At 56.1% G+C, this 48,212-nt stretch carries 31 protein-coding genes; 16 read left to right on the top strand and 15 right to left on the bottom strand.

All coding sequences use genetic code 11. The features are described from left to right. Window positions 1-33: 33 nt before the first annotated feature. Together msrA and NB063_RS10280 are read right to left on the bottom strand one after the other, a co-directional pair. The gene (gene msrA / locus NB063_RS10285; protein ID WP_261367302.1) at window positions 34-546 is read right to left on the bottom strand and encodes a peptide-methionine (S)-S-oxide reductase MsrA; all 513 of its coding nucleotides are present in this window, start codon (window positions 544-546) and stop codon (window positions 34-36) included. Between the two features lie 125 nt (window positions 547-671). After that, complete coding sequence (locus tag NB063_RS10280; RefSeq protein WP_250928642.1) at window positions 672-1,976, bottom strand: outer membrane protein assembly factor BamB family protein; 1,305 nt, start codon at window positions 1,974-1,976, stop codon at window positions 672-674. Window positions 1,977-2,580: 604 nt separating this feature from the next. Between NB063_RS10280 and wbaP the strand changes: the two genes are divergently transcribed. The 7 genes from wbaP (at window position 2,581) to NB063_RS10245 (ending at window position 17,031) form a co-directional block, all read left to right on the top strand. Then, entirely contained in the window at window positions 2,581-4,095 is a 1,515-nt protein-coding gene (gene wbaP / locus NB063_RS10275) for an undecaprenyl-phosphate galactose phosphotransferase WbaP (protein ID WP_250928641.1), read from the top strand. Between the two features lie 4 nt (window positions 4,096-4,099). Next, window positions 4,100-5,608, top strand: a complete 1,509-nt coding sequence (locus tag NB063_RS10270) for a lipopolysaccharide biosynthesis protein (protein WP_250928640.1) — start codon at window positions 4,100-4,102, stop codon at window positions 5,606-5,608. 305 nt (window positions 5,609-5,913) lie between these two features. After that, window positions 5,914-7,173 carry a hypothetical protein gene (locus NB063_RS10265; RefSeq protein WP_250928639.1) on the top strand — a complete coding sequence of 420 codons (1,260 nt, stop codon included), beginning with the start codon at window positions 5,914-5,916 and terminating at the stop codon, window positions 7,171-7,173. Next, on the top strand, window positions 7,170-8,231 hold the full coding sequence (locus NB063_RS10260) for a glycosyltransferase family 4 protein (RefSeq protein WP_250928638.1): 1,062 nt from the start codon (window positions 7,170-7,172) through the stop codon (window positions 8,229-8,231). Before NB063_RS10265 ends, NB063_RS10260 begins: the two co-directional genes overlap by 4 nt. A 3-nt stretch (window positions 8,232-8,234) precedes the next feature. Beyond that, window positions 8,235-9,461: a glycosyltransferase gene (locus NB063_RS10255; protein ID WP_250928637.1), complete on the top strand. Its 1,227-nt coding sequence runs from the start codon at window positions 8,235-8,237 to the stop codon at window positions 9,459-9,461. Further along, window positions 9,458-10,996 carry a GumC family protein gene (locus tag NB063_RS10250; RefSeq protein ID WP_250928636.1) on the top strand — a complete coding sequence of 513 codons (1,539 nt, stop codon included), beginning with the start codon at window positions 9,458-9,460 and terminating at the stop codon, window positions 10,994-10,996. The genes NB063_RS10255 and NB063_RS10250 overlap by 4 nt, the downstream gene beginning before the upstream one ends. Before the next feature lie 110 nt (window positions 10,997-11,106). After that, on the top strand, window positions 11,107-17,031 hold the full coding sequence (locus tag NB063_RS10245; RefSeq protein WP_250928635.1) for an amino acid adenylation domain-containing protein: 5,925 nt from the start codon (window positions 11,107-11,109) through the stop codon (window positions 17,029-17,031). A 357-nt stretch (window positions 17,032-17,388) separates the two neighbouring features. Here the strand turns inward: NB063_RS10245 and NB063_RS10240 are convergent, their stop codons facing one another. Together NB063_RS10240 and NB063_RS10235 are read right to left on the bottom strand one after the other, a co-directional pair. Then, window positions 17,389-18,873, bottom strand: a complete 1,485-nt coding sequence (locus NB063_RS10240; protein ID WP_250928634.1) for a DUF1570 domain-containing protein — start codon at window positions 18,871-18,873, stop codon at window positions 17,389-17,391. A 302-nt stretch (window positions 18,874-19,175) separates the two neighbouring features. After that, on the bottom strand, window positions 19,176-22,055 hold the full coding sequence (locus tag NB063_RS10235; protein ID WP_250928633.1) for a transglutaminase domain-containing protein: 2,880 nt from the start codon (window positions 22,053-22,055) through the stop codon (window positions 19,176-19,178). 435 nt (window positions 22,056-22,490) lie between these two features. On the opposite strand from NB063_RS10235, the gene NB063_RS10230 reads away from it, so the two are divergent. The 3 genes from NB063_RS10230 to NB063_RS10220 all read left to right on the top strand — a co-directional run bounded on the left by NB063_RS10230 (window position 22,491) and on the right by NB063_RS10220 (window position 29,933). Continuing rightward, window positions 22,491-25,886 (top strand): family 78 glycoside hydrolase catalytic domain, encoded by a 3,396-nt coding sequence (locus tag NB063_RS10230; RefSeq protein ID WP_250928632.1) that lies wholly within the window; start codon window positions 22,491-22,493, stop codon window positions 25,884-25,886. Between the two features lie 94 nt (window positions 25,887-25,980). Next, entirely contained in the window at window positions 25,981-27,954 is a 1,974-nt protein-coding gene (locus NB063_RS10225) for a sulfatase (RefSeq protein WP_250928631.1), read from the top strand. 56 nt (window positions 27,955-28,010) lie between these two features. Next, window positions 28,011-29,933: a sulfatase-like hydrolase/transferase gene (locus tag NB063_RS10220; RefSeq protein WP_250928630.1), complete on the top strand. Its 1,923-nt coding sequence runs from the start codon at window positions 28,011-28,013 to the stop codon at window positions 29,931-29,933. A gap of 68 nt (window positions 29,934-30,001) precedes the next feature. Here the strand turns inward: NB063_RS10220 and NB063_RS10215 are convergent, their stop codons facing one another. From NB063_RS10215 to NB063_RS10200, 4 genes are all read right to left on the bottom strand, one after another. Next, window positions 30,002-31,309 carry an outer membrane protein assembly factor BamB family protein gene (locus NB063_RS10215; RefSeq protein ID WP_250928629.1) on the bottom strand — a complete coding sequence of 436 codons (1,308 nt, stop codon included), beginning with the start codon at window positions 31,307-31,309 and terminating at the stop codon, window positions 30,002-30,004. A 96-nt stretch (window positions 31,310-31,405) separates the two neighbouring features. Continuing rightward, window positions 31,406-32,368, bottom strand: coding sequence for an SGNH/GDSL hydrolase family protein (locus NB063_RS10210; RefSeq protein ID WP_250928628.1), 963 nt, complete (start codon window positions 32,366-32,368; stop codon window positions 31,406-31,408). A gap of 302 nt (window positions 32,369-32,670) precedes the next feature. Further along, complete coding sequence (locus tag NB063_RS10205) at window positions 32,671-34,110, bottom strand: NAD(P)/FAD-dependent oxidoreductase (RefSeq protein ID WP_250928627.1); 1,440 nt, start codon at window positions 34,108-34,110, stop codon at window positions 32,671-32,673. Window positions 34,111-34,114: 4 nt separating this feature from the next. Continuing rightward, a complete protein-coding gene (locus tag NB063_RS10200) occupies window positions 34,115-34,936 on the bottom strand; it encodes a glycosyltransferase (RefSeq protein ID WP_250928626.1) in 822 nt (273 codons plus the stop codon). A 377-nt stretch (window positions 34,937-35,313) separates the two neighbouring features. Between NB063_RS10200 and dgt the strand changes: the two genes are divergently transcribed. The 3 genes from dgt (at window position 35,314) to NB063_RS10185 (ending at window position 38,041) form a co-directional block, all read left to right on the top strand. Then, a complete protein-coding gene (gene dgt, locus NB063_RS10195; protein WP_322975107.1) occupies window positions 35,314-36,456 on the top strand; it encodes a dGTP triphosphohydrolase in 1,143 nt (380 codons plus the stop codon). A 243-nt stretch (window positions 36,457-36,699) separates the two neighbouring features. Beyond that, a complete protein-coding gene (locus NB063_RS10190) occupies window positions 36,700-37,707 on the top strand; it encodes a PIN/TRAM domain-containing protein (RefSeq protein ID WP_250928624.1) in 1,008 nt (335 codons plus the stop codon). A gap of 4 nt (window positions 37,708-37,711) precedes the next feature. Continuing rightward, window positions 37,712-38,041, top strand: coding sequence for a co-chaperone GroES (locus NB063_RS10185; RefSeq protein ID WP_250928623.1), 330 nt, complete (start codon window positions 37,712-37,714; stop codon window positions 38,039-38,041). Between the two features lie 52 nt (window positions 38,042-38,093). Here the strand turns inward: NB063_RS10185 and acpS are convergent, their stop codons facing one another. The 7 genes from acpS to NB063_RS10150 all read right to left on the bottom strand — a co-directional run bounded on the left by acpS (window position 38,094) and on the right by NB063_RS10150 (window position 44,795). Beyond that, complete coding sequence (gene acpS / locus NB063_RS10180) at window positions 38,094-38,507, bottom strand: holo-ACP synthase (RefSeq protein WP_261367301.1); 414 nt, start codon at window positions 38,505-38,507, stop codon at window positions 38,094-38,096. Window positions 38,508-38,511: 4 nt separating this feature from the next. After that, window positions 38,512-39,474, bottom strand: a complete 963-nt coding sequence (gene trpS, locus NB063_RS10175; RefSeq protein ID WP_250928621.1) for a tryptophan--tRNA ligase — start codon at window positions 39,472-39,474, stop codon at window positions 38,512-38,514. 319 nt (window positions 39,475-39,793) lie between these two features. After that, entirely contained in the window at window positions 39,794-41,407 is a 1,614-nt protein-coding gene (locus NB063_RS10170; protein WP_250928620.1) for an amidophosphoribosyltransferase, read from the bottom strand. A 140-nt stretch (window positions 41,408-41,547) separates the two neighbouring features. Continuing rightward, the gene (locus tag NB063_RS10165) at window positions 41,548-43,143 is read right to left on the bottom strand and encodes a sodium/glutamate symporter (RefSeq protein ID WP_250928619.1); all 1,596 of its coding nucleotides are present in this window, start codon (window positions 43,141-43,143) and stop codon (window positions 41,548-41,550) included. 186 nt (window positions 43,144-43,329) lie between these two features. Further along, window positions 43,330-43,581 (bottom strand): DUF3565 domain-containing protein, encoded by a 252-nt coding sequence (locus NB063_RS10160; RefSeq protein WP_250928618.1) that lies wholly within the window; start codon window positions 43,579-43,581, stop codon window positions 43,330-43,332. A 269-nt stretch (window positions 43,582-43,850) separates the two neighbouring features. Next, complete coding sequence (locus NB063_RS10155; protein WP_250928617.1) at window positions 43,851-44,072, bottom strand: hypothetical protein; 222 nt, start codon at window positions 44,070-44,072, stop codon at window positions 43,851-43,853. 159 nt (window positions 44,073-44,231) lie between these two features. Further along, the gene (locus tag NB063_RS10150) at window positions 44,232-44,795 is read right to left on the bottom strand and encodes a 3'-5' exonuclease (protein ID WP_250928616.1); all 564 of its coding nucleotides are present in this window, start codon (window positions 44,793-44,795) and stop codon (window positions 44,232-44,234) included. A 369-nt stretch (window positions 44,796-45,164) separates the two neighbouring features. Between NB063_RS10150 and NB063_RS10145 the strand changes: the two genes are divergently transcribed. The 3 genes from NB063_RS10145 to NB063_RS10135 are packed head-to-tail and all read left to right on the top strand — an operon-like array spanning window position 45,165 to window position 47,874. Then, window positions 45,165-46,322, top strand: a complete 1,158-nt coding sequence (locus NB063_RS10145; RefSeq protein WP_250928615.1) for an ABC transporter substrate-binding protein — start codon at window positions 45,165-45,167, stop codon at window positions 46,320-46,322. Next, entirely contained in the window at window positions 46,322-47,095 is a 774-nt protein-coding gene (locus NB063_RS10140; RefSeq protein ID WP_250928614.1) for an ABC transporter permease, read from the top strand. Before NB063_RS10145 ends, NB063_RS10140 begins: the two co-directional genes overlap by 1 nt. Then, window positions 47,092-47,874: an ABC transporter ATP-binding protein gene (locus tag NB063_RS10135; RefSeq protein ID WP_250928613.1), complete on the top strand. Its 783-nt coding sequence runs from the start codon at window positions 47,092-47,094 to the stop codon at window positions 47,872-47,874. The genes NB063_RS10140 and NB063_RS10135 overlap by 4 nt, the downstream gene beginning before the upstream one ends. The last annotated feature ends 338 nt before the right edge of the window (window positions 47,875-48,212 follow it).

The following is a 48,212-nucleotide window of genomic DNA, read 5'->3' as shown; positions in this document are numbered from 1 at the left end:
TGTGGCGCAATCGCCCTGGGGGCTATTGCGGGGCTATTGCGGGTTCGCGACGCTGCGTTTGGGTAGAACCCAGTTGGGGCGTGGGAAGTGGCATGTGTAGCCGTTGGGAATGCGTTCGAGATAATCTTGGTGTTCGGGCTCGGCTTCCCAGAAATCGCTGACGGGCTCGACCTCAGTGACCACTTTTCCGGGCCAAAGTCCGGATGCATCGACATCGGCTATCGTCTCGACGGCGACTTGGCGTTGATCCTCATCGACATAGTAGATCGCCGACCGGTATGACGGGCCACGATCGTTTCCTTGGCGATTGGGAGTCGTTGGATCGTGGATTTGGAAAAAGAACTCCAAGATCTGTCGGTAGGAAATCTTTGCCGGATCAAATTCGATCTCAATCGCTTCGGCGTGGGTGCCGTGATTGCGATACGTCGCATTCGGTACCTCGCCACCGGTGTAACCGACGCGGGTGGCGGTCACGCCATCGAGTTTGCGGATGAGGTCTTGCATTCCCCAAAAGCAGCCGCCTGCTAGCACTGCGCGCTCGGTCATTTTGAATTCTCCATCATTAGTTTTAGAAGTGCCAATTACGGCGATACGCTATTGAATGTTATACGGGATCGGCAACTGAGTCTGCTGTCGAAAAGAGTCCTTGTCTGGCTGGTTGGATCAGACGGCTATTTTCTTAGCGAGGCCGAGATGAGTTCATTGTCGCTGCGGGCGTAGATATAGCCATCGGCAATTGCCGGGTGTGCCCAAGTGACGCCGCCGCGTCGCGGTAGTTGTTTGCGAGTGGGGGCGAGCAGTTTGGTGCGTGAATGTTCGCTGTAGCCTTGTCGAGAGAGGGTAGCGAAAATCAGTTCGCCTTGATCGTTGAACAGGATCTCCTTGTCGCCGTGTTGGATGATGTGGATGGTCCCCCACCGGTTTCGAGGCACCGCGGTTCGGTCTTCCCAAACGCGATCTCCGTTGCTTTTCTTCAAACACCGCAATTCCCCGTAGCTGTCGACGCCGAAGACCGAGTCACCTTTGAATAGCGGGGTGCCAATCATGCAATGCAGCGCGTCGGTATTTTTCTCGTCAATGCCCACGCGATGCCACAACTGGGTCGCCGCAGGCTTCGACTGTTCGAGTTCAATCATCATGGAGCCGTCGTAGAACGAAGAGACAAACAGATGCTTGCCATCGGTAATGGGCGTGGGGACGCCGATGGGCATGTTGCGTGACGGCATGGGGATGCTCCAAAGGACCTCGCCGGATTGCGGGGCCAACCCAGAAACGCTTGCCCCCGTCCAGCACACAATCACATCGGTGTCCCCTTGTTGGATCACTATCGGTGCGCTGTAACCGGCCGGTTCATCGAGCGAACGCCATCGTTCCTCCCCGGTTTCGAAATCGAACGCCACGATGCAGGCGGAACGTGAGCCCGAGGCAACTTGGATGACGAGTCCGTCGTGAACGAGCGGCGCCGCAGCGATTCCCCAAATTGGTAATTTGCCGTCGTATTCGGTTTCGAGATCGTGTTTCCAAAGGACCTCGCCGGTCGCCGCGTCGAGGCAGTGCAGGTGTCCCATGGCGCCGACCGCGAAGGCACGTCCGTTGGCAATGGTTACGGCGGCGCGGGGGCCGGCGGTGTACTGGATCGTGTACGGTGCGTTGTATTCGTGTGTCCAAACGGTGGCGCCCGTTGCGGTGTCAAAACACAGCACGCGTTCCCGGCTATCGCGATCTCCATCGGATTGGCGATCCATGACATACACGCGATCGCCGACGACGGTGGGGCCCGAATATCCCGGTCCGATGGGAACGCTCCAACGCCGTGGCAGTTGCCCTGCAGGAAGTTCGTCAATCAGGTCCACCGATGTTCGGAGTACACCATCGCGGTTGACTCCCCGCCACTGCGGCCAATCCTGGGCGATTGCGGATGCTTGCACGAACGTTACGACGAGCAAAGTGAAAGTGGAGAGAAGGAAGCTTTTCATACGAGGTTCTCTGCAGGTTTGGGGGAGGCTGCGTGACGCGACGTTTTGCGGATGGCCGTATCGGCAATGATCGGACGCCGACCTGATCGTAGGCTCCCCACAACGCCTCCAAAAGCCCTGCGGTGTCCTAATCCGCGCGGCATTCACCGGAGACCAGAATCAGGGTTCGTGCCGGATTCGGGCTGCTAGCCGAATGGCGGCTGCGGGCTGGGCGGTGAATGCGGTGCCGGGGCCGTTTTTGTCGACGTCGATCGGGCGGGGGGCAGATTTGCTAGCAAATGTGCGAATGGGTACAAAAAGTTTCGCGATTTCAGCATGATCTCTTTTTGGGGGAGGATCGGATCGATTTTGGGGATTGAAGCCCCTTTATCTTCCCGCTGAGTTTGGAGTAGGACCATAGAAGGTGATAGCAAATGTTCATTATTCGCGTCTGCACGCGAAATCACGGGTTTTTGTTGAAAACGACGTTTCGAAATAAATGGAATTTGCTGGGGGACTGAGTAATGTGGGCAAACAGCGTCGTGGCAACTGAGACTCTCCCTTCGGGCAATTTGCCGCATCCCTGGACGCTTCAAGCAACTCTCAAGAGCCAAAAAAGACCTCCATGCGTCTTCCACAGTCAACCTCCATTAGTCGTTTCGTTGATACTCGAAATGACGTGCTGAAGGAGCCAACCGCATCGGGAGATGTTCTGCATGTGCGACCACATGCGGATATTCACGTCGCCGAATCTGTTAGTCACACGCTGCGGCATCTCGCAACTTACTTAGCCATGATCGTCTCCGACGCGGCGGCGTTGTTTGTGGCGTTGGCTGTTGCGGTGACGGCATGTGGTGTGGGCAACGGGTTCGATCCTTATTTGATGTACTTCGTCTCCGCTTTCGTGATGCTGGCCAGTTTCGCGATGTTGGGGTTGTATCCGGGCATCGGCTTGACACCGGCGGTCGAAATTCGTCAAACGTCAACGGTGGTTTGCATCATGATGACTGCCTTCGCGGCGGCGACTGTTTTGCACGCACGTGATGCTTGGGTCTTGCTACCGATCGGTTTTGTGTGGATGACCTTATTAGTCGCCCTGCCGGTCTTACGTGGCGTCATGCGATCGATGTTGGCACGCACAAATTGGTGGGGCGCTTCCACTGTAATTTTTGGCTCCGGCGAGACTGGCGTTTCGATATACGAATCACTTCGTGCGAATCCGACTTGGGGTTTGCGTCCGATCGGAATCGTCGATGACTCGATTCGTTCAGAGGGCGCCGCGCAAGCGTACCTCGGCCGCGCTTCGGAGGTCGAGGGCTTAGTCCGCGAGTTTGGTGTGACGTGGTGCGTCGTGGCGATGCCCGATCGTCCTCGCGACGAGATTTTAAAACTGGTCGACGATTATGCCGGCATGATTCCACATACGCTCGTCGTCCCAGATTTGGCCGGGCTGCCCAGTTTGTGGACAGGTGCGGCGGATTGCGGCGGCTATCCGGGGCTGCAACTGAAAGAACGTCTGCTGATGCCGGTTCCGCGAGTGGTGAAACGGTGTGTGGACGTCACGCTCACCCTGATTGTGATTGTGGTGCTTGCCCCCTTTCTTGTGCTGCTCGCAGCGATCGTCAAACTCACATCACCCGGGCCGATCTTCTACGCCCAACAACGTTTAGGTCTGCACGGAAAACCATTTCGAGCGTGGAAGTTCCGCACGATGGTTCCCGACGCGGATGCGATTCTAGAGAAGTACCTTCAGGAGCACGAAGAACTGCGATTGGAATGGGAGCGTGACCACAAGTTGCGGAAAGACCCGCGGGTTACCCTGGTCGGCCAATTTCTTCGCAAAACAAGTCTGGATGAGCTGCCGCAGGTGTGGAACGTATTGCTAGGCGAGATGAGTCTGGTCGGTCCCCGTCCGATTGTTCAAGCGGAAGTGGATCGCTATGGGGATTGCTATGGTCTCTACCTTCGCGTTCTTCCGGGCATCACGGGATTGTGGCAGGTCTCGGGGCGTAACAACACGACTTACGAAGAACGTGTGCAACTAGACAGCTACTACGTCCGCAACTGGTCGCCGTGGTTGGACTTCTGCATCTTGCTGTCGACTGTTCGCGTGGTGCTACTCAGAGAGGGGGCATTTTAGCTGGATGAATGTCAAACAGCTCGATCCCACGATAGCCGAATCATCCGTCCCGCTCGTCACGCCGGTCGCCTCCGACGTGGAAGAACGTGTGTCGATGGATGATCAGGATGTTTCCACACATGCGGTCTCGGGGCTGAAACGAACCCAGAAACGCTTGTTTCGTGAGAGTGTGTGGGTCGTGGGCGGCCGCTTGCTGGGGATCGGAACGGCGATCGGACTCAATATCGTCTTAGTCCGTGTGTTGCCGCCGGCGGACGTGGGCATGTTTTTTGTATTGGCGACGATCCTGACCTTTGCGGCAACCATCGCGATGTTCGGATTGAACGCGGCCCTGGTGCGGTTTGTGTCTGAACGGATTGGTCTCGGGGATGCTCAAGGCGCCGTCGCAGCACTGCGTCAGGGGGCCAAGCTCGCGTTTGCGGCGATCACCGTGGGCAGCCTATTGAGTCTGGTCTTCCTGTATTTTGCGGGCGAGCAACTGTTCGGGGTGCAGCATCTGGAGACAATTGCGCCGTTGGTGGCGTTGAGCGTTTTTGGTGCCGCTGCGATTCAGTTGTGTGCGAGCCTGCTGAGAAGTTTCCACGATTCGCGTTTCTCGATACTTCTCACCGGACAATTCGGCGGGCCACTGTGCAACCTGCTTTTTATCGGGTTGACGATCGCATGCAGTCTCCTCGTGGTGCTGACGTTGGAACAGGTGATGATGTTCTGCGCGATCTCGCTGTGCGTGTTGACGCCTCTCGCCGTCATGGTCCTGTACCGAATCGCAAAGGTCCGCTTAGCGCAGCTTGAACCGACCGGTCAAGTTTCCAGTGGCTTGCCGATGTCGGTGTTGTTGGTCGCGTGTCTGCCGTTGATGCTGACTCAGAGCCTGTCGTACATCACCGGGCAAGCGGATATTTGGATTGGTGGAGCGATCGTTGAGCATGACGAGCTCGCACTCTACGGGGCGGCACGACGATTGATGTTGTTGATCGGCATGCCGATGCAATTGGTCAACTTAACGGTAATCGCTTCGATCGCTGAATTGCGAGCACAGGGGCGGCTCGATGACTTGCAACGGATTCTGCGTTTCGCCGCTACCCTCGCTGCAATTGCCGCTTTGGCGGTCTGTCTGCCGCTGATCGCGTTTCCCGCACAGATCACGTCGTTCATCTTCGGTTCCTATTATGCGAGCGGAGCTACAGTGCTGCGGATCCTTTGTATCGGGCAGTTGATCTTTGTCTGCGTCGGTGCGGCGGAGCTCACTCTGATGATGTCGGGACATCACATGAAGGCGTTGTTTATCAACATCGCGACCTCGATCGCGCTGTTGGCTTCGGGCGTGTTCATGACCATGCACTGGGGCATCGTCGGATTGGCGATTGCGTGGGCCTCGATCGTTTCGCTGCAGTGCATCGGCTTCTGTTTGTACGCCCGCTGGTCGGTTGGGGTGTGGACGATAATGGATGTGCGGGCTCTGCGGAGTGTGCCGAAATTGTTGAATGAGAAGGTCCGCAACTGGGCCAATTAGCCTTAAAAGAAGGTCAGTAAAAATGAACAACGCAATTACACTGGGGGGATTCCTTGGCGTCTGCTTGACTTTCCACTCACGTCCTGAGTGTGAGGTAATGGACGCCCCGCTCAGTAGTAAGTTCGTTCGAGCGGAAGACGAGAGGTGATTGTTACCCATCGTTTCCTGCGAACCGGTTTGTAGCCGAATGTCGGCCAATTGATCACAGCCAGATGAGGCGAACGGCCTGTGGTTTCCATATCCAATTTTCAGAGCTTTGTAGAACCATTTCCACCTCAGCGTTATCAACGTCGACACCCCCTCAGGTGTCACCCGAATCCACGCCGGCCAATGGGATCTCGCAATTGGCGACTGTCATTTGGCAGCCGTGCTTGGTGTTCGTGCCGCTGCTGCTGATCGGTGTCGTGTTGTGGTTGTGTCCGTCGATGGAGGGTGCGTCCGGGTATCTTATTCGCGAAGAGGTGTCGTTCGGGAATCTTGGGATTCTGACCGCCTGGTACTCGTGCATTATGGTTTGCGCCGTCTTCGGTCAGAAGTTGGCGTTGTCCATTCCCAGACTTAACGTCATGGCGAAAGGTTCGATCGACACCGATACGTTCTACGTCGCCTTGACAGTGCTCGCGATGTTGGGCGTTGTCGGTGCTTGGATGGCTGCACTGCGGGCAGGACCGTCGCTGATTGAGCTCGCAAAGACGCAGCAATTTAATTTGCTCAAAGATGCGTTGTACGAAAACTACAACCACCTCTACTCGTTGCGTTACACCTCATCCCTGGTGGGCGGATACGCGATCTATCGAATCGTTTTTCTAAAAACAATGTCTCGATTGGACGTGTTGAACATCGTTCTGTTGCTTGCCGCGGCTGCGATCTCCGCACGAATTCTGATCGTGCAGGCGGTCCTGTTTTCCGGTGGGCTCGCGGTTCGATTCAATGACATCGGTCGGATCGGGACTCGCACGATCGTGGTGGCGGGAATGGTGCTAGCCGTTTTGATCGTTGCACTGACCTGGGTGCGAAGTGCCGGTAGTTATCGTGATCACTTCGGAATCAGAAACCCGGTTGTGATGACGTTTTTGGAAGTTCAACGCTATCTTGGCGCCCCGGTGCAGGCGAGTGTCGGGGTGGCGAGGATCGCGGCGGATCAACCCGCACGCGGTTCGATTTCGAACGTCATCAAATATGTGACACCGACGTTCATGCATCCCGAATCCATGAAGCCGGAAGATCATTCGGGCGGCGTCGCGGCACAGTGGTATCTCCACGACGTTGACATCAGCGAGACACTCACGACGAACTCGGCGTTCGTGGACATGTACGGAGATCTCGGGTTTTGGGCCTTTCCGGTGATGGCGTGGTCCAGCTTCCTGATGGCGACCATCGGTAGCTACTTTTGGCGTTCGGATAATTTGCTGTGCCTGATCGGTTGCATCGTCTTATACGGCTTCTTTGAGCTTTGGCGAACTTACTATTTTTCCGCAGGTTCATTTACGTTCTTGATCATGGCCGTGTTGGTCGCGGCCGGCGCAGCGTCTTTGGCGACGGCGAAACCGCAGGTGGCATCATGATGACGGGACGAAAAATTGTCTTTGATTCACGATGGATGGGCGCCCATGGGATTGGGCGTTTCGCTACCGAACTGAATAATCGGTTGCCGTGTTTGCACGACCAGGCGTTGTCGGGGAGTCCGACGAACCCGCTAGATTGCGTCAAGCTTCCGTACATGATTTGGAAGAACGACGTGGCGTATTTCTCGCCCAGCTATAACGCACCCTTGTCGTGTCTCGTTTCGGCGAAACGACCTTTTGTGTTTACCATTCATGATCTGATTCACGTGAACTATCACGCAGAGTCGTCCTTCGCCAAACGGTTGTATTACCAGCATGTCGTGCGGCCTGCGGTGCGAAAAGCGTACAAAGTATTAACTGTCTCAGAGTTTTCGAAACAAGAAATCGTGGCGTGGGCTGGTGTCGATCCGTCTCATGTGAGCGTCGTCTACAACGGTGTGGGCGAGGCCTTTCAGGTGGATGGTCCCAAGCGAATCGTCGATCACGAATACCTCCTGTATGTCGGTAATCAAAAAGCCCACAAAAATGTAAGTGGACTGTTGAATGCGATGCCTCGGATTCGAGAGTCGTTCGACATGCACTTGACTTTGACGGGCGTGGCGACGGACGAAACCAAAGCGACGATTGAACGTTTGGGATTAACCGATCACGTTCACTTCCTCGGGACCGTCAACGATGACGAACTCGCCGCGGCGTATCGGGGCGCTCACGCCACCATTCTGGCATCAGAGTACGAAGGATTTGGGTTGCCTGTTATCGAGTCGATGGCATGCGGTACGCCGGTCGTTTGCAGCAACGTGACTTCGCTGCCGGAAATCGCCGGCGACGCAGCCGTTTTGGTCGAAACGGCTGCTGATAGCATCGCATCGGGCGTCTTGCGATTGCTCGATGATGAAGCGTTGCAAGCGTCACTGGTCTCCGCCGGATTGAAACGTGCGGCTGATTTCAGTTGGGAGGCGACGTCCGCCAAAGTTTACGAAGTAGTTAGTCAGCTCACAGGTGAAAAATCTTCATGCGTTGACAGTATTGTTCCATCTTTAGAGCCTACACGGCGGTAAGTCATGAAAAACGTTGCAATCATTCACGAATGGCTTGCCACCTACGCGGGATCTGAGCGTGTTGTGGAACAAATGCTGCGTGAGTATCCCGATTCGGATCTGTACGCGGTGGCCGACATCTTGCCTGCCGAGGAGCGGAAGTTCTTGCGGGGGAAAGTGCCGACAACCACCTTCATTCAAAAACTGCCGTTCTTGCGGAAGTTTCTCAGGCACTATTTGCCATTGATGCCGATGGCGGTCGAACAGTGGGATTTGAGTGGCTATGACGTGGTTCTGTCGTCCAATCATGCAGTCGCGAAGGGCGTGATCTGTGGACCCGACCAATTGCACGTCAGCTACGTGCACACGCCGATCCGATACGCGTGGGATTTTCAAGCTCAGTATTTACGTGAATCGAATTTGTCTTGGGGTATCCGTAGCATGCTGACCCGCAGCATGCTGCACTACGTACGGTTGTGGGACAAACTCTCATCGAGTCGTGTTGATGCCTACATTGCTAATAGCCATTTCATCGCCCGCCGGATTCAAAAGTGTTATGGACGCACCGCAACGGTGATCCATCCTCCCGTTGATGTGGATGCGTTTGCACCGCGATTCGACAAAGAAGACTACTACATCGCCGCATCGCGGTTGGTTCCCTATAAACGCGTGGATCTGATTGTCGAAGCGTTCAGACAGATGCCTCATCGCAAATTGGTGGTCGTGGGCGATGGACCGATGTTTAAATCGCTCCAGGCAAACTGCCCTGCCAACGTGGAGTTACTCGGATACGTGCCGCACGATCGGATGAGCAAACTCATGCAAGGCGCAAAAGCGTTTGTATTCGCCGCGGAAGAGGATTTTGGAATCACCCCCGTGGAAGCGCAAGCCTGTGCCACGCCCGTGATCGCATACGGTCGCGGTGGCAGTTTAGAGACGGTGGTCGAGGGTGTGACCGGATGTTTCTTCGAAGAGCAGTCGTCGCGGAGTATCGTTGCCGCAGTTGATGCCTTTGAACGGGAATATCGTCACTACGACTTGGCCGCCACACGACGTCATGCTGAAGGTTTCCGCCCCGAACGTTTTCGCCAAGAGCTGGGCGACTTCATTGCGAAGGAGTGGTCAAAGTTCGACGCGAGCCGGCGCCACAAGACGATCCAATCAAATCCCAATACTCACCCACGTTCGATCCTCAGTGCCGATCAACGACCCGTCATTATCGATGACCAGATAGGAATGACTGTATCATGACTAACAATTCCCCCAGCAACGAAAAGACGTTGGATCTCATTCAGGCGTTGTGGCAACACCGGGGAAAGATGTTAATCGTCTTTTCATTGGTGCTGATTGCAACGTGTGCCTACCTCAGTACGGCGAAACTGAAATACACTTCCGAGGCCAAACTGTTTATCCGATTGGGTAAGGAGACGATTGGACTCGACCCGACCGCTACCGTTGGTCAGACGGTTGCCGTCCAGGAAGGACGCGAGAAAGAGATCTATTCGGTTCAGACGCTCGTGCAAAGTCGCGACGTGCTAGAGCGGGTTGTGGATGCCGTGGGTGTCGACCGCATCCTCGAGGAGACTGGTGACGCCGAGCCCGGTTGGATTCCGACTAAGATCGACGCGTTGAAGCGGCTTAGTCCCGTCTATGTCGACAGTCCACGCGATGAGGCGATCGAAAAGCTGGAGAAGGGGTTGGAAATCTTCAACCCACGGTCGACGGCGATTGTTGGTCTGCGTTATGAGACGATCAGTCCCAAACTCGCCGCCGAAGTGCTCGACGAGATCATCGAGTCGTCCATCGACGCACACGTCCGCATCCACCAATCGGAAGGTTCCAACGAGTTCTTCCTGCGGCAAACGCAGCAGATCGCGGATGAAGTTGCGATTCTCGAAGAGGAATTGTTGAATTTCAAAAACGAAAGCGGAGTGGCCGAACTCGCCCAATACCGGCAGGTCAAAATCTCGCAGATCGCGTCGCTGGAAGATGCATGGCTCGAAACCATTGCGCAATTGGAAACGGTTGAGCGTGAGATCGAATCGCGTGAAGAGTTGATCGCGAGTCAGCCGACGCAGATCGTCTTATCCGAAACGACCGGATTGCCCAGCAGCGCTGCCGAAGGGATGCGGGAGCAACTCTATTCGCTTCAATTGAGCGAGAGCGAGTACCTGTCCCGATATTTGCCGACACACCCACGCGTTAAGCAAATGCAGGCACAGATTGCTGCCGCCAAGGAAACGCTTAATTCCGAAGGTCAACTCACGCAGGTCACGATGGGCGTCAATGAATCTCGCCGCAAACTGGAATCGGAAGTGCTTAATCAACGTGCGGTCGCCGCCTCTTTGGCCGCTCGCAAGGAGATTCTTGCCGAGCAAATCGCGGACGCGCGTCTTGAGCTAAAAGACGTTAACAAGCATGAGATCGAACTCGCACAGATCACACGAAGGTTGGAACTCGCCCGTTCGAACCATCAGGATTATGCGAGGCGCTCGGAGCTGGCGCGGATGGACCTGGCGTTGAGCCAAGAGAATCTGTCAAACCTGACCGTCTTGCAGACGCCGAGTCAATCTAAGATTCCATCGAGTCCCAAGGTGGCGTTGACCCTGGTTATGGGAATTACCGCGGGTACATTCCTGAGTGCTTTGGTCGCCGTGCTCGCACAGCTTCGTACGATCCATGGCGAAGAGCCCGTCAGGAAAACACGGAAGAAGTTAACCCCGTCCTTTAAAGGATTCCGATTCGTCAATGCGGCGACTCGTTTGCTTTCGTTTCGGTGGCTTTGATGGGCTTCGATAGCGAAATCACGAGGAACACGCAGGTAGGAAGCCCACTTTACTCCATGGAGCGGCGTGCACCTGCTGGAGAACCAGCTTCCATTGTTGTTGGGGACGTGGTGGATGCGAAATGCGACACGATGCAGTGCCAGGAATCGCTCGATGGCGATCGGCTCCAACAGCAAATCCATGCCTGGAATCAAACGGACGAGCCCTGGCAGGATGATCCATGTCTTCACGAGATGTTTGCGGAGCAATCCCGAAGGACACCCGATTCGGTCGCGGTAATCTGTGGGGATTGCGAGCTGACTTATGGCGAACTCGACGAACAGTCGACGCGTGTCGCTGGGAAGCTCATCGAACTCGGGGTGGCGGCTGAAGAGGTGGTCGGGGTCGTTCTCGACGATTTACCTTCGGCGTATATTGGCATACTTGGGATTCTTAAAGCGGGGGCGGCTTATCTGCCTCTTAATCCCTCGTTTCCGAGTGACCGAATCGCGTTTTTCTTGCGCGAAGCCGAGACGCGGTTTGTTGTCGGAACGCTCGAGGCTGCCGTTCTCGAAGAAATGCCTTGCTTGGGAACGGTTGGTTTGAATGACCTGCCCGAGGTATCACTCGAGAGTTTGCCGAGAGTTTCTCCGGCGTCGCTCGCGTACGTGCTCTTTACCTCGGGATCAACCGGCAAGCCGAAGGGTGTGATGCTGAATCATCGCGGGCCGGTGAACACGATTCGCGACATCAATACTCGATTCCGTGTTAACGAATCCGATCGTGTGTTGGCGTTGTCATCGCTCGGTTTCGATTTGTCGGTTTATGACCTATTCGGAATGCTGAGCGTAGGGGCGACCATTGTGCTGCCAACGTCGCACGAGGTTCGCAACCCTGGTAGCTGGCAAACGCTGATCGAACGTCATCAGGTGACGCTTTGGAACACCGTCCCGGCATTGATGGAAATGTTGGTCACGTACCTCGACAGATCTAAATTGCTGCCCAGTTTGCGGCTGGTGATGCTCAGCGGCGATTGGATTCCCGTGACACTTCCCGGTCGTATTCGAGAAGTGGCCCCTGACGCGAAGTTGGTTTCCCTTGGTGGTAGTACGGAAGTTTCGATCTGGTCGGTGATTTATGCGATCGACGCCATTGATCCCGAGTGGTCTAGCATTCCCTATGGAAAACCGCTGCGAAATCAGCGTTGTTATGTCGTCGACGAAAACCGGCAACTCTGTAAGATCGGCGAAACGGGTGAGTTGTGCTTGGGGGGCGCGGGCGTGGCGGTCGGCTATCTCAACCGCCCCGACCTGACCGAACAACAATTCGTTAGCGATCCCTTTGAGGTCGGCGGCACCCTCTATCGCACGGGCGATCTGTGCCGATATCACGATGATGGCAATTTGGAGTTTCTGGGACGCAAAGACCACCAAGTCAAAATCCACGGGTATCGGATCGGTTTGGGTGAAATCGAAGCCGAAATTACGAAGTTGCATGAGGTGCGCGACGCGGTGGTTGCCGCCAGTGACGAGAAGGCCGGATCACGCTTGATCGCATATGTCGTGTTCGAAAAAGGACACGGCATGACCTTGGCAAAACTCAAAGCAAGTTTGAGCCGCAGTCTCCCAGACTACATGTTGCCGTCCGCATTGGTTCCCATCGGTGAGTTACCGTTGACGTCCAACGGCAAGGTGGATCGAAAAGCACTTCCATCGCCGAATCAGTCGTGTCGTCCCTCGCCCGTTGCCCACTCGGCTAGCGAAACGGAAGCGTTTGTTTCCGAGACGCTCTGCGAACTTCTGCATCTGCCGAGTATTGATCCGAGCGTCGGTTTCATGGAGCTGGGTGGGAACTCCTTGGCCGCGGTAGCCTTGGCCGCTCGGATCAAAGCAAGGTACGGAGTGCGGCTCGAGTTCTGGGGGATTCTCGCGAACTCGCTCAATACGATTGAGATGTCGAAAGCAATCGATGAATTATCGCATCAGGCTTCGGCGAGCGACCATGCCGAGACGGCAATGAGTCGAGAGCGTCTCGTGACTGCGCCGCTGTCGTCCCATCAACAACAATTGTGGATTGAACATTTTCTGATTCACAATCGTGGCCGATATAATATCCCGTTGGTCTACGACTTAGAAGGTGAACTGGACACGCGTGTTCTTGAGGAAGCGTGCACCTGCCTCGTTGAGCGACACGAAATTCTACGAACCGTGTATGAATCGACCGATTCGGGATTGCTGCAGCGAGTGCAACCGACGGTTCCGTTCAAGATCGAAAGAGTGGATTTGCGGGGGTGTGACGCAGGGACGCGTCGCCAGGTACTCGAAGCTCGTTCGAAAGAGTTTGCCAGTGTTCCGTTTCAATTGAGCAGCGACGCTCCCTTTCGAGCGGTGCTGTATCAGCTCGCAGCCAACGAATTTCGATTTGTTCTGGTTGTTCACCACATCGCGTTCGATGGACATTCGATTGGCGTATTGCATCGCGATTTGGCGGCGTTCTACGACGCGATTAAGCATCACAGATCTCCCGAGCTACGTCCGCTCGAGCATCAATACGCTAACTATTCGGTTTGGCAGCAGCGGCATCATCATTCCGAATCGCTCGCCAAGCATCGGGAGTTTTGGCGAGCAAGTCTTGACGGCGAATTGCCCGTCTTGGATTTGCCCACCGATGACTGTCTGGTGGACGAGGCGTTGTGTGACACCATTTCGCTCAAGATCGAGGGCGAACTGCTCGATGCGGCGCGAACGTTTTCTTCGCGGCGACAATCGACACTCTTTGTCACGCTGTTGTCGGCAATCAAGGCGGTCTTCTATCGCTATACCCGGCAAGAAGACATGATCATCGGTTCCGCGATGACGACTCGGGACGATCTCGCGACAGAAGATCTGATCGGGTACTTCATCAATGTTCTTCCACTGCGGACCCGTTTTGATGGAGGCGGTACGTTCGAAGAGCTGCAAAGGAAAGTTCGCGAAACCGCATTCAATGCATTTGCCCATCAGAACTATCCGTTCGAGCTGTTGAAGAAAGAAATTCTATCCAACCAAGAAACGGGCGGTACACCGTTTCGCGTGTTGTTCATCCTGGAAAATGAAGCCGAGCCACTCGAGTTAAGTGGTCTGAAATCCAAGCCGGTTGCCTTGGAAACGCAGATGGCGAAGTTCGATTTGTTGATCGCCGTCAACGAGTCATCAGGGTATTTGAGAATCGATCTCCAGTATCGCAGCAAATTGTTTCAGCGTACTCGGATGGAACGTTTCGCCGAGCACCTGCCGTCGTTGCTGTCCGCTGCCATCGCGAACCCGATGTGCCCTGTCGATCAGCTCGAAATGCTCTCGCCGGAAGAACGTGACGTGGTGTTGCCGCCGCGATTGACCAAGGTGTCTCTGGCGAATGAAAATGTCGGTGTGGATGAGGCGTTTGATCAACCTGCGTCGGTGTTGTCGTTATACAACGCTCAGGTTCAACGTACTCCGGGTTTGCCTGCGGTGAGTTTCGCGGGACAGACGTTGACGTATCGTGAACTCGATGAACGTGCAACACGGTTTGCCTCCCGTTTGGTGCAGCACGGCGTTGTCCCGGACGCTCCTGTAGCGGTCTCGATTGATCGCTCGTTTGACATGCTTGTCGCCGTTCTCGGAGTATTGAAGGCGGGGGGATGCTATGTTCCGATGGATCCCGCGTTGCCGGCACAGCGACGGCAACAGATGCTGCAACGCTGCGGCGCTCGGATGGTTGTCACAACCACGGGGCTGGCCGATGACCTGAATTTAGACGATTCCGGAGTCGCAGCCATCTGGGTCGATTCTGACGCGATCTCCGTGAATCCGTTGGAGCACGTGTGTTTTCCTGAGCTAGGGCCGGATCACCTCGCGTACGTGCTCTACACCTCCGGATCGACAGGCGAACCGAAGGGCGTTGCGATGCGTCATGGTGCTCTCGCGAACTTGATGCGGTGGCAACTACCAAACAGCGAGGCGGCGCCCTCGACTAAGACTTTGCAGTTCGCCTCTCTCGGTTTCGATGTTTCGTTCCAAGAGATCTTCGCGACCTTGTGTAGTGGTGGCGAACTGCTGCTGATTTCGAATGAAATGCAACGCGACCTGCATCAACTTTGGCATTTCATTGTCGAATCGGGAACGGAACGCATCTTTGTCCCCTTTGTCGTCTTGCGGACGTTGTGTGAGGTGGCGGGCGAGTCCGCTCAAAAGTCCGCATTGCGTGAAGTCGTTACGGCGGGCGAACGTTTGGAAATCACGCCTGTCGTGCGGGACTTTTTCAAGAGACGTCCAGGATGCCGTTTGTGGAATCACTACGGGCCGACCGAAACGCATGTTGTAACTGCTTATCAACTTGCGTCGGACCCAACGACGTGGCCCGCCGTTCCTCCGATCGGGCAAACCATCGACAACTGCGTTGCGGTGATCTTGGATGAAAAACAGCAACCGGTGCCGCAAGGCGTTGAGGGCGAGTTGTACCTGGGTGGGCAATGTTTGGCGCAAGGGTATTTCGCCGACGAAGTCCTGACCAGCGAACGTTTTGTTCCCAATCCACACCGCGAGCTTCCGACCCAACGTCTCTACCGAACCGGAGATATCTGCCGTTTGAATTGGGACAAGCAACTCGAGTTCATTCGGCGAAACGATCTCCAGGTGAAAGTCCGAGGGCACCGCGTCGAGTTGAACGAAATTGAAGTGGTGTTGTCGCGGTATCCGGGAGTGAAGCAAACGGTCGTCACTTTCGAACGCAGCGGGCTGGGAGGGCAACTGATCGCTCACGTGTTGTGTGATGCCAACACCGTGTCGGTATGTGAGCTCGAGAAATATCTCAGTGCGCAAGTACCTTCGTACATGATGGTGAGTCAGTTCCGTTTGGTCGACGACTTTCCTTATACGGCGAGCGGCAAAGTTGATCGCAAGAAACTGGCGTCGATCCCGTCCGTGACCGTTTCCGGTGATCAGACGAATTTGACGGAGCTGACAACGTGTGATCCGCTGGTCAATCGATTGATTCGGATCTGGCAATCGGTGTTGGGCGTGGAGGGACTGGACTCGCGCAGCAATTTCTTCGACTGTGGAGGCGATTCACTGAGCGCGGCCATCCTGTTTACGCGACTCGAAAAGGAATTCGGTCGAGCCGTTTCGATTACGAAGCTGGTTAGCAGTCCGACGATTTCGGATTTGGCGGAAGTGTATCGCCAAGACGAAGCACGCGTCGATGGATATTGGAACGACTTGGTGCCGCTCGATGCCTTCGGGCCGCATGAGAGACCATTGAAACAGGCTCCGCTATTTTGTTTTCCTGGGATCGACGGGCACCTCGTAAACTTCCGGGAGATTGCCGCTGAACTCGGAAAGGAACGACCGGTTTATGGAGTCGAACCGCTTGGTCTCGATGGTGTGAGCCCGCCACCCGACACAATTGAAGAAATTGCAAGACACCATGTGCAAAAGATCCGCCGCGTGATGCCACATGGCCCCTACCATCTTGCCGGTTTTTCGTTTGGTGGCGTCGTTGCCTATGAAGTTTCGCAGCAGTTGCGACGTGCGGGTGAGCGAGTCACACTCGCGATCATTGACGCATCAACCGGTTTGCCGATACCGGCACCGCTCTATCAAAGTCTGTGCTTTCACCTGCGGTACGCGAAACAATGTCAGGGACGCCAACGTTGGACGTATCTTTACGAACGAGTCGTGGCGATGATGTTGGCGATTAAGTACCGGTTCGGATGGATTACGATGGAAAAACGTTTGGAACGGATCATCGGAACCAAGGGAATCTACGCCAAGGTAGCCGCAAAGAACATGCAGGTGATCGACGAATATCGACCAGACACCGCCGAAGGTCCAGCGACGTTGTACAAAGCGAAACTGCGAGCGAATTGGCCCGGGAAGGATCACGCCGATCCACTGTTGGGCTGGGGGAGTGTTTTCGATCAAGAGAGGTTGGAAGTCGTCGAAGTCGAAGGCGCCCATGCCAATATGCTATCCAAGCACAAGTTGCATGGATTGGTAGAACGCTTGCGACGAGAAATTGTGAGCATTGATCGTCATTGACGTCAAAGAAGTGCCGTCGGACAGGATGGGTCTGCGGCGGATAGCTGATCGAAGCAAGTCCCGGGACTATCTATGAAACGTCCAGGATCTAACTACACAGCGCCACTTTTCACGTACCCCGGTCTCTTCCGACGTCGATTAAATGACTGCGGGATTTCAAAAGTAGCGGCACGGCGCGAGCCGTCCGGTGACGCGGAACCGGACGGCTCGCGCCGTGCCGCTAGAAAAACACTAAAACCATCAATGTCCTCCGAGACCGAGAATTAATGGCGTTTTCTGCTTCCGGAACCTCCGCGAGTTTTAGCTACTTGAGAGGCGAAAACTCCAGTGCGTCTGCCAGAAAGCGGCACCGCCCTGCTAATTCATTTCTTCAGCGAGACGCTCGGTGTCAGTTTTGAGTCCACGCATGTAGCGACGCCATTCGAGTTCCAGAGTCGTTCGATCACCGAAGCACTCGTCGAAGATTTCGAGAAGTGTGTTCGCTCGCGCTTTCCAGATTTCCTCGGTCAGTTCGTCTTCTCGCTTGAGCTGACCGACCCGCTTGTAGAACTTCATCAAAGAATCGAATCGTCGATCAAAGAGGAAATGTGTCAGCGCCCATGCTTGACCGTAGGCGGGTAATTGGTTTCCCAAGGTGGCCTCTACAGCGAAACCGAAATCGGAAACAATGAATTCGAGGCTACCTCGAAGCGGATCCCGTTCGAGCACCCGGTAGTATCCGATCCGACTTTGATCGACCACGCCGACACCGCTCCATTTGGCGAGTTTGGCGGATTCAAAATACGACGCCATGCCTTCGTGGACCCAGCGTACGAACGCGGCGTCGCGAGGAAAAATGCCAGTGTTCGCAGTCAGCTGATGGATGGCTTCGTGGGACACCGTCGACACGTCTTCGCTTTCGCGCGTGATATCGATCAACAGTTCGATGGTCTTGGCAAATCGAATGAGATCACCGGCGCCCGCCATACGCGTCTTCTTGGCCATCTCGCGAGCCTCCACGAGTTGCTTGTCGATGTCCATGAGCACTCGGAAGTGTTCTGACGTTCCGGAATCGTAGAACATTGAGATGTTCTCATCGGGGAGGTAGAAGCCAGCGGTTTGTTTGAGGCTACCGCCGAGTCGACGCTCCATTTGGAGGAAGTCCCCGTGGCGGCTAAACAACACCACCTCCAAACGTTTGCTCGGTGGTCGCAGAAAGACGCCGCGGAACGCGAACGTGAGGAAGTACGACTCGTAAACCGTCTCGAGTAAATTCAGACGCATCTCGGCTCGCGTCTTCCCGGTGACTTCGTCCTTCGTTTGATCCGCATCATGCAGCAGCAGGAAATGTTTGCTGCGTGTGACCTCCATCGCCCGCCCCCCGACAAAATCACGGGCGTGAGCTTCGACTTGCTGATCGGTGGGGACCGAGGCGTTGATATAACGCATCAACCCGGCCAGTTTTCGGAGTCGCTCATGAGACGAATCGATTTTCCACGCGACACTGAGCATCGATTTTGCTTGCTCAAGCATCCCGTTTTTGAGACACCATTGGGCGAGTTTGAGTGCTTCCTCGACGTCATCGGAGTTGCGGACGTCGCGGAGCCGTTTCGAGTAGATCGATGCGGCCGAGGGGCTCTTGAGCACCTGGATGTCGCGGGCATTAAAGTGTAGCGAGCCACGCGGGTGCTTGTGCGTGGCCATGCCCCCGGCGTGGTACGTCACCGAGCCTTCGAGAAGCAGTTGCAGGTCAGAACCCGGCAATTGGTAGAGCGTGTAGTCGGCGTTAGCGATTGGGGCGTCGAACGCCGCAACAAGCGTGATGGCAATAGCCACTGCCAAAAAAAGAACGGCCCGAGTCATTCGTCGGTTTCCTCCAAGAAGTCGAGTGGCTTCCGAGACCGACGCCGTCCTTGCGGGGTGTTGTCGTTCCGCCTCGAAGAGTTAGTTCGATGGGAACGCAATTATGAACTGTTCAACGTGCCCCAAACAAGGTTTTAGACCCCCTGAAGGCTGGGAATGTTCCACCGGATGGCGGAATCTTTTTACTGACCGGTGCCAACCGACTCGAAATTGAAGGAGTGGGCGACCGATGCGCGCGAGGATCGCCTGATCGTTGCAAACACATTCAGATCACGAGTGCCGGGTGACGGAGCGCAAGTAGCTCAATCTGCGAACGTGACGATCGGGAAAAGCTCGGGGATGTGCGAGTCCCACACACCGTGCGGACCCACTGCCCAACCGCTCGAGTCGAATTTTGGCAGATCGGTTTTGTAAGAGTTGAACCGAAACAGATCGATCCGCCATTGGTCGCCCGGCGTCGGCGGGAGTGATCGTTTGTCTCCCTCGGCGAGAGCGGTCATGCCTTTCCACGCAAATGCGAGTTCGACGGTCCAACCCTGGTCGGTGTCCGTGTCATCGTTGAGCGTGCCTTGGATATCCACGGCGGATTGGAACTCGGGAAAGTCGTATCCCAAGAACGCGACGCGTTTGCCACGAGGATGTTCAGTGAAACCGACGCCATTAAATTCTTGCACCTTTAACTGATCACGGCGCAGTTGCGGATCGCCTGCGTAGGTGTCGCCTTTCAACACGTCTTCCCAGACGAAGAACGCTTCGTAGACCGTGCCGAACGCGTTGATTTCAAATTCGTAGTACGCGTCCTCGCCCGCGATGAATATTTCGACATCGTTGTCATAATAGATCGGGTCATCACGATCGAGGTATTTGGCTTTGACATTGGGTTCAGCGAGCCAGAAACCGACATACAAGTATTCGTCGTCCCAAAGCAACGCGGCCCGGGTGTCGTGCTTGGTCGATTCTCCGCTGATGAGATCCACAAACGGTTGCGTTTTCGTGGAGGTTTCCCACGCCGGTTCATCGAGCTTGCCGTCGACCGTGATCGATTGTTTCGCTCTTACCGCTTGGTAGCGTGGGATCGTTTTGTCACCGATCAATGCTTGCGGGAACGGTTTGGGTAAGTCGACCGAGACCGAGTGTGGGAAGGCGAGATTGGGATCCCCACGCTGAGTAAGCGTGCGTACTAGTTCGCCGATGGTGCGTTCGGCCAAACCTTCGAACAATGTTTTGCCTAGGCAGACGATCTTGACGGGACGATCGAGGTCAATGAAGCGATCATCGAGTCGCACGTTGAGCCGGTCCACGCCCTCCGCGGTGAGGGTGATCGATTGACCTTTTACTTCGGCGGTAATTTCGCTGCGTGGTTTGCGATTTGCTTCATCCACGGCGAGCCAATAGAACTCATCGTGCGTGACATCGTCTTGCACCCACACGATCCGCGTGGGGGTTGGATTGCGGACGTGTTGGGCCATCCACGGGATCGCAACCGCATCCTCGCGATCCATCCAATGACCTTTGTCGGGGTAGATTTTGACGAAGTGTTTGTAGCCGCCATCGTCGTCGGCGTGGAGTTTTGCCAGTTTTTCTTTCCACTCCGACGCAATTTGGTTGCGTTTGTAGGCCGCGTCCCTGCCACCCACTTGCAATGCAAAGGGCACGTTACGCAGGCCTCGAGGTGAAGTTTCGTTAGGGTGTCCCGCCATCATCGCGGAGGCGGCCCAGTAGTCTGACATTCGCGGTGCGAGCTGATAGACGCCATCACCGCCGGCGGAATACCCCATCACGTAGACGCGGTTCCAGTTCACGTCTTCGACCGCCACCATGTCTTGGATCAGTCGCTTTAACATCACGTCGATGTGTTCTTGATGCCAAAGGTTCCAGGTGTCGGTGGGGGCACGTGGGGCGAGATAAATGCCTTGCTCGAGCTTGTAGAGGTTTTTCTGATTCTCCCACTGTCGGTCGTTGATGCCTGCTGGGGCCCCCCCTCCTCCGTGCAACGAGATGTACAGGCTCCATCCGTCAGGGGGCTTTTCGCCGAACGTTTTGTAGGAGAACGGCATCTTCAACTCGCCATGCCGGATCACGCGTGCGTCCAATTCTGCTTTGCGTTCGGCGCGGAGTAACGAGCGGTGTTTTGCGGCGAGGCTTTCGCGTGCTTTTTCCGTGTCCGATTTCGTCAGCGGGACCTGGGCAAAATCTTGTGCTGCCAATGCGTCAAGATTGTCATTGTCGTCCAACCACGCTTGCATTTGTGAGACCGCGTGAGCGGAAGCGCCGGCATCGATTTGGCTGCGTCGCAGACTAGAGTACCGATGCGTGACGTTGACTGCGGGAATCGATTTGATCGTGCGGTTCCAGACGCAAGGAAACGACAGCGAAGTCTTGCGAAAGCTTGTCGCGTAGATCGCATGTTTGGGATCATCGGTTGCCGCGGAGGCGCGTTTGAGGAACCAACCATCGTTTAGCCGAACGCCCGTTGGTTCAGCGGCGCCGGTGAAGTGCCACCCGTCGTCCCAAATCTCGACCCAAGAATGATTGCCGCTGCCATCAGTCCACAACGGCGTGCCCACAAAACGTGCCGGGACACCAACTGCCCGGCAGGCGTCAATCAGCAGAACCGATAGACCAGTGCAGGAAGCGGTTGTTCCTTCGATCGATTCGTACGGACTTTGATCTGCTTTGGCTCGCTTAGTCGAGTAGCGCACTCCGAGGATTCCAAAGATCTTCTGGTTGAGGATCGTGGCAACCTCACTGGTCGTTTTCGCTTCGGAAACAAGCGGCAAGAAACGGTTGCGGAAATCAGCCCGCCAATTGTCACGGCGTTCGTTGATGCTCGCGTACGGCAAAACGTCGTTGAAGAACACCTCCAAAGGGATATCGCTCGCCCACGGATCAGAGGTTCGCGATTGATAGGCAAGGGCGGTGTTTTCGAGCAGGAACTTCGCGGAGAGCGATTGCAGATCCGAGTCGGGCATGTTGGCGATCAGGAATTCCATCCCCGCCCGCTGGTCCGCGGGAACGGATGCGTAGGCTTGCTCGATTTCGGCGCGGTTATCCCCGGCGATTTTGAGTCGAGCCTCGATATCCGTAGAAATCTTGCCGTCCCCCGGAATTTCGGCGACGGCGCTGATACTGATCGTGCAGACCCACAGAAGGCAAGAAAGGAATCGTTTGATCGTCAGCATCAGAGGCACCAAGTCATACGGAGATCCGGGATCGAGAATTTGATTCTTAGGCTAATCATGGGCCGATGCAATGGCTGGGCGCAGCGATGTCGAGCATCGTGCCTTGGAATCGTTCAATGGGCCACCGGTGCACGTTAACGTCTCGTGCATGTCGCGTTGTGGTCAGGTGGCTCACCGTTTGTGTGGCAGTCGGCAAGGTTGGTAGACGGGAAGTTACTGTTTGTTCACCTTTCTGGTCTGGGCCCCTGGGCGTGATTGGTTCGTGAGCTGTCGTGGCACTTTTGTGCTGAAATAAAAGTCGATCGTGAAGGTTTTGGACGACTCGATGGTTTAGTCTTTCTGGAAAGGTTGAGTTATCGCCCCCTTAGTCCCATTTGTTGGTTCGCATTGCGGTGCTCTTCTTCCTGCCTCTCCCCCACCTGAAATGTGCGAAACGTGAAGACAATCTGCATTCCATCCGTTTTTCTGTTCGCTGTCGCGATGATCTGTGCCGGCCAATTGTCCGCAATGACGCCAACCACGCTCCGATGCGAGTACCTCGAAAATCCTCGCGGGATTGATGTCGTCACTCCCCGATTGAGCTGGCGTGTCGAGTCGGATCAGCGGGGGCAGAATCAGGTCGCGTACCAGATCCTGGTCGCTTCGTCGGAAAAAAACTTGGCCGACGACGTGGGAGATCTTTGGGATTCGGGACGAGTTGAATCCGACCAAACGTTGTTTGTTCCTTATTCCGGCCAGTCGTTGGTTTCGCGGCAACGGTGTTTCTGGAAAGTGAAGTCTTGGGCATCGGACGAAGACCGTCCGGCGTGGAGCCAGACCGCCTCGTGGTCGATGGGATTGCTGTCCGATGACGATTGGACAGCTGAGTACATTTCCTATGCGGATCCCGATCCGGTTTACGATGACCCCAGTGTGCTGGAGTTGCCTGCGGCTCGCCAATATCGAAAAGAGTTCGCGACAAGGAAAAAGATCGCCCGAGCGACCATCTATTCCACTGCACTGGGGATCTACGAGTTGCATCTCAATGGCAAGCGAGTTGGCGATGCCCTATTCGCTCCCGGTTGGACGGACTACCGACAGCGTGCTTATTACAACACGTACGACGTTACCGAGATGGTTCGAGAAGGTGACAACGCGGTCGGGGCGTGGGTCGCGGACGGATGGTATAGCGGTTACGTCGGATTCGGATTGCTCACCGGAATCGGCACCGAGAAAACGGGACGCTCGACGTACGGAAAAACACCCTCGTTGATGGCTCAGTTGGAGATTCACTACACCGACGGAACACGCGAAACCGTGAACACGGACGCTTCGTGGAAAGTATCCGGCGACGGCGCTATCGAAGAAGCTGACTTGTTGATGGGTGAGTCGTACGATGCGCGAAAAGAGTTTTTGGGATGGGATGTTGCCGGGTTCGATGACAGCAGTTGGCAACACGCCGTGCTGGCAAAAGACAACGGCAGCAAAATGGCGACGTTCTATCAATTTCGAAATCCGGAGAAACGAGGCCAACCCGTCCGCAAGGCAGGATCAGAGGCAGAGTTCGGGTTCGTCAGACCAAAATTGGAATCGTTCCCAGGCGTTCCCGTTCGCGTGACGCAAGAGATTCAGGCGAAATCGGTTGCCGAGCGAGAACCTGGGACTTACGTGTTCGATCTCGGACAAAATTTTGCGGGTGTGATTCGCATGAAAGTGAACGGCCCTGCGGGGCAGCGGATCAAAATCCGATACGCCGAGATGCTGCATCCTGACGGACGCGTGATGACCGAAAACCTGCGCAAAGCACGCGCGACCGACTTTTATACTTGCCGTGGTGATGCCGACGGCGAGGTGTACGAACCACGGTTCACCTTCCACGGATTTCAATTCGTCGAGGTGTCGAACTTTCCTGGCAAACCCACGCTCGACACGATCACCGGGTTGGTTCTGCACAGCGACACGCCGATGACGAGTTCGTTTGCGTGCAGCGATCCGATGGTCAACCGGCTGTACCAAAATGTTCTTTGGACTCAGCGAGCAAACTTCCTAGACCTCCCCACGGATTGTCCACAGCGTGACGAACGGATGGGGTGGACCGGTGACGCTCAAGCCTATGTCGCAACGGCGGCCTACAACGCGGACATCGGCGCGTTCTATACCAAGTGGTTGCGTGAATTGATGGAATCGCAACGGCCCAGCGGCACGTTTCCCGGTTACGCACCCTATCCGTTTCAGCATGGTCAAGACTTTGGCACCGCGTGGGCCGATGCCGGCGTGATTTGTCCCTGGACGATTTGGCAGGCGTACGGGGACACGCGTGTCATTGAAACGTGTTGGGAACCGATGACCAAGTTCATGCAGTGGCGTGAAGAAACGAGTGTCAACGATTTGGGAATCGAGCACGGGAATGCGTGGGGCGATTGGCTGGCTCAAGGTGCCAAGACGCCGCTCCAGTACATCGACACGATTTACCTCGCGATTTCGGCAAGAATGATGTCCGAAATGGCTGACGCGATCGGACGGCAGAGCGAGTCCGAGAAATACCGAGAACAGTTCAATCGGACCAAGGCCGCCTTTGCGACGAAGTATTTGAACGACGACGGCAGCGTGAACATCCACACGCAAACCGCCCAAGCCTTGGCGTTGTTTGCGGATTTGATTCCCGAAGACAAACGTGAAGCCACGGGACGCCAGCTCGCGAAGATGCTCGAGGAAAATGGCAACCACATGGCGACGGGGTTTCTCGGTACACGTCCGTTGCTGCCTGTTCTATCCGAATCGGGACAACATGATCTGGCAACCTTCTTATTGCAATCACGTGAGTTTCCTTCGTGGGGATATGAGATCAAAAATGGTGCGACGACGATTTGGGAGCGGTGGGACAGCTACACGAAAGAAGACGCGTTTGGCCGCCACAATGCGGCAATGAATTCGTTTTCGCATTACGCGTTCGGCGCGGTTTGCGAGTGGATGTTCCATACGTTGGCCGGGATTCAGTCCGATGGGCCGGGTTACAAAAAGATCATCATCCGGCCGACCCCGCCGTCACCGGGCAGTAACGCGATGCACGATCCCATCGATTGGGTCGACGCATCTTACGAAAGTATCCGGGGCACGATTCGCAGCAGTTGGAAACTCAGCGATGGGCGTTTTCACTTAAGCGTTTCCATCCCCGCGAACACCGTTGCAACGGTGTTCTTACCGACCTCAGATGCGTCCAGCATCACGGAGGGTGGGGCGCCGATTGCAAAACACAATCACGTTCGCGTGATACGACAAGAGCAAGACTACTGCGTGCTCGAAGTCGAGTCGGGCGACTATGAATTCAAATGTGCCAGCGGCATCGAACCCGCGTTGCACTCAATCGCCACGTCTGAACCGGCCGATCACTCTGTCAATCCTGAGAAAGTCGAATTGGCGGGTGCGAAAAAGCTTGCGTCGTGGGATTTCACCAACGCAGCCGATCTTGAACGGTGGAGTGAGCGTGACAACGTTCGCGTGGTTAACGAGAACGGTAAAACGAAATTAATCGCCACCGGAAGCGATCCGAAGATCATGACCACGCTTGGCGAGAGAGTTTCGGGGCAAATGGCCATCGAACTTCGCGCGGTCGTGGGGAAAGGGGCGACGAGTCAGTTCTTTTGGGCACCGCCTCAGGGTGGCTTTAGTGAAGCCCGTCAATCGTCGCGTCCGCTTGCTGCGTCGGATCAACCGAAGCGTTATCTCTTTCGGATCCCTGGAAATGATAGCGTCAAAAAATTGCGGTTTGACCCTTTTCAGGACTACGACCAGTACGCCAACCAGGGCGAAATGGAAGTCGAGTCCATTTCGATCTACCAGTTGGCGGAATAGGTTGAGAGCAACGCGTTGAAGTCAGAGACCATTCAACGCATACCGGCGAGTGTTCATCCTTCATCTTTCCTCTTTGATTCAAGATTGGTATCCGATGCGAAAAATAACCCGTCCATGGCGGACGTTCACGCAGGCCGTTTTGCTGGGCATCCTTTGTTGTGGCCTGTTCGTTGATGCTAACGCTGCCGAAACCAAACCCAACGTGGTTTTTATTTTGGCGGACGACCTCGGATTCAGTGATACCACTTTGTATGGGACGACGAAGTTCTATCGGACTCCCAATATGGAGCGGTTGGCTGCTCGTGGGATGACGTTTTCGCGTGCGTATGCATCGAGCCCGCTGTGTTCGCCGACTCGGTCGAGCATCTTGACGGGCTTAAGTCCTGCTCGCACCGATATCACGGCCCCCGTTTGTCACTTGCCCGTGGCGAGGATGAAAGCGACCCAAGGGGACGCCGCTCCACCCAACAAAAAAGCGATTTTGCCCAATTCGGCCACGCGTCTTGATACCAAACACTACACACTCGCGGAGATGTTTCGCGACAACGGATACGCGACCGCCCACTTCGGGAAATGGCATTTGGGGCCTGAGCCGTATTCACCGCTTGAGCACGGTTTTGACGTTGATATCCCACATTGGCCGGGCCCCGGGCCTGCCGGTTCTTATGTTGCGCCCTGGAAATACCCAGATTTCGATCCGCAGACTCCGCAGGAGCACATCGAAGATCGCATGGCTGAAGAAGCGGTTGCGTACATGGAGGCTCACCGCGACGAGCCGTTTTTTCTCAATTATTGGATGTTCAGCGTTCACGCACCGTTCGATGCGAAGCAGAAGTTGATCGACAAATACAAGAAACGTGTCGATCCGAACGATCCCCAGCGCAGTCCCACTTACGCCGCGATGATCGAAAGTATGGATGACGCGGTCGGTACGCTCATTGACGCACTCGATCGGTTGGGAATTGCAGACAATACCATCGTCATTTTTGCGTCTGACAATGGCGGCAACATGTACAACGCGGTCGACGACAGCACCGCGACCAGCAACGCGCCTCTGAGAGGTGGCAAAGCGACGATGTACGAAGGCGGTGTTCGCGGTCCAGGAGTCGTCGTCTATCCCGGTGTCGTTGAGCCCGGCTCACGAAGCGACGAGGTGATTCAGAGTGCCGACTTCTACCCAACGCTGTTGGAACTGTTGAAGATCGAGAAGCAACCCGAGCAATTGTTTGACGGTATCAGCATCGTTCCCGCATTGAAGGGCGGAAAACTGCAGCGGGAAGGGATTTACACTTACTTCCCGCATAGTCCAGGCGTTCCCGATTGGTTGCCGCCGGCGGTCAGCGTTCACCGGGGTGATTGGAAATTAATTCGGTTGTTTTACAACGGAGAGAATGGCAAGCATCGATACAAACTGTACGACCTCAAACACGGTCTCGGTGAAACAACGGACTTGGCGGCTCAGTATCCCGATATCGTGATGGAACTCGACGCGATGATCGAAGACTTCTTGGTCGACACCGGTGCGGTGTTGCCGCGTCCCAACCCAAACTTCGATCCGTCCAGATATGACCCGACCTTAGAAGGAAAAGCGACTCTGAAAGGAGGGGCGAACAAACCGACCGCCAAGACCAAATCCAAGCCCGCCGCTCCCGTTGCCGGTTGGCAGCCGCAGGGAACATGCGAACTGTCGATCGACGGCGATGAACTCGTGGTTGAGAGTACCGGGGGTGACCCGCACTTCTACACCGCTCTTCCTGAATCTGCGAACGCCCAACAGCCATCCGCTCGATCGTTTACGCTCCGGTTTACGATGACGTCGAACGCCAACGACGCGGGGCAAGTTTTTTGGCATGAAAAAGGTGTGGCCCCGTCGTACTTTCGAGATCGCAGTGTTCCATTCTCGGTGACTCCCGATGGGAAGCCGCATGAGTACTCGATTGCGTTCACGTCTGAGCATCCGGTCGTGGGAATCCGCATCGATCCTGCCACCTCCGCAGGTGTCATGCGGATCTCGGACATTCGATTGACCAACCAGGACGGTGAAATCATTCACGCCTGGGAATTTTAGCTTCCATCACGAGCGAGTCATGGCGGTCGGTGCGTGATTCCTACTCGTCTACCCTCATGTTTTACATCAACGGAAACTGCGAAAACGGTATGGTTCACCGATTCATTGGTCCTGTCATCATCACATTACTCGCGTCTTTTGCGAGTTCGCTCGAGGCGACCCCACCCAATGTTGTTGTGATGATGGCGGACGATCTCGGCTACTCGGATCTCGGCTGTTATGGCGGAGAAATCGAAACGCCTCACATCGATGAACTCGCTAGCCAGGGAGTCCGGTTCTCTCACTTTCGTGCGTCACCGATGTGCGTGACATCGCGGATCGCATTCCTATCGGGGATGCCGTTTCACCGCGCCGGTGGCAATGCGTATTCCCATTCGATGCCGTTGCCCACGTTGCTGCAAAATGCCGGCTATCGAACGATGATGACGGGTAAATGGCATGCCGGCACGCCGGACCCACGATCGCGTGATTTGTTTCATCGTGCGTTCGGATTTTTGAGCGGGATGACGGATTGCTTTATTGGTGCAGACGATTGGTTTATCGACGATCAGCCGTTTCGTGACTTCGGGCCGGAGTTCTACTCGACCGATGCATTTGCCGACAAAAGCATTGAGTTCATGAAAGAGGCGGTGCATTTGCAGGAACCATTCTTCATGTATGTCGCGTTCAATGCACCCCACCATCCCTGCCAAGCACCCAAGCGTCTGGTCGATAAATATTTGAAGCGTTACGAACAGGGATACGAACGAATTCGAGAGGCTCGCCGTGAGCGGCAAATTGAGATCGGTCTCATCGACGCTCACACGGAGCTTGCCGAAGTGGATGAAGCGACGCGTCAGTGGGATGAGTTGACACCTCACCGAAAGCGTGTTGAGGCGGGACGGATGGCGGCGTACGCTGCGGCAGTCGATGGTGTCGACTCGGCGGTCGGTCGAATCATGGATTATCTTCGCAGCGAGGGAATCGACCAGAATACGCTTGTCGTTTTTCTTTCTGACAACGGCGGCGACTACAACAACGGTGGCATTGATCAGGACGAAAAACAGATTGCTTGGGCGCCCCACGGCAACCCGTCATCGAGCAACGGTTGGGCATCCGTGAAGGCGACCCCGTTCCGGTATTACAAACATGCGTGTCACGAGGGCGGAATCGCGACCCCGATGATCGTGCGATGGCCGGCGGGAGTCGAACACGACGGCGACACGATCGTTCGATCGCCGGTGAGCATCACGGATTTCTATCCGACGTTTCTGGAACTCGCCGAAGCGGAGTACCCGAAGACTCATCGCGAACAAGAATTGCGATCGTTGACCGGGGCGTCGTTAGTGCCACTGCTACGGACCGATGGCAGTCGTGCGGCGAAACCCGATTTTCAGCACTATCACTTTTCAAGAGCGTGGATCGAAGACGAGTGGAAAGTGGTCAGTTTGTATGACGGTCCGTGGCAGTTGTTCAATCTCAAAAACGATCGAACCGAACGTCATGATCTGGCAGCGCAGGAACCCGAGCGGTTGGAAATGATGGTAAACCGGTGGGTGGAAGAAGCGGTGCGATCGGGAGTTCCTGAGGCGTCTGCGCGCCCGTTGCCACATCAGAACGGATGGGGCTGGCATCGACTGAAGATGGTCTGTCCGCATTTGGAGGCGTTATCGCCGGCCAATTCGAGCACGAGTGATTCGGCAACGATTTCTGTTTCGATGCGGTTCAGTAAAACGATTGATTTTGCCGGATCGGAGGGCAAAAGCATTCGGTTGTACTCGGTGTCGGACGAGGCAAATCTGATCTGGCAGGCGAGTCCCGACGAGCATCACCAAGCCCAAGGCACGATGGAGTTGGTGTTTGACGACATTCCGAAACTGGAACCCGATCAGGCCTATTTCTTTTTGTGGGATCCCGGTTGGATCCGAGTCGGCGATCGCCCCGTTGGCGCACTGAACGATGGTGCCTTTTGGTGGCGGTTTCGAACACCGGGAGAGTGAATCGGTTCGATTGCCAACACTTGGCTACACTCGGTCCAGACGACACGGATGAATTTGCAAACGACAGTTCATTCCGGAGCGGCGACACAGACCAGAGATTCCTGGCGGTTGCCACCGTCACCCGTTCCGACTCGAAACACGATATGGCTGTTGCCGATCGCGGGGCTTGCGTAGCAATCATCGCCGAGTTTGTTCTTCGCGATCTGTTCGTAATTCTCGCCGCTGGCACGGAAGACGAAGCACTCGCCTGAAAGGTTGGCGACGTAGACGTTGCCGTTGCAGATCACGGGCGATCCACTGAAGTTGCCCCCTAATCGTTTACGCCACATTTGCTTGCCGTCCTCAAGGGACCAGCAATAGGCGATTCCATCGTCGGTGACGGCGAACACCCACTGATCATTGGCGGCCAACGAGGGTTCATAAGCTTTGGTTCCATTGGTCCACAGTTTTTCGCCGGTTGCTGAAAGGCAAACGGTTTCTTTGTCCGGATAGCCACCCGATGCCACGAGTCGATCGCCAGCGACGACGACGGTTCCGCACGTGGCTTCGGAGATGCAGGGTGTCTCCCAGATCGTTTCGCCGGTTGCGGGATCATAACTCGTGACGGCATTGCATCCCGAGATCAGCAATTGATCTTTTCCGCCGAGCGTACCAATCGCTGGACTGGAGTAGCTGTTAAGGTTGCCGCGTGCGGTTCGCCACGCGGGAGTGCCGGTGGTTCGGTCGAATGCCGCGAGGTAGCCGCCACCCTGGTTGTCGGCGGCGATGATGACTAAGGACTTGTAGAGGATTGGAGACGGCGCGTATCCGAAGCGGGAGACGAATGCGCCGGCTTCGGTTTGCCACAACTGATTCCCGTCGAGGTCGAGAGCGGTGACGAATATTTTCCCGGTGTTCAGCATCGAGATAAAGAGGCGTTCGCCGTCGCAGGCGACGGTGGCGTTGGCATTGGTCGCCTTGCGGTGAACCTCACGCTGCGACGGAAAGCCGCCTTCATGGATGACGGTTTTCCACCGTTGTGCACCATCGTTGCGGTCGAAGGCGACGACAAGCTGTTGTTCTTTTTCCTCGATCGCTGTCGCCACGATGACTTGATCGCCAATCAGGATCGGGCTGCTGTGTCCCCGGCCAGGAACACTTGCCCGCCACGCGACGCCATCCTCTTTGTTCCACGATGTCCGCAGTGGTTGGTCGGTAGCGAGACCGTTACCCGAAGGCCCCCGCCAGTTCGGCCAATCCGAATCGGCGATCGTGATCGCTTGATCGACAATCTCCACCCCGCTTTGGTTGACGGAAAGTTCCTTGACAGGAGTCTTTTTGGAGCAGCCGATGGTGGCTGCGATGATCAGGATTGGCAACAGCAGTAATCGAGTCATCAGATTATTTCAATTGGAGGAGACGATACAGCGAAAAGGACAGCAGTCGATCGGGCGCAGGCCGACAGTGATTACAGCGTACCAAAATCAGAGGTGTTAGCCTGAGTCGCGATCAATTTGCCGCGGTGCAAGTTGAGCTCGTGTTTCGACGATCCGATTCAGAAAAACTCGGCGAATGGCGTCGTATCCACGGTCGTTGGGGTCTTCGATGTTGTCGTAAAACCAGTAGTGTGGGTCGGCCGGGTCGTAGGTGCTTCGCCAGAATTGTCGGCAGTGCGAACCGTGGCCGAGGAAGGTTTGATAGAGGTCGACGACGTGCACGTTTTCTCGACGAGATGCGACCCGGCGAATGGTTTCATTGTACTTTGCGTGAATCACCAATCCGTCGGGCCAGTCCGGCAAGAAAATACTCGGTGCGTCGCCGACGCTGTCGGTGGGGTCGTAGATATCACCGAGGTAGATCACGCAGCCTCCAGGGAACCTTGCTTCGATGCCATGAAGGATCGTCTCAAGCCGAGTTTCGAAATTCGCGATCCAGGGTTCTGCTTGCTCGAGGGTCGCGCCGTACATCGCACCCTCCTCGGGCGGACGTCGTCCGTAGGAGTGGATCAGGTCGTTGCCGCCCGTGGTCATGACAACCAATCCGAATACGTCGTCAGGATACGTCGGTACTTGAGCTTCGAGCGTGTTGAGGTGATCGATCGAGGTTGAGCCGGAAACGGCAAAGTTTTCTGACGTGAGATTGGGCAGAACCGCACTGAGACATTTGCCCTGCATGTCTTCGAACTCGTCACCAGGATTGTTTTTCAATCGCTCGAAATACGAGTGGCTTTTGGATGCCGCGCCGAGTCCTCGCGTGACACTGTCGCCGAGTCCGAGCAACATGATCTCTCGATCCGTCCACGTTTCGTTGAACGCGGAACTTTCAACGGCAGGTCCGGCGGGGCCTTCACCGATCGGCCGACGGAGAAAGAATTGGATGTACGCGGGGACCAACAACAAGACGATTGCGCCGAGCAAGAGAATCCAGCGGCGACTTTTGGGTTGGGAAGCGTTCACGTTGCCACTTGTTGCTGTTCATTGGTTGCGTGTCAGTAGCCTCGCGACGTGTTCGTGAAGGAGGCTCGCGGTGAACTTCTTAAGATAGCAGCTTGAGATGGAGTGGATGTGTGTTGATCGAGAAACGATTTACCTACGTCTTTCACTGACGAGGTTGCGGGCGAATGAAGCCAACTTTGCTGTGTCGCCGGTTGCCTCGGCTGGGCTTTTACGCACGCATTTTACAGTTGCGTTTGTGACCAGCCGTGGCGATAGCGAATCGCCGATCGCGCGCGAGGCTTAGGACTCTGGCCCGACGGGGGTTAGACCGACGAGACGAGTTCTTGGTCACACGGTGAGGATTTCGTCGCGACTCGACCGGATGCCACTCGTTGCTCGTAATCGGGCCAGACGTCTTCAGCGAGTTTTTCTTCGCCGAGCGTGATGGTTTCGTTGACGTTGAGATTGCCTTTGACAATATGGGCGGAGTTCAACGCGTAGAAACCTGGGACGCTGGTCACAATCGGTGGCAATCGTGTGCTGTAGTCCACCGTCGCAAGAGCAGCGACGTATTTTGCTCTGGCTATCTTGAATTCGACGACTTGGTCGCGAGAGAAATGGTCGTACATCTTCTCCAGTGTCGACAGGCACTTCTCGCGGTAGTCTTCGTCGGACTCGTTGAGGCCTTCGTGATCGTCCGGCAAATACTTGGGAAGATAGACCAAATGTTTGCCGCCGAGTTGTGACTCGGGGTCGACGATCGTCGACATTTCGATCACGGCGGTCAGCGGTACCCAGGTGTCGGTGATGTTCGTGACGTAGTACTCGCTGATCGGTTTGTCCATCAACATCGAAGCGCAGACGACGCCGAGATAGCGGATGTTTCGATGTTGCTGCTTTTCTTGTTCACTGAGTGCGGGGCACGACTGGGCGATGAACGGCGAGGCGATGGTCGAAACGACGTTGTCGTAGACTTCGCGGCTTCCGTCAGCAAACTCGACCTGCAATTCACCCGACTCGAGAGGTGCGACGCTCTTCACCGGAGAGGACGTTTTCATGGTCACATCGCGTCCGGCCAGCCAACCGACCCAGCTTTCAAGGATTTGCGCGTATCCGCCGGGGACATAGCCGAACATTTCGGTTTTCATTCCGCTCCGACGGGCTTTGTACATTCGTGCGGTGTGCGCCCAAATGAATGCGGCCGAGGTTTGTTTGTAGGCTTCGCCTAATTTTGCTTGCAGGAGTGGTTGCCAGATTTTCTCGAAGACGCCTCGGCCGGACCAACGTCGCAGCCATTTCTCAACGCTGAGTTTTTCGAGTCGCCGCCAGTTGCGGATTTTCGAGGCGTAGAAGATCGTGCCACCGAGTCGCAATTTTTCGATCAACGAGAGCGGCGGAAATTTGAGAAACTCGGCCGTGTTGCTCATCGAGAGCAACCGTCCACCGGCGTAGAAGCCTGTTTTGGTTTCAACCCATTTCATCTGCGACTCGAGCCCCAGTCGGGTCAAGACGTCACGGATTTTGGTGTCGCTCATCAGGGTCACATGATAGAAGCGATCCCAGATCACGTCGCCGAGGTTCCAGGCGCTGGTGAGACCGCCCATCGTTGGCGCGGCTTCGGCGATGGTGACGTGTTGTCCGCGGTCACGCAGATCCGTGGCGACCTGTAGCCCCATCACACCACCACCCACGATGAGCCATCGACTCGCGGGCGTGGATAATGTGTTTGGGTTGCCGTCGGGTGACGGCGAGTGAGATGGCATCCGACTAAGACCCTTTAACGCGGTGACGCCCGAGCATCTTCAGTGTGAGCCAGATCGTACGGAAAACCTGCATCTTGCTAGCGCCACCCTTTTGGTCGTATCGCAAACGCAGCGGGACTTCACCGAAGACGCAGCCCATCTTGCGAAGTTTCAACAGCACGTCGGCCATGCATGAGAACCCGGTTTCACCAACAAAGTCGTCGCCGTAGCGTGCAAAACCGGCGCGAATTGCCGACGCGCGGTAGGCACGATAACCCGAGGTGAAGTCCCGCACGCCACGCGTGGGGAATAGAACCGTGAACAAGAGCCGGGCACCGATGCTGAGGAAGTGACGTTCGATCGGCACACCGACGACGCGGGCACCGTTTTGGAAACGCGACGCGATGACGCAATCACATCCTTCATGAACAGATTGCACCATGCGGTTGATCAAGCCTGGTGGATGCGTGTTGTCGGCGTCCATGGTGATGATGATGTCGCGTTCACCGGCGCGGTCAACGGCTTCCCTCAAGCCGTCGCGGATGGTCACGCCGAGGCCCTGATTGACTTCGTGTTTGACGAGGTGCACGGGCATTTGGAGTGACATCTGTAACGCGATTTTCGCTGTGTCATCTTTGCTGCCGTCGTCAACAATCACGACTTCGTACGGCAAGCCGCTGTCGGCGAAGGCTTCACCCACGCGTTCGAGCAACTCGGGGAGAGCCTCTTGTTCGTTGTACGCTGGCAGTGCCAAGATCACTTTCGCCGGGCGAAAACGCAGCGGGTTAGGCGTCGTGGCAGGGGCAGAGGACGAGGCGGAGAGCGGATTGGTCGGGTTGTCGGGCATCGCAGGGAGCTCACGCTTGGGGTCGATCATAAGGTGTGGCCCCCCGCGAGGTGCAGGCAGTTTGGGGTGGGGAAGGATTCGAACGAGTCGATAGTCACCATTCTATTTACCCTACCACCCATCACAACCGAAGCGTCCGTAATTACTTGCTCTGGGCTTACTTGCGGAAAAAAGCTACTCTGGAGACGCGCCAGAGAGCCAAAATGAGTGGATTCTCTCGTGCTTGCCGCGCCCCGTGGGGTCTGGTTTGGAAAAGCTGATCGAAAGTCACGGGCGGTGCTGGCTCCGTCCTTCTCGTTTTCCTCCATCGAATTGCGGGTCCGTTGTCTACCATCGTTGCCGAGTATTCTGCATCCACCATGTCCACCGGCGGCCCTCTGATCGATCTGCGGAGATACGCCGATCGCGAGCATCTGCTGCTCGCGTCCTACGCCATGCACAGCCGTGATTCGGCTGGTCGGGTCGAGCACGAACCGCCACACGCCTACCGCGGGCCATACGGTCGCGACCGCGATCGAATTTTGCACAGCAGCGCGTTTCGCCGTTTGTCGGGGAAGATGCAGGTCTTCACCGGAGAAATGGGGACCTATCACCGGACGCGATTGACGCACACGTTTGAGGTCGCCTCGGTGGCACGGACGTTGGCTCGCGTTCTGCGGCTTAACGAAGATTTGACCGAAGCTCTCGCGCTGATGCATGACATCGGTCATCCACCGTATGGCCATTGTGGTGAAGACGTGTTGAGCGAATGCATGCACTGCGTCGGCGGGTTTTCACATAATCAGTTTGCTTTAACGATCGTCGAGGAACTTGAGCAGCGTTATCACGCATTTGCCGGTTTGAATTTGTCGGCGGAAACCTTGGCCGGTCAGGACACCCGGGCTCACAAAAGCGAAGCGGCCGTCGGGCGACCTCCGTTGCTCGAGGTGCAGATCGTCGACGCGGCGGATTCGATCGCTTACGACGCGCACGATATCGATGACGCGTTGCAGATGGGACTGTTGTCGATCGACAGTCTCTCGGAGCTTGCGATTATTCGCCGGGCGATGCAACGCGTTCGCGAGAAGGCTGGTAATTTGCCGATCGGCTCGTTGCGGCAGTTGCTCGTCCATGAACTGATCGATCTGCAAGTGAGCGATCTGTTGCAGGTCTCGGTGGAGCTGCTGCAGACGGCGCAGGGATTGTCTGCGGAGGAGGTTCGCGATGCCGGGATCCGGGTGGGGCACAGTGCAACGTTAGCGGCCGAACGCAGCGAATTAGAGCGTTTTCTCTTCAATGCCGTTTATCGACACCCGCGATTGATTCCAGTGCGGGAATCCGCGGCTAACCGGGTACGGGTGTTGTTCGATGTTCTCTCCCAGAGCCCGAGTCGGCTGCCGTTGCGATTCCGGCGTCGGGCAGAATCCCTGCCGCTGGCTCGCGTTATTGGCGAGTACATCGCCGGAATGACGGATCAGTTTTGTGACCAGCAGTATGCGAGTCTCGAGCACTCGACGGCGGGGCCATTGGCCGATTGGTAGAGTTGGGAGTAGGTGACGATTCTGCGGAGATTTTCCTGCTTAATTGCAAATGCATGAAAACACTGGCGGTGTTCCACTCGTCTCCACTACAAACCGAACCAGCGTTTGCGGAATCGGCTCGTTCACAGGGGGCAACCCCTGGGCGATTCGAATTGAGCATTTACACTGTGCGATTCATCCGCTTTCCCCTTCATACCCCTGCTTCAGGTCGGTCCGCGTTTTGAGCGCGGGCTGCAGATACATATGGCTCTGATCGTTCTACGACTCTTCTTTTTGCTGTGTGCCGGTGGCGTCTCCGCAATCATCAACACTTCGTTGCCTAGCGCCGGACCGTCGTATTTGCCGTGGGTGAACTTCGTCATCATCATGGGCTTGGCCGTGGGGATGGTGATTTTTGACATTTACTTGCCTCGTAAACGCATCGACACGATCACGTCGGTTTATTTCGGGGTGTTGGTGGGTGTTTTGTTGACATACATCCTGACAATCGCGGCGGCACCATTCCTCGATCAATTCAGCAGCGCCAATCATGTGCGGTTGGTGTTGGGGATTTGTTTGTGCTATCTGTGTACATCGGTATTGTTGCAGACGAAGGACGACTTCCGGTTCTTGATCCCTTACGTCGAATTCGTGCGTGAGGTGAAAGGGTTCAAACCGTTGATCTTGGATACCAGCGTCGTCATCGATGGTCGGATCGCTGACCTCGTGGCCACGGGCGTTTTTGACAACCAATTGATCATGCCTCGATTTGCCCTCAGTGAATTGCAAGCGATCGCCGACAGCAGCGACAAACTGCGTCGCACCCGCGGTCGTCGCGGGCTCGATGTGCTCAATCGTTTGCGTGCCGATGAGAACGTTGATCTGCAAATCTTTGATCGTGAGCTTCCTGAACTCGCAGGCCAAACCGTTGACTTGAAACTCGTGTTGCTTGCTAAGCATCTCGAAGGCAAAGTCGTGACGGGCGATTTCAATTTAAACAAAGTCGCGAAAGTGCAAGGCGTTCCGGTTATCAATCTCAATGAGATTAGCAATGCGTTGCGTCCGGTCTTCTTGCCTGACGAAACGTTCCGCTTGCGGGTCATTAAGCCGGGCGAAGGCCCCGAGCAAGGCATCGGTTATCTCGACGATGGTACGATGGTCGTAGTGGAGGGTGGCCGTAATCGGATCGGCCAGGAGCTTGATGTTCGTGTGACGAGCACTCTGCAGACCAACGCCGGTAAGATGATTTTCACCAAAGTCGACTCCCACTGATTCTATGGCAAAGAAAAAAGTAGCCTCGTCCACGTTCGAGTACGTGGAACCGATCGGAGACCGGGTGCTCGTCCGCAAGGACGAACCCAAACGCGAAACCCGTGGCGGGATCGCGTTGCCCGACGCGGCCGAGATTCCGACGATTACCGGACGGATCGTCACGATCAGTGCGGCGGTCGAAAACGACGAGGAGCTACCGCTGCGTCAGTACGACAAGATTCTCTTTCATCCCAAGAATGCGATTCCGGTCGATCTGGAGCACGACAATCAGCTGTTTGTCGTTCCCGTCGAGGATATCGTTGCGGTGTTTCGTCGAAACGCGCCCGAAGAATAGCACGAACTGCTTCGCTGCCTCTTCGTTATTCGGTGCAGCGAATGGTACCGGCTCAGCCGAGGTCCGTGGGGCCGTCGTTGAAGCAATCGTCTTGCCACAGGATCACGTACGCGATCGCTTGCGTTCGACAGCCGCCAAGGCTGAGGTGGATGGTGTCGACGCCGGCATCGAGGGCTCGTTCGTGGGCGCTGCCTGAGAGCGAGACCACAGGACCGCTGTTGGGGCGCGTCTGGATCTCGATCTCGGTCCAGCGGACGCCTTTGCGATGACAGTGCAGTGCTTTGTAGACGGCTTGTTTGGCTGCCCAACGCCGCGAGAAGTGGCTCGTCGCGTCAGGCAATTGGGCGCAGTGATCGATTTCGGCCGGTGTGAAGACGCGTTCGAGAAACTGCTCGCCGTGCTGTTGGATCATTTGTGAAATCCGAGCACACTGTACAATCTCCGTTCCGACCGCAACGATTGCCATGGCCTTATCGTATCCCGCACGCCGAACGTGCTCTTTCGAGTACCGAGGCCGCGACTTCACGGGCTCTTGCCGCACCCGCGTTTAAGATGTCGTTCACCGTGTCGATGTCTTTTTCAAGTTCATCGCGACGCTGTCGAGCCGGTTCGAAATGGGCCTCGCTGACTTCGGCGACGGCCTTTTTGATCTCGCCGTATCCGAATCCGCCGGCGCAGTATTTTTCCGCCATCGCGGAGACTTCCTCGGGGCCCGCGAACAGTTGGTAGAGTTCGAACAGGTGGTCGCCCTCGGGTTCCTTCGGGTCTTCCATCGCACGGCTGTCGGTGACGATCCGCATGATCTGTTTACGGATTTTTTTGACGTCACCGAACAGAGGCAGCGTGTTGTTGTAGCTCTTGCTCATCTTTTGCCCGTCGGTGCCGGGAACTTTCGCTCCGACATCGAGTGTTTTGGCTTTGGGCATCACGAACGTTTCGCCGAACGTGTGGTGGAACGAGCCGGCGAGGTCACGACAGACCTCGATGTGTTGGATTTGGTCAGCGCCAACGGGGACGATTTCCGAATCATAAGCGAGGATGTCGGCGGCCATCAGGACCGGGTAGGTGAACAGGCCCGCGTCGGCAGCGAGCCCTTTTTCCTTTTTGTCTTTGTAGGCGTGGCAGCGTTCGAGCAGACCCATCGGCGTGCCTGTCATCAGCAGCCAGCAAAGTTCCGAGACCTCCGGAATCTGAGATTGGACAAACAGGGTCGCCTTGGCTGGGTCGAGGCCGAGGGCGAGCAGATCGAGGGCCGCGTTGAGAACGTTTTCGCGAAGTTGGGCCGGTTCACGAACGGTGGTCAACGCGTGTAGGTCAGCGATGAAATAAAAACCGTCGTTGTCTTCCTGCAAATCGATGTATTGGCGGATGGCACCGAAGTAATTTCCCCAGTGAGGTCGGCCGGTCGGTTGGATGCCAGAAAGTACACGCATTGGTTGAGTAAGACGCTAGGGAGTGAATCTGTGGAAGGGATGTTTGAGCGGGCTAACAAAACTCGCCGTGGTGAGCCGACGAACCTATCTTAGCGACTTTTATCCAGTCGGTTCGGTTCGCTCATCGCTCCGCCGACGGTGCAGCGACAATTTGACTGGCGGCGGAACACAAGAGGCGGGGCCACCTGGGGGTCTCCGCCATCGGCCGAGCCCAGATCAATCGGGCTATGAGCCCGATGTGAATAGGGTGCGGCCGCGCCGACCGAAACGGTTTGATCGGATCGGCTGAGACAACTAAGTCGCCCGCGTGATCACGAGGCTAACTGACGCCGACAGCGGCGGCGAGTTGCTCGTAGGTGCGTTGGCTATCGATCCGTGAACCGCGATTATCACACGCGATTTGGTACAGGTGTTGACCGACGGGGGTCGGGTATTTGCCCGTCACGCAGGCTTGGCACAACTTGCTCTGTGGCAGATCAATAGCCCGAGCAAGTGCTTCCACCGGGAGGTATCGCAGCGAATCGGCACCAAGGTCATCGGCAAGACGCTGTTGAGAATCGTCGGTGAGTTCACCGTTGAGGGAGAAGTACTTTGGAGCGATCAATTGGTCGATCGTGCTCATGTCGATGCCGTAGAAACACGGTGCCACGATCGGCGGGCAGGCCACGCGGACGTGGATTTCTTTGGCACCGCCGACGTCGCGAATCCGGTCGAGCAAGGCATTCATCGTTGTGCTGCGGACAATCGAATCTTCGACCAAGATCACACGTTTCCCCTTGAGCACTTCTCGCAGGGGTGTGTATTTCGCGGCGGCTTTTGCTTTGCGAGCACGCCCACCTTCGATGAACGTTCGCCCCGCATAGCGGTTTCGGATCAGGCCCTCGCGACATGGGATCGATAGCTCGTAAGCCATCGAGTCGGCGGCCGCTTTGCTGGTGTCCGGTACCGGAACGACAATCGTGTCGGGATCATCGAGGGGCACGCGTCCGAACTCGCGTTCGGCAGCGGCGAGCTCACGACCGAGGTTGGTTCGCGTAAGGTAAACGCTGCGGTCATCCAGTGTGCTGGCGACGTTGGCAAAATAAATCCATTCAAAGAAACAGTGCTTGGGCTCTTGGGGAGCAGCGAACTGTTCGATTCGCAGGCCATTCTCGGGATCGATCATGATCGCGTGGCCAGGCGGCAGCGACTTGATCTGATCGGCTTCGAAACCGAGGTTCAAAAGCGCGACGCTCTCGCTCGCCGCGGCGAACAAGGGGCCTTCATGGATGTAGCACATCGGTTTAATGCCGAGCGGGTCCCGGGCGACGATCATTTCGCCTTCGGCCGACAGCAACGCCAGCGAGTAGGCGCCGTCAAAGCCAGAGGCGGCTTGCCGCAGCACTTCGATCCAGCTCAGTCGGCCGTGCGTTGCGGACAACAACCGAGCGAATTCGTGCAGAATGATTTCGGTGTCGGTGTCGAGCGTCAGGTGGTGATCGCCGTCGGCGAGTAGCCGTTGTTTGAGCAACGCGTAGTTGGCCAATTGCCCGTTGAAGCAAAAGCTAAACCACTTGCGTTTGTGAATGTGTCGGCGTTCGAATGGTTGTGCGTAGTTCCGGTCGTCTTGGCCACACGTGGCGTAGCGAACGTGTCCGATTGCCGCGCGACCGGCGAGCGATTGCATCAGCGAATCGGCTTTGGCGCGGTGGTTAAGACGGAAGACTTCGGTCACCGTTCCGACGTCGCGGAGGGTCTTGATCAGACCCGGGCGGTCCGGGTCGAACGTGCTCATACCGGCAGCGAGTTGTCCTCGGTTTTGGATGTCGAGCAGCATTCGGGGAAGCAGACGCGAGATTTGCCGCGGTCCATCATCTGTGCAGATGGGGCTGCGGCCACGGCCGGAGAGGTGATAAATCGCGGCGACGCCACATTCGTGGTTCAGTTCGGCCATGAAAATTATGTTCGCGGATGAGCGGATGGCAGAGAAAACATGCAAAGTCGTGAGGCCGCCGCCAGAATTGGCTGGCAACCACTCGACTTCTTCGAAGCATTGAGTTTACCGGTATGTCGGGAGAACGCAATTCAGTGTTCTCACCTAGACCGCCCAATTTCATCAGCCGAGCGGGAATCCGCGCCGGTTTTTTGCTTTGGGAATGCTTCATCGAATTTGAGTTTAGTCTTCCAGTACACCCCCCAAACTACGAGGAAAACCAGCGTTCCGGTCACCAAAACGGCTGACAAGGCGATCGGGATCCGTTCGAGAACCAGCAACGGCAGTCCGACCGTGATCATCCCCCCGCCGATGAACGGGGCCGATAAGGGCGCTGCCAGGGCGTAGTGTTCCGCTGCACGCGTTTTCAGCTCGGGGTCGATCACTCGCAGTAAGACGAATCCGGTCGCGGTCGTTCCGGTCGACATCCCAAAATTGATCAGGCCGAGTTCAAACCAATGGCTCTCGGGCAAGATCTTGGGTGACAAAAACAGCAAGCAGAACGTCGACCAAGCCGCGCCGGCGACAAACAACGCGGTAATCGGCACCCACAGCGAAACGACCACGGTCAGGTTTAAGGTCACAACTGCGGCGACCACCAGCAAATCCATGCTGGCTCCGACCAGACGGCTGATCGTGTCGTGATCAATCCAATGTTCACCTGCGGTCCGAACGACAAAAAATCGAACGATCGCGCCGCCGAAAAGCGTGTAAATGAACAAGGGAAACGAACCCACCACGCTCGCGATTCGCAGCCGATCTCGCAGAACTTGATCACCCGCGGCGTCCGATGCGCCGCTGGCAAAAATGCCAGACGCGTCAACAAACCCGGCCAGTGCGTCGCCGAGGCTTTGAAGCCCGACTCCGATTGCGAAGGCCACGATCAGAAATGCGCACTGCAGCAACATCGGTTCGATCGCGTCGCTGATCGATGCTCCCGGTGGGCGACGAGAATGGGTTGGCGAAACAGTATTTTCCCGCTGTGATTCGGGGGTCTGGATCGAATCCTGGGCAGCAGATTTTCGATCCGCCGCGACCCAACCGCGACGAACGCCGATCTCGATCCAAAGGATTCCCGACACGAGCCCGTAGACCAATCCCGACGTCGCCATCAGCACGCCGAGGTCCAAGCCTTCGTCCAGGTTGATTGGCGGTTGAACAAAAACGGTTCCCATCGCGGCGGCCGTGCCGTGTCCGCCCGCGAATCCTGTTTCGATCAGCATCGCGGCTGAATTGGGTAATTGGAATTGGGGCCCGATCCACCACCAAACCAGCCAGAGGCCGACCGCGGTTTGGCCAAGCACAATAATCCAAACCATCAACGCTTCTCTCGCCACCGGCGAAAAGCCGCCTTCGTCGTGTTTGGCGGCCATGTTCCGGCCGGCAGAGTCGTGATTCTGGGGGGAACGCGTCAGCAGCATGCCTGCGAACACGACCGCGATCAGCCATCCCGGCCACGATCTCAGGTTTGCGATCGAGTCTGCGGCAAAGGATTGCACGAACTGCGTCCAGCGATCGCGTGGCATCTCAGCGTCGTTGCCCGAGACACTCCAAATGGCGATCTGCCAAACCGCGAGCCCGATCGCACCGGCGATCAACGAAGCAGGAATGCGAGCGACCGCCAGCACGCCAAAGCGACCGCGGATGACGACGCCGAGCACCAACAGCACGGCAGTAAGAATGATTGCGCCTAACATGCGGTCAGTCTAACGTGCCGGCGACGGTCAGGCAGACGGGGTGAACACATTCGAAACCCCATGCCAAGCAATACCAGGGCCGAGCATTCCAGACTACGCACACAAATTCGTTAATCGCGAAAGCATTTGTCCACCTCCGACGGCTTCACGATCGATCCGAAGTGAGACGTGGAGAAGCCGTTGGTCTTAAGTAGACGCAGTGTCGATCGGGGGACGTTCATCCGGTGGGGCTGACTCGACGCATTTCTTGCAGCCGAGTCGAAAGCCGATCATGGATTGACGGCCTTCCGGCGAGAGCACCCATTGACGGTGGACGAGCGGCGGATCGTGGCGCACGTGTTGGTTGTGCCCACATTCGAGCTGAGCGACCCAGTGACCTTCGTCGTCGCGATGGTAGCCCGTGATTGCACGCGGGAGGGAATCCGGATTCAGCGTCATGAAGCAAGACCTATGTCAATGGACGCAATGCGGGGCGGTGGTGTTGAATTTTGCGATGCATGCGGATTGTAACGCCATCCTACGTCGATGAGAACAAAACGGCGATTTCAGTGCCGAGGGCACCACTTGTGTTGTCGCTTCATGACTCGCTGGCCCGATTCCGCATCGTTTCCCTGGACTGGCAACCAAGGTGCTTGTCTGCTGCCGCGTTGCGACTGTCCGGCCATTAAACCGCGGGTGCGAAGACTTCCCTCGGGGCGTCGATTTAATTACTGCGGGATTTCAAATGTAGCGGAACGGCGCAAGCCGTCCGGTAATGCGGGACCGGACGGCTTGCGCCGTTCCGCTGAGAAAAGCACTAAAACAATCGATGTCCCCCGGGAACGCGTGTCGTTGATCGTCTTCGCTGCGTCGTCGTTCAGGCAGGTCGACTGCTTCTTGCCGAATTCCTGATGCGAGATTTGCTGCGACGAATGATGGATACCGTTCAACCGAGCTCGTTTCTGATTAATGTCATTGACGACCCACCAGAGTGCGTTGGGAAGATGAGTTTTTCGCGGCATGATCTCTTTGGAAACGGCGGCCTTTTCCCGTCGACGTCCGGCTTCGCCATTGATTGCGACTGCACACAAACAGCAAATTGATGCAGATCATTTCAAGTTGATCCGCGTGGTGTGAAGGATGTGACAGAGGATCCCGGCGATGTTCCACGCGTCATCGTCGCCGCGATGGTGCGTGCCTTCCATTTCAATGCCGAGCTTCTGGCAAGCGGTGTCGAGCCCGACTTCGTGTGCGAGTCCCAACGTGATTGCGAATAGCGATTTGATGTTGAGATGGGTGAGGCCGAAGGGATAGCCGACACCGGCAACCTGGCATGTTCGCTCGAACTGTCGGCGATCGTAATCGCCCCAACTCGCCCACAGTCGATCTTTGGATCGGAAGTCGTTTTTCAATCGCTTGGCGGCATCACAGAGAGATCCGGCATTTGAAAACATGTCCGGCGTCAGGGTGGTCAACTCGGTGCAGAACTGGCTGATCGTCGAACGCTCGGGCGCGATCAGGATGCTGTGCTTTTCGATCCGCTCGAGCGATGCAACGTCGACCGTGCATAGGCCAATTTCTAAGATCTCACTCGTTTCGTTCTCCGGCGGCGGACCGTCCCAGCAGGTGGACTCAACATCGACGACGAGGATTTGGTCAAGTTTGCGGGCCATAATTGATAAAGCGTTGCAGGTTAGCGGGAGTGGTGAGTTTGCTGTGATCACCTAAGAACACCCGTTTTGTCTGTCAACATACGCGACGGACGCGAGTGTGTTGAAGGTTCTTGTTATCGAGGACTGGGTAGGTTTGGGGGAGATACGTGCTGTGGATCGATCCTGATGACGCGCCGAGCGATTTGTTCGGCCCGAGAACCTGCGGTAGGCGGGGAATGCGATTGCTCGAAGTCACCCAGACGACTATCTTCGACGGGTGGGTCAAAGCCCGTCGCCCAAGGCTCCCTATGCGAATTCCCGGTTGTGGCCTCCTCGCGGCGACGATTCTTTTCAACCGGCGGCAATCACTACTTTCCTCCCCGAGTGACGATGGCACATTTCGGCAAACTACTCATTGCATTGGCCGCGGTGACTGTTCTGCATGCCCATTTCAACCTCGGGTTCTTTGACGGTGCGCAGGAGGCCACACGGGCCGACGGTAGTGAAGTTCGCAAGTCGCTTCGTGTCGGGCATTTGCCCGTCACCTGCCATTTGACTTGCCCGGTGACGAGTTGGGTGAGCAAGCATTCGGAGGAGCATTCCGAGTTCGTTTCATGGCGATACACGAGTTGGCCGGCAATGACCGAAGATATCGACGCGGGGAATCTCGATGCGGCCTTTATTCTCGCGCCGCTCGCGATGGTGATGCAGCGGCAGGGGACCCCTGTCAAAATCGTGCATCTTGGTCATCGTGATGGAACGGCCATCGTTGTGAAGAAGGACTCGCCGTACAAGACGTTCGGTGATCTGCGTGGCAAACGGATTGCGATCCCGCATCGGTATTCGAACCAGCGGATTCTGATTGAGAAATTAAAGGACGAGTTTAAGTTCACCAATGCCGAGATCACGCTGATCGACTACCCGCCGCCGGAGATGCCTGCGGGATTGAGGTCGGGTCAATTCGAAGCGTATATCGTCGGTGAACCGTTCGCCGCCAAAGCCGAAGTCGACGGGTTCGGACGCGTGCTTTATTTCACGAAAGACATCTGGCCGAACTTCATCTCGTGTGTGCTCGTCGTGACTGAGCGTTTGATAGAGCGAGATCCCGAGATCGTCCGCGAGTTGGTGCAGGGGATCTCAGCATCGGGCAAATGGATCGACGGAGGCGACGATCGACTGATGGCGGGATTGACGGCCGAAAACGACACCAAAGTTGGCGGTGCCGATACGACGGTGATTCCCGAGGGTTTTGGTCATTCGCCGAGGATGCAGGCGGCGTTGATCGCGTCTCGGCAAGAGTATTACAACCAAGATCCGGAGTTGTTGAAGTTCGTTCTAACGCGTCCGCTCGATCGGGTGAGTTACAGTCGACTCGATTTGGCTGAGCAAGATTTTGCCGAGATTCAGGACTATGCCGAACGACTCGGCTTTTTCAGTTTTCGTCCCGTGACTCCGGAAGATCCATTCGGCTTTGACGACTATTGCGATCCGTCGTTCGAGCAGTCCGGCACGTGGGAGCTACCTGTTGGCCGTGAGGCACAGGATTGATGCGTGGACGAAAAATATTGCTCGGGCTCGTGGGCATCGGGCTGTTCCTGTTGGTTTGGCACTTGGTGACTCTCGGTAACGGACGAACGGACGTTCCGGGGCCGTGGTTAACGTTGACGGGGCTGGCAGAGCTCGCCAGCGGCGGGTTGTTGTGGCGGTATGTGATCGCGTCGGTGTTTCGGGTGATGTGGGGCTTCACGCTCGCGGTGGTAGTGGGCGTTCCGGTCGGGTTGGCGATCGGTTGGTCGAGTTGGTTTCGTGAACTCGTCAATCCTCTCGTGCAAGGGTTACGCCCGATCTCGCCGATCGCGTGGTTACCGATTGCGGTGTTGGTATTCGGAGGAGTGCGGTGGTGGGAACCGAGCGATTTGTCGGCGATCTTTCTAATATTTCTGGCATCGATCTTCCCGATCATTACCGCGGCAACCTCGGCAGTCGAAGGTATCGACGCGAAGTATCTCCGCGTGGCGAGCAATTTCGAAGTCGGCGGCTGGACCGTCCTTTTCCAGGTGATCTTGCCGGCCGCGATGCCTCAGATTTTGACCGGGCTACGATTAGCGCTCGGGATCGCTTGGGTGGTCCTCGTCGCTGCGGAAATGCTCGGCGTTCAGTCGGGATTGGGATTTCAGATCAATGACTCGCGAAACAACTTGCGCTACGATTTGGTGGTGGCGGCGATGGTCGTCATTTCAATCATCGGAATGTTTTTGGATGGAGTGATGGCCCGAATCGAAAACTCAGCTCTGTCGCGACGGGGAACGGCAAAACGATGATTGTGGAAACGCCTAAGATCGAATTTCGAGATCTCGACCTTCGTTTCACCGCGGAGGACGGATCGGAAGTGCAGGTGCTCAATTCCGTCAACTTGAACGTGAAGGAAGGCGAGTTCGTTTGCATCGTTGGTCCATCGGGATGCGGCAAATCGACGTTGCTGAACATTGCTTGCGGGTTCCTAAACCCGACACGCGGGCAGGTCTTGATCGACGAGGTACCCGTCACTGCACCAAATCGAAAACGTGTGTTTATTTTTCAAGATAATTCCGTTTTTCCATGGTTGACGGTGTCTGAAAACATCACGTTTGGTTTGGTGGATCAAACACCGGCAGAGAAAGACGAACTCGTCAATCGATACGTTGAAATGATCGGGCTGACCGGGTTTGAGCACGCCTACCCACGTGAATTATCTGGCGGGATGAAGCAGCGTGTTGAGATCGCTCGCGCGCTGGCGTCGGGACCCGATGTCTTGTTCATGGACGAGCCACTCGGTGCACTCGATTGGCTAACTCGATTGAAAATGCGTGCCGACTTGGTCGAGATCTGGCGTCAAGAGAAGAAGACGATTTTGTTCGTGACGCACGACGTCGAGGAGTCGGTTCAGTTAGCCGACCGTGTCGTCGTTCTCTGCGATCGTCCGGCGGAGATTCGTGCGGTCGTGGACGTCGATCTGCCGAGGCCGAGAAGTTTGGATGATCCCGAGTACCTGCAGATTCGAGATGAAATCTTCGATCTCATGGGCCTGGATCACCATGGCATCGAGGCGTCGCAGCGGTAGGTTGCTCGCCGATCATGGAGCGACTCGCATGGTTCTGCTAATAAGAAAGCCTGCGTCGAGCGGCGTTGCCGATCGAGACGGGCTCTCTGGATTGAAGCAGGTGCATAGAAGTGATTCGGTGTAACGACAATTCCGCTGATCGTGATCGGTTCGGCGTAGGCCGGACCAAGGAGCCTAAGCGACGCAGTTCCGGCACGACTGAGCAAGTGAATGCCGGAACTCGCAAAGCCTCGGTCCGGCCTTCAGTTCGCGGCAGTTTCGCCAGATGATTCCTGCATACCTGCTTAGTATTTGGATTCGGTTGCTTCGCCAGGGCAGGGGACACGATCGTTGGCGGG

It is taken from the genome of Aporhodopirellula aestuarii, from assembly GCF_023701485.1.
Taxonomy (GTDB): domain Bacteria; phylum Planctomycetota; class Planctomycetia; order Pirellulales; family Pirellulaceae; genus Rhodopirellula; species Rhodopirellula aestuarii.
Note: the sequence above shows the minus strand (reverse complement) of the source record. Positions and strands in the feature narration are given on the sequence as shown.

Coding starts and splice junctions, on each gene's coding strand:
- acpS (WP_261367301.1), bottom strand. CDS start 38,507: ATGGCAATCGTTGCGGTCGGAACGGAGATTGTACAGTGTGCTCGGATT.
- NB063_RS10225 (WP_250928631.1), top strand. CDS start 25,981: ATGCGAAAAATAACCCGTCCATGGCGGACGTTCACGCAGGCCGTTTTG.
- trpS (WP_250928621.1), bottom strand. CDS start 39,474: ATGCGTGTACTTTCTGGCATCCAACCGACCGGCCGACCTCACTGGGGA.
- NB063_RS10220 (WP_250928630.1), top strand. CDS start 28,011: ATGTTTTACATCAACGGAAACTGCGAAAACGGTATGGTTCACCGATTC.
- NB063_RS10150 (WP_250928616.1), bottom strand. CDS start 44,795: ATGGCCCGCAAACTTGACCAAATCCTCGTCGTCGATGTTGAGTCCACC.
- NB063_RS10190 (WP_250928624.1), top strand. CDS start 36,700: ATGGCTCTGATCGTTCTACGACTCTTCTTTTTGCTGTGTGCCGGTGGC.
- NB063_RS10185 (WP_250928623.1), top strand. CDS start 37,712: ATGGCAAAGAAAAAAGTAGCCTCGTCCACGTTCGAGTACGTGGAACCG.
- NB063_RS10260 (WP_250928638.1), top strand. CDS start 7,170: ATGATGACGGGACGAAAAATTGTCTTTGATTCACGATGGATGGGCGCC.
- NB063_RS10170 (WP_250928620.1), bottom strand. CDS start 41,407: ATGGCCGAACTGAACCACGAATGTGGCGTCGCCGCGATTTATCACCTC.
- NB063_RS10140 (WP_250928614.1), top strand. CDS start 46,322: ATGCGTGGACGAAAAATATTGCTCGGGCTCGTGGGCATCGGGCTGTTC.
- wbaP (WP_250928641.1), top strand. CDS start 2,581: ATGCGTCTTCCACAGTCAACCTCCATTAGTCGTTTCGTTGATACTCGA.
- NB063_RS10270 (WP_250928640.1), top strand. CDS start 4,100: ATGAATGTCAAACAGCTCGATCCCACGATAGCCGAATCATCCGTCCCG.
- NB063_RS10205 (WP_250928627.1), bottom strand. CDS start 34,110: ATGCCATCTCACTCGCCGTCACCCGACGGCAACCCAAACACATTATCC.
- NB063_RS10235 (WP_250928633.1), bottom strand. CDS start 22,055: ATGCTGACGATCAAACGATTCCTTTCTTGCCTTCTGTGGGTCTGCACG.
- NB063_RS10280 (WP_250928642.1), bottom strand. CDS start 1,976: ATGAAAAGCTTCCTTCTCTCCACTTTCACTTTGCTCGTCGTAACGTTC.
- NB063_RS10250 (WP_250928636.1), top strand. CDS start 9,458: ATGACTAACAATTCCCCCAGCAACGAAAAGACGTTGGATCTCATTCAG.
- NB063_RS10165 (WP_250928619.1), bottom strand. CDS start 43,143: ATGTTAGGCGCAATCATTCTTACTGCCGTGCTGTTGGTGCTCGGCGTC.
- NB063_RS10255 (WP_250928637.1), top strand. CDS start 8,235: ATGAAAAACGTTGCAATCATTCACGAATGGCTTGCCACCTACGCGGGA.
- msrA (WP_261367302.1), bottom strand. CDS start 546: ATGACCGAGCGCGCAGTGCTAGCAGGCGGCTGCTTTTGGGGAATGCAA.
- NB063_RS10160 (WP_250928618.1), bottom strand. CDS start 43,581: ATGACGCTGAATCCGGATTCCCTCCCGCGTGCAATCACGGGCTACCAT.
- NB063_RS10135 (WP_250928613.1), top strand. CDS start 47,092: ATGATTGTGGAAACGCCTAAGATCGAATTTCGAGATCTCGACCTTCGT.
- NB063_RS10200 (WP_250928626.1), bottom strand. CDS start 34,936: ATGCCCGACAACCCGACCAATCCGCTCTCCGCCTCGTCCTCTGCCCCT.
- NB063_RS10145 (WP_250928615.1), top strand. CDS start 45,165: ATGGCACATTTCGGCAAACTACTCATTGCATTGGCCGCGGTGACTGTT.
- NB063_RS10240 (WP_250928634.1), bottom strand. CDS start 18,873: ATGACTCGGGCCGTTCTTTTTTTGGCAGTGGCTATTGCCATCACGCTT.
- NB063_RS10215 (WP_250928629.1), bottom strand. CDS start 31,309: ATGACTCGATTACTGCTGTTGCCAATCCTGATCATCGCAGCCACCATC.